Origin of the sequence: Vibrio nereis NBRC 15637, from assembly GCF_001591105.1 — a bacterium.
Lineage (GTDB): Bacteria > Pseudomonadota > Gammaproteobacteria > Enterobacterales > Vibrionaceae > Vibrio > Vibrio nereis.
In genome coordinates this window covers 1-56,564 of sequence record NZ_BCUD01000021.1, presented here as the reverse complement: position 1 = coordinate 56,564, position 56,564 = coordinate 1, and the positions used below count along the sequence as shown (strand labels likewise).

59 protein-coding genes and 1 riboswitch (1 of these 60 running past the window's edge) are annotated in these 56,564 nt (G+C 47.2%); of the genes, 21 read left to right on the top strand and 38 right to left on the bottom strand.

Annotation, left to right across the window (positions count from 1 at the left end):
- On the bottom strand, nt 1-507 hold the start of the coding sequence (gene btuB / locus VNE01S_RS16680; protein ID WP_053396818.1) for a TonB-dependent vitamin B12 receptor. 1,326 nt of this gene lie to the left of the window's left edge; the window shows 507 of its 1,833 coding nt (coding positions 1-507); its start codon is at nt 505-507; its stop codon lies beyond the left edge, outside the window.
- Between the two features lie 55 nt (nt 508-562).
- Nucleotides 563-758: riboswitch (cobalamin riboswitch) on the bottom strand.
- A gap of 167 nt (nt 759-925) precedes the next feature.
- On the opposite strand from btuB, the gene trmA reads away from it, so the two are divergent.
- Nucleotides 926-2,035: a tRNA (uridine(54)-C5)-methyltransferase TrmA gene (gene trmA / locus VNE01S_RS16675; protein ID WP_053396819.1), complete on the top strand. Its 1,110-nt coding sequence runs from the start codon at nt 926-928 to the stop codon at nt 2,033-2,035.
- 67 nt (nt 2,036-2,102) lie between these two features.
- Here trmA and VNE01S_RS16670 read toward each other — a convergent pair whose 3' ends face one another.
- Nucleotides 2,103-2,504 carry a VOC family protein gene (locus VNE01S_RS16670; protein WP_053396820.1) on the bottom strand — a complete coding sequence of 134 codons (402 nt, stop codon included), beginning with the start codon at nt 2,502-2,504 and terminating at the stop codon, nt 2,103-2,105.
- Nucleotides 2,505-2,735: 231 nt separating this feature from the next.
- Between VNE01S_RS16670 and VNE01S_RS16665 the strand changes: the two genes are divergently transcribed.
- The 5 genes from VNE01S_RS16665 to VNE01S_RS16645 all read left to right on the top strand — a co-directional run bounded on the left by VNE01S_RS16665 (nt 2,736) and on the right by VNE01S_RS16645 (nt 6,842).
- Nucleotides 2,736-3,737, top strand: coding sequence for a LacI family DNA-binding transcriptional regulator (locus VNE01S_RS16665; RefSeq protein ID WP_053396821.1), 1,002 nt, complete (start codon nt 2,736-2,738; stop codon nt 3,735-3,737).
- 215 nt (nt 3,738-3,952) lie between these two features.
- Nucleotides 3,953-4,276, top strand: coding sequence for a PTS sugar transporter subunit IIB (locus VNE01S_RS16660; RefSeq protein WP_053396822.1), 324 nt, complete (start codon nt 3,953-3,955; stop codon nt 4,274-4,276).
- 4 nt (nt 4,277-4,280) lie between these two features.
- Nucleotides 4,281-5,618, top strand: coding sequence for a PTS sugar transporter subunit IIC (locus tag VNE01S_RS16655; RefSeq protein ID WP_053396823.1), 1,338 nt, complete (start codon nt 4,281-4,283; stop codon nt 5,616-5,618).
- Nucleotides 5,618-5,980: a PTS lactose/cellobiose transporter subunit IIA gene (locus tag VNE01S_RS16650; protein ID WP_053396824.1), complete on the top strand. Its 363-nt coding sequence runs from the start codon at nt 5,618-5,620 to the stop codon at nt 5,978-5,980. The genes VNE01S_RS16655 and VNE01S_RS16650 overlap by 1 nt, the downstream gene beginning before the upstream one ends.
- Nucleotides 5,961-6,842, top strand: coding sequence for a DUF7916 family protein (locus VNE01S_RS16645; RefSeq protein WP_053396825.1), 882 nt, complete (start codon nt 5,961-5,963; stop codon nt 6,840-6,842). The genes VNE01S_RS16650 and VNE01S_RS16645 overlap by 20 nt, the downstream gene beginning before the upstream one ends.
- 143 nt (nt 6,843-6,985) lie before the next feature.
- Here VNE01S_RS16645 and VNE01S_RS16640 read toward each other — a convergent pair whose 3' ends face one another.
- Together VNE01S_RS16640 and fabR are read right to left on the bottom strand one after the other, a co-directional pair.
- Nucleotides 6,986-7,366, bottom strand: coding sequence for a YijD family membrane protein (locus VNE01S_RS16640; RefSeq protein WP_053396826.1), 381 nt, complete (start codon nt 7,364-7,366; stop codon nt 6,986-6,988).
- Nucleotides 7,366-8,007 (bottom strand): HTH-type transcriptional repressor FabR, encoded by a 642-nt coding sequence (gene fabR / locus VNE01S_RS16635; protein ID WP_053396827.1) that lies wholly within the window; start codon nt 8,005-8,007, stop codon nt 7,366-7,368. The genes VNE01S_RS16640 and fabR overlap by 1 nt, the downstream gene beginning before the upstream one ends.
- Before the next feature lie 257 nt (nt 8,008-8,264).
- Here fabR and sthA point away from each other — a divergent pair, with 257 nt between their 5' ends.
- The gene (gene sthA / locus VNE01S_RS16630; protein WP_082331719.1) at nt 8,265-9,695 is read left to right on the top strand and encodes a Si-specific NAD(P)(+) transhydrogenase; all 1,431 of its coding nucleotides are present in this window, start codon (nt 8,265-8,267) and stop codon (nt 9,693-9,695) included.
- Between the two features lie 60 nt (nt 9,696-9,755).
- Here the strand turns inward: sthA and fghA are convergent, their stop codons facing one another.
- From fghA to VNE01S_RS16600, 6 genes are all read right to left on the bottom strand, one after another.
- Nucleotides 9,756-10,595 (bottom strand): S-formylglutathione hydrolase, encoded by an 840-nt coding sequence (gene fghA / locus VNE01S_RS16625; RefSeq protein ID WP_053396829.1) that lies wholly within the window; start codon nt 10,593-10,595, stop codon nt 9,756-9,758.
- A 64-nt stretch (nt 10,596-10,659) separates the two neighbouring features.
- Nucleotides 10,660-11,808 (bottom strand): S-(hydroxymethyl)glutathione dehydrogenase/class III alcohol dehydrogenase, encoded by a 1,149-nt coding sequence (locus VNE01S_RS16620; protein ID WP_053396830.1) that lies wholly within the window; start codon nt 11,806-11,808, stop codon nt 10,660-10,662.
- Between the two features lie 231 nt (nt 11,809-12,039).
- On the bottom strand, nt 12,040-13,377 hold the full coding sequence (gene dinF, locus VNE01S_RS16615) for an MATE family efflux transporter DinF (RefSeq protein WP_053396831.1): 1,338 nt from the start codon (nt 13,375-13,377) through the stop codon (nt 12,040-12,042).
- 42 nt (nt 13,378-13,419) lie between these two features.
- Complete coding sequence (locus VNE01S_RS16610; protein ID WP_156309904.1) at nt 13,420-14,232, bottom strand: class I SAM-dependent methyltransferase; 813 nt, start codon at nt 14,230-14,232, stop codon at nt 13,420-13,422.
- A gap of 104 nt (nt 14,233-14,336) precedes the next feature.
- Entirely contained in the window at nt 14,337-14,960 is a 624-nt protein-coding gene (lexA, locus tag VNE01S_RS16605) for a transcriptional repressor LexA (protein WP_053396833.1), read from the bottom strand.
- Nucleotides 14,961-15,058: 98 nt separating this feature from the next.
- Nucleotides 15,059-15,421, bottom strand: a complete 363-nt coding sequence (locus VNE01S_RS16600; protein WP_053396834.1) for a diacylglycerol kinase — start codon at nt 15,419-15,421, stop codon at nt 15,059-15,061.
- Nucleotides 15,422-15,616: 195 nt separating this feature from the next.
- Here VNE01S_RS16600 and plsB point away from each other — a divergent pair, with 195 nt between their 5' ends.
- Nucleotides 15,617-18,061, top strand: a complete 2,445-nt coding sequence (gene plsB / locus VNE01S_RS16595) for a glycerol-3-phosphate 1-O-acyltransferase PlsB (protein WP_053396835.1) — start codon at nt 15,617-15,619, stop codon at nt 18,059-18,061.
- Nucleotides 18,062-18,108: 47 nt separating this feature from the next.
- On the opposite strand, the gene ubiA is transcribed toward plsB, so the two are convergent.
- Nucleotides 18,109-18,963, bottom strand: a complete 855-nt coding sequence (gene ubiA, locus VNE01S_RS16590) for a 4-hydroxybenzoate octaprenyltransferase (RefSeq protein WP_053396836.1) — start codon at nt 18,961-18,963, stop codon at nt 18,109-18,111.
- A complete protein-coding gene (locus VNE01S_RS16585; RefSeq protein ID WP_053396837.1) occupies nt 18,960-19,502 on the bottom strand; it encodes a chorismate lyase in 543 nt (180 codons plus the stop codon). The genes ubiA and VNE01S_RS16585 overlap by 4 nt, the downstream gene beginning before the upstream one ends.
- Nucleotides 19,503-19,667: 165 nt before the next feature.
- On the opposite strand from VNE01S_RS16585, the gene VNE01S_RS16580 reads away from it, so the two are divergent.
- Nucleotides 19,668-20,081 (top strand): flagellar basal body-associated protein FliL, encoded by a 414-nt coding sequence (locus tag VNE01S_RS16580; protein ID WP_053396838.1) that lies wholly within the window; start codon nt 19,668-19,670, stop codon nt 20,079-20,081.
- Between the two features lie 36 nt (nt 20,082-20,117).
- Here the strand turns inward: VNE01S_RS16580 and glpG are convergent, their stop codons facing one another.
- From glpG to ftsY, 6 genes are all read right to left on the bottom strand, one after another.
- Nucleotides 20,118-20,951 (bottom strand): rhomboid family intramembrane serine protease GlpG, encoded by an 834-nt coding sequence (gene glpG, locus VNE01S_RS16575; RefSeq protein WP_053396839.1) that lies wholly within the window; start codon nt 20,949-20,951, stop codon nt 20,118-20,120.
- A 9-nt stretch (nt 20,952-20,960) separates the two neighbouring features.
- Nucleotides 20,961-21,287: a thiosulfate sulfurtransferase GlpE gene (glpE, locus tag VNE01S_RS16570; RefSeq protein WP_053396840.1), complete on the bottom strand. Its 327-nt coding sequence runs from the start codon at nt 21,285-21,287 to the stop codon at nt 20,961-20,963.
- A gap of 415 nt (nt 21,288-21,702) precedes the next feature.
- The gene (rpoH, locus tag VNE01S_RS16565) at nt 21,703-22,560 is read right to left on the bottom strand and encodes an RNA polymerase sigma factor RpoH (protein WP_053396841.1); all 858 of its coding nucleotides are present in this window, start codon (nt 22,558-22,560) and stop codon (nt 21,703-21,705) included.
- A gap of 166 nt (nt 22,561-22,726) precedes the next feature.
- Nucleotides 22,727-23,695, bottom strand: a complete 969-nt coding sequence (gene ftsX, locus VNE01S_RS16560; RefSeq protein WP_053396842.1) for a permease-like cell division protein FtsX — start codon at nt 23,693-23,695, stop codon at nt 22,727-22,729.
- Nucleotides 23,685-24,359, bottom strand: coding sequence for a cell division ATP-binding protein FtsE (gene ftsE, locus VNE01S_RS16555; RefSeq protein WP_053396843.1), 675 nt, complete (start codon nt 24,357-24,359; stop codon nt 23,685-23,687). The genes ftsX and ftsE overlap by 11 nt, the downstream gene beginning before the upstream one ends.
- A 26-nt stretch (nt 24,360-24,385) precedes the next feature.
- Complete coding sequence (gene ftsY / locus VNE01S_RS16550) at nt 24,386-25,579, bottom strand: signal recognition particle-docking protein FtsY (RefSeq protein WP_053396844.1); 1,194 nt, start codon at nt 25,577-25,579, stop codon at nt 24,386-24,388.
- A 210-nt stretch (nt 25,580-25,789) separates the two neighbouring features.
- Between ftsY and rsmD the strand changes: the two genes are divergently transcribed.
- Nucleotides 25,790-26,389 carry a 16S rRNA (guanine(966)-N(2))-methyltransferase RsmD gene (gene rsmD / locus VNE01S_RS16545; RefSeq protein ID WP_053396845.1) on the top strand — a complete coding sequence of 200 codons (600 nt, stop codon included), beginning with the start codon at nt 25,790-25,792 and terminating at the stop codon, nt 26,387-26,389.
- Nucleotides 26,390-26,402: 13 nt separating this feature from the next.
- Complete coding sequence (locus VNE01S_RS16540; RefSeq protein WP_053396846.1) at nt 26,403-26,669, top strand: DUF1145 domain-containing protein; 267 nt, start codon at nt 26,403-26,405, stop codon at nt 26,667-26,669.
- Nucleotides 26,670-26,743: 74 nt separating this feature from the next.
- On the opposite strand, the gene VNE01S_RS16535 is transcribed toward VNE01S_RS16540, so the two are convergent.
- The 4 genes from VNE01S_RS16535 to VNE01S_RS16520 form a co-directional block, all read right to left on the bottom strand.
- Nucleotides 26,744-27,328 (bottom strand): YhgN family NAAT transporter, encoded by a 585-nt coding sequence (locus tag VNE01S_RS16535; protein ID WP_053396847.1) that lies wholly within the window; start codon nt 27,326-27,328, stop codon nt 26,744-26,746.
- A gap of 94 nt (nt 27,329-27,422) precedes the next feature.
- A complete protein-coding gene (locus VNE01S_RS16530) occupies nt 27,423-27,659 on the bottom strand; it encodes a YecH family metal-binding protein (RefSeq protein ID WP_053396848.1) in 237 nt (78 codons plus the stop codon).
- A 64-nt stretch (nt 27,660-27,723) separates the two neighbouring features.
- Entirely contained in the window at nt 27,724-28,347 is a 624-nt protein-coding gene (locus VNE01S_RS16525) for a lysoplasmalogenase (protein WP_053396849.1), read from the bottom strand.
- Nucleotides 28,348-29,284: 937 nt separating this feature from the next.
- A complete protein-coding gene (locus VNE01S_RS16520) occupies nt 29,285-29,650 on the bottom strand; it encodes a hypothetical protein (protein WP_053396850.1) in 366 nt (121 codons plus the stop codon).
- A 340-nt stretch (nt 29,651-29,990) separates the two neighbouring features.
- On the opposite strand from VNE01S_RS16520, the gene VNE01S_RS16515 reads away from it, so the two are divergent.
- Entirely contained in the window at nt 29,991-30,320 is a 330-nt protein-coding gene (locus VNE01S_RS16515; protein ID WP_053396851.1) for a DUF2500 domain-containing protein, read from the top strand.
- Here the strand turns inward: VNE01S_RS16515 and VNE01S_RS16510 are convergent.
- From VNE01S_RS16510 to rhtB, 7 genes are all read right to left on the bottom strand, one after another.
- Nucleotides 30,317-31,330, bottom strand: a complete 1,014-nt coding sequence (locus tag VNE01S_RS16510; protein WP_053396852.1) for an acyltransferase — start codon at nt 31,328-31,330, stop codon at nt 30,317-30,319. The genes VNE01S_RS16515 and VNE01S_RS16510 overlap by 4 nt on opposite strands.
- A 100-nt stretch (nt 31,331-31,430) precedes the next feature.
- Nucleotides 31,431-32,651, bottom strand: a complete 1,221-nt coding sequence (gene arsJ, locus VNE01S_RS16505; RefSeq protein ID WP_053396853.1) for an organoarsenical effux MFS transporter ArsJ — start codon at nt 32,649-32,651, stop codon at nt 31,431-31,433.
- Between the two features lie 78 nt (nt 32,652-32,729).
- A complete protein-coding gene (locus VNE01S_RS16500) occupies nt 32,730-33,221 on the bottom strand; it encodes a cyclin-dependent kinase inhibitor 3 family protein (RefSeq protein ID WP_053396854.1) in 492 nt (163 codons plus the stop codon).
- An 11-nt stretch (nt 33,222-33,232) separates the two neighbouring features.
- Nucleotides 33,233-34,234 carry an ArsJ-associated glyceraldehyde-3-phosphate dehydrogenase gene (locus VNE01S_RS16495; protein ID WP_053396855.1) on the bottom strand — a complete coding sequence of 334 codons (1,002 nt, stop codon included), beginning with the start codon at nt 34,232-34,234 and terminating at the stop codon, nt 33,233-33,235.
- A gap of 51 nt (nt 34,235-34,285) precedes the next feature.
- A complete protein-coding gene (locus tag VNE01S_RS16490) occupies nt 34,286-34,627 on the bottom strand; it encodes a metalloregulator ArsR/SmtB family transcription factor (RefSeq protein WP_053396856.1) in 342 nt (113 codons plus the stop codon).
- Nucleotides 34,628-34,742: 115 nt separating this feature from the next.
- Nucleotides 34,743-35,969 (bottom strand): EAL and HDOD domain-containing protein, encoded by a 1,227-nt coding sequence (locus VNE01S_RS16485; protein ID WP_053396875.1) that lies wholly within the window; start codon nt 35,967-35,969, stop codon nt 34,743-34,745.
- 30 nt (nt 35,970-35,999) lie between these two features.
- Nucleotides 36,000-36,617, bottom strand: coding sequence for a homoserine/homoserine lactone efflux protein (gene rhtB, locus VNE01S_RS16480; protein ID WP_053396857.1), 618 nt, complete (start codon nt 36,615-36,617; stop codon nt 36,000-36,002).
- Between the two features lie 84 nt (nt 36,618-36,701).
- Here rhtB and VNE01S_RS16475 point away from each other — a divergent pair, with 84 nt between their 5' ends.
- Nucleotides 36,702-37,697 (top strand): alpha/beta fold hydrolase, encoded by a 996-nt coding sequence (locus tag VNE01S_RS16475; protein ID WP_053396858.1) that lies wholly within the window; start codon nt 36,702-36,704, stop codon nt 37,695-37,697.
- Between the two features lie 108 nt (nt 37,698-37,805).
- Nucleotides 37,806-38,633 (top strand): Cof-type HAD-IIB family hydrolase, encoded by an 828-nt coding sequence (locus VNE01S_RS16470; RefSeq protein WP_053396859.1) that lies wholly within the window; start codon nt 37,806-37,808, stop codon nt 38,631-38,633.
- Nucleotides 38,634-38,674: 41 nt separating this feature from the next.
- Here VNE01S_RS16470 and VNE01S_RS16465 read toward each other — a convergent pair whose 3' ends face one another.
- Nucleotides 38,675-39,145 carry an EVE domain-containing protein gene (locus tag VNE01S_RS16465; RefSeq protein ID WP_053396860.1) on the bottom strand — a complete coding sequence of 157 codons (471 nt, stop codon included), beginning with the start codon at nt 39,143-39,145 and terminating at the stop codon, nt 38,675-38,677.
- Between the two features lie 38 nt (nt 39,146-39,183).
- Here VNE01S_RS16465 and VNE01S_RS16460 point away from each other — a divergent pair, with 38 nt between their 5' ends.
- Together VNE01S_RS16460 and VNE01S_RS16455 are read left to right on the top strand one after the other, a co-directional pair.
- Complete coding sequence (locus VNE01S_RS16460) at nt 39,184-40,722, top strand: COG3650 family protein (protein ID WP_053396861.1); 1,539 nt, start codon at nt 39,184-39,186, stop codon at nt 40,720-40,722.
- Nucleotides 40,723-41,328 carry a tRNA-uridine aminocarboxypropyltransferase gene (locus VNE01S_RS16455; RefSeq protein WP_053396862.1) on the top strand — a complete coding sequence of 202 codons (606 nt, stop codon included), beginning with the start codon at nt 40,723-40,725 and terminating at the stop codon, nt 41,326-41,328.
- Here VNE01S_RS16455 and VNE01S_RS16450 read toward each other — a convergent pair.
- The 7 genes from VNE01S_RS16450 to lptM all read right to left on the bottom strand — a co-directional run bounded on the left by VNE01S_RS16450 (nt 41,325) and on the right by lptM (nt 48,500).
- Nucleotides 41,325-43,799: a bifunctional diguanylate cyclase/phosphodiesterase gene (locus VNE01S_RS16450; RefSeq protein ID WP_053396863.1), complete on the bottom strand. Its 2,475-nt coding sequence runs from the start codon at nt 43,797-43,799 to the stop codon at nt 41,325-41,327. The genes VNE01S_RS16455 and VNE01S_RS16450 overlap by 4 nt on opposite strands.
- Nucleotides 43,800-43,898: 99 nt before the next feature.
- The gene (gene yigB / locus VNE01S_RS16445; RefSeq protein WP_053396864.1) at nt 43,899-44,621 is read right to left on the bottom strand and encodes a 5-amino-6-(5-phospho-D-ribitylamino)uracil phosphatase YigB; all 723 of its coding nucleotides are present in this window, start codon (nt 44,619-44,621) and stop codon (nt 43,899-43,901) included.
- Nucleotides 44,621-45,559, bottom strand: coding sequence for a tyrosine recombinase XerC (xerC, locus tag VNE01S_RS16440; RefSeq protein WP_053396865.1), 939 nt, complete (start codon nt 45,557-45,559; stop codon nt 44,621-44,623). Before xerC ends, yigB begins: the two co-directional genes overlap by 1 nt.
- Entirely contained in the window at nt 45,522-46,244 is a 723-nt protein-coding gene (locus tag VNE01S_RS16435; RefSeq protein ID WP_053396866.1) for a DUF484 family protein, read from the bottom strand. The genes xerC and VNE01S_RS16435 overlap by 38 nt, the downstream gene beginning before the upstream one ends.
- Before the next feature lie 6 nt (nt 46,245-46,250).
- Nucleotides 46,251-47,081, bottom strand: coding sequence for a diaminopimelate epimerase (dapF, locus tag VNE01S_RS16430; RefSeq protein WP_053396867.1), 831 nt, complete (start codon nt 47,079-47,081; stop codon nt 46,251-46,253).
- A gap of 10 nt (nt 47,082-47,091) precedes the next feature.
- On the bottom strand, nt 47,092-48,345 hold the full coding sequence (gene lysA, locus VNE01S_RS16425; RefSeq protein WP_053396868.1) for a diaminopimelate decarboxylase: 1,254 nt from the start codon (nt 48,343-48,345) through the stop codon (nt 47,092-47,094).
- A 38-nt stretch (nt 48,346-48,383) separates the two neighbouring features.
- Nucleotides 48,384-48,500, bottom strand: a complete 117-nt coding sequence (gene lptM, locus VNE01S_RS19810) for an LPS translocon maturation chaperone LptM (RefSeq protein ID WP_425597858.1) — start codon at nt 48,498-48,500, stop codon at nt 48,384-48,386.
- 75 nt (nt 48,501-48,575) lie between these two features.
- On the opposite strand from lptM, the gene cyaY reads away from it, so the two are divergent.
- Nucleotides 48,576-48,890 carry an iron donor protein CyaY gene (cyaY, locus tag VNE01S_RS16415; RefSeq protein ID WP_053396870.1) on the top strand — a complete coding sequence of 105 codons (315 nt, stop codon included), beginning with the start codon at nt 48,576-48,578 and terminating at the stop codon, nt 48,888-48,890.
- Nucleotides 48,891-48,967: 77 nt separating this feature from the next.
- Here the strand turns inward: cyaY and VNE01S_RS16410 are convergent, their stop codons facing one another.
- Nucleotides 48,968-51,496, bottom strand: a complete 2,529-nt coding sequence (locus VNE01S_RS16410) for a class I adenylate cyclase (RefSeq protein ID WP_053396876.1) — start codon at nt 51,494-51,496, stop codon at nt 48,968-48,970.
- Between the two features lie 335 nt (nt 51,497-51,831).
- Between VNE01S_RS16410 and hemC the strand changes: the two genes are divergently transcribed.
- From hemC to VNE01S_RS16390, 4 genes are read left to right on the top strand one after another with little or no spacing between them, the layout of a single operon-like run.
- Complete coding sequence (hemC, locus tag VNE01S_RS16405; protein WP_053396871.1) at nt 51,832-52,770, top strand: hydroxymethylbilane synthase; 939 nt, start codon at nt 51,832-51,834, stop codon at nt 52,768-52,770.
- A gap of 5 nt (nt 52,771-52,775) precedes the next feature.
- Nucleotides 52,776-53,519, top strand: a complete 744-nt coding sequence (locus tag VNE01S_RS16400) for a uroporphyrinogen-III synthase (RefSeq protein ID WP_053396872.1) — start codon at nt 52,776-52,778, stop codon at nt 53,517-53,519.
- Nucleotides 53,520-53,522: 3 nt separating this feature from the next.
- Nucleotides 53,523-54,758: a uroporphyrinogen-III C-methyltransferase gene (locus tag VNE01S_RS16395; protein WP_053396873.1), complete on the top strand. Its 1,236-nt coding sequence runs from the start codon at nt 53,523-53,525 to the stop codon at nt 54,756-54,758.
- Complete coding sequence (locus VNE01S_RS16390) at nt 54,758-55,936, top strand: heme biosynthesis protein HemY (protein WP_053396874.1); 1,179 nt, start codon at nt 54,758-54,760, stop codon at nt 55,934-55,936. Before VNE01S_RS16395 ends, VNE01S_RS16390 begins: the two co-directional genes overlap by 1 nt.
- Nucleotides 55,937-56,564: the final 628 nt, after the last annotated feature.

Genomic DNA, 56,564 nt, shown 5'->3' with positions numbered 1-56,564 from the left:
ACTCCCAAGACCGGCGCTAATTTTTGTATCTTCATTGTCTGAGCGTGCAATAGTAATGATATTGATGACGCCACCAATCGCTTCAGAACCATACAGCGAAGCACGAGCGCCACGTACATACTCTATTCGCTCAACGTAGGTCAATGGAATTTGGTTAAAGTCGACAGCCCCTTTCGCCGCTCGAGCAAAACGAACACCATCGACCAGGACGAGAACTTGGTCAGATCCGGTTCCGCGAACAAATAAAGACGCTAATTGACCGCGTCCACCATTTTGTGAAACCTGAATACCAGTTAAACGACGCAGTGCATCAGGTAGTGTTTTGGCTTGAGTTAATTCAATGTCTTGACGTGTGATAACTTCGACATCGGCTAAAGTACTTTGCGCTGATTGCTCAAATCGGTTAGCAGTCACCACCATCGTCTCATCAATAGAAACTTCTTGCGCTAAAGAATAGGTAGAAGGAAGCAGCGACGCCACGGCAATCGCTAAAATAGATCGGTTCATTGTGTTTGTCCTAAATCGCGTAAATCCTACCGAGCTTGAAGCGAAGGCTTCCAGTGATTGAGCTCAGTTGCTGGCAGGTATTCGGACTTAAGAGCTGTTAGCCTACTAACCCGACTTCCCGCACATTTCCATCATGCAGTGTCTTATGGGTGTTTGTTCTCTTTTACCGCTGCGCGTCAGTTCCGGATTCACACCGGATTCCCTTTTAGCCATCTACACTTCTAGATAGCACCAGCTTGTGGCTGATACTATTAAGCTATTGATAGTTTGTCTAGTTTAGATTGCTATAAGCTATCGTTTTTACAGCGAGCAACATAGTGAATACCAAGCAAGACTGGACATCAGGCGGGGATTGAATAAAATCTGCGCTCTTAAATAAAACGCGCTACGCACAGGCAACAACCCAAAGGTAATAATCATGGCGACTCTTGATGTAAATCCGCAACGCTACCAAGAACAACTGGCAGAGAAAGTTGGACGTCTTAACGAGATGTTCACTCAGTACAACGTGCCAGAATTGGAAGTGTTTGAATCTCCAGAGCAACATTACCGCATGCGCGCTGAGTTCCGCGTCTGGCATGAAGGTGAAGACCTGTACTACATCATGTTCAACCAAGAAACGCGTGAAAAATACCGCGTAGACCAGTTTCCTGCAGCAAGCCGTTTGATCAATGATTTAATGCCACTTCTTGTTGATGCGATGAAAGACAATGACTCACTGCGCCGCAAACTGTTCCAAGTGGACTTCTTATCGACGCTCAGCGGTGAGATTCTGGTTTCTCTACTTTACCATCGCCAGCTTGACGATGAGTGGACTAAAAACGCCAAAGCGCTTAAGCAGCGTTTGAATGACGAAGGGTTTAACCTCAACATCATCGGTCGTGCGCGCAAGATGAAGATTGTTCTAGACCGTGACTACGTGATCGAAAAGCTTGATGTTAACGGCCAGTCGTACATCTACCAGCAAGTAGAAAACAGCTTCACTCAACCGAACGGCAAAGTAGCGGAAAAAATGCTGGAATGGGCCATCGACTGCACTCAAGACAGCAAAGGCGACCTGCTGGAGCTTTACTGCGGTAACGGTAACTTCTCTTTGGCGCTGGCGCAGAACTTCGACCGCGTATTAGCGACCGAGCTGGCAAAACCTTCAGTAGAGTCTGCGCAATACAACATCGCTGCGAACAAGATTGATAACGTACAAATCCTGCGTCTGTCAGCAGAAGAGTTTACCCAAGCGATCGAAGGCAAGCGTGAATTCCGCCGTCTAAAAGATGCCGGTGTCGATTTGAAGAGCTATAACTGCAACACCATTTTTGTCGATCCACCACGTGCGGGTATGGATATCGATACCTGTAAAATGGTGCAAGGTTATGAGCGTATTCTGTACATCTCGTGTAACCCAGAGACGCTAAAAGAGAACCTAGACGTCTTGTGCGAAACTCATAACGTGACGCGCTTTGCGCTGTTTGACCAGTTCCCATACACCCACCACATGGAAGCGGGTGTGATGTTAGAACGCAAAGCGTAAACCGCGATTTTAATTTATAAAGCGCTCATGATGAGCGCTTTTTTATTGCAGTTGAACCAAAACGTTTTTAAACCCGTGGTTTTAGCTCCACCACGTTACCTTCTGGATCTTCAATATAGGCAGAGCGACCGAACCCTTGCGCACCGTAACGTTCAGCAAACTCTGTGACTGCAATATCGTGTTGAGTCAAATAATCCACCAGCTCTTGCTCGTCAAACGCCGCAATTTGTAGACAAAAGTGGTCGAGGTTGCGCCCATCCTGCTGTGGAGGTTTGCCGCCAAGTTTGCCTAGCTCACTATCAACCAACACTAAGTCGATGATCGACTCCCCTGCCCTTAATTGGGTTAAACCCAAATCTGGCAACTCCCTTTCAACCGGACAACCAAGCACCTGCTGGTAAAAATAAAGCATCGCCTCACGATTTGATGTTCGCAATACAATGTGATCAATGGCCTTTACTTCTATCATGCAGCTTCTCCTTTTAATGGCTATGCAACCTAGTATAAGCCGCATTACGCACGAAGAATCAAAGCGAATAGATAAAATCATTGAGCTAATTCGTGATATCTGATCCCAAATAAAGCCTTCTCTTTCAATCAAATGGATTTCTGGTATCTTCATTTGGTTTTTCAAAACGGTTAACGGTTATTTTTGATACCGTCCGTGCCACGCTGGGTTATGAGTATTTAAGAGGTACCAATGGCAACTATTTCAGATGTATCACGTATCGCTGGCGTATCGAAAGCGACCGTCTCACGCGTGATCAATGGCACGGGTCCAGTCAAGCAAAGTACCAGAGAGCTGGTCGAAGCCGTCATGAAGGAACTCAAATACAAACCGAGCTCAGTGGCACAAGCCCTAGCGACGAAAAGCGGCAACAGTGTAGGATTAGTACTGTCTGACTTCACCGGAAGTTACTTTGGTATTCTACTTAAGCAAGCCTCCGACAGTTCGGAAAAAATGGGAAAGCAGCTTCTCATTGCCGATGGTCATAACATAGCAGAGCGAGAGCTCGCCGCCGTACATTCGCTGGTCGAAAAACGCTGCGATGTCATCGTGCTCTATAGCCGCATGCTTTCAACCGACCAGATCATCGCCCTCAATCGTTCGATTGACATCCCACTTATCAATTTAGGTCGCCAGCTTCCCGAAGAAGCCGGTTACTCGATCGCCTTTGACCAACAACATGCCATCGCTCTCGCGGTGGAGCATTTGATTGCTCAGGGCCATCAAAAGCTACTCTATCTAGGGCCAGAAGCGACCACTCCGACATCAATCTCCCGTAAAGAGGGCTTTTTCCAAACAACGAGTAAATATCCTCAATTAGACGGCAAAGTACACCATGAACCTTGCGCATTTGGTTTCGTCGAAGGCTATGAATCCACTAAGCGATTAATAGAACGCGGATTCTGCTGTACCGCTATTGTGGCTGGCGCAGATGATATCGCGATTGGGTGTATCAAGGCGATGAATGAGAAAGGTATTGCTGTGCCAGAGACTGTCTCCGTCATTGGTATCGATAACGATCCATGTAGCCCATTTATTACCCCTTCACTCACAACAGTCGATAACCCAATCCAAACGATGATGGCCAGAGCAATGGAAGTCGCACAGAGTTTGGTAGCTGGTCATCCTGCGCCGACAGCAGAAATGATCAAGGGCGAGCTCATCATCCGAGACTCAACCAAAACACTCAGCTAAAACACTGCAAACAGCCTTGCCAACCATTTAGGTTGGCAATACAAAGTCGCACAAAAATTAATCACTTTTGTGCGAAAACTCGACGCATATAACACCAATAAGTAAAAACCTTTCATTTCATGTGATTTTACAAACATAAGTGTAACCGGTTACAGAAACCGGTTACACTTTGCTATATAGTTTTTTCATTGGCTAACAACTGTGAGAAAACGAATATGAAGATTTTTTTATGCTGTGCTGCGGGCATGTCAACAAGCATGCTGGTGAATAAGATGGAACAGGCCGCTCAAGAGAAAGGCATAGAGTGTTCCATTTCCGCCCACTCTGTCGCTGAGTTTGAAGATTGCATTCAGCAAAACGATGTATGCCTCGTTGCCCCTCAAGTGAAGTTTAAATATGAGGAGTTCAAACAACGCGCCAACGAAATAGGGAAAGGGTGCGGACTTATCGACATGATGAACTACGGCATGCTCAAAGGGGATGTTGTATTAGATCAAGCGGTGTCGCTGTACAACACAAACCAAGGCGTGGAGGCTTAGTTCTATGGCTTTTTTCGATAAAGTGTTGGGCTTCGTCGAGAACTACGTCGCCCCTTTTGCTGGAACATTATCAGCCCAGCGTCACGTCAATGCGATCAAAGATGGCTTTGTCTCCACTATGCCGTTTCTGATCGTCGGCTCGCTTCTTTTAGTACTTGCCTTCCCACCTTCCGAGGGCAACGCGTTTTTTGATGGCTGGCATGCGCTAATAGAAATCATTGGCAAAGACAACATCATGGCCCCCTTTCAACTAAGTATGGGGATTTTTGCCCTATACGCCGCATTCGGTATTGGTTTCAGTCTTGCTGAGTCTTACAAGCTAAGAGCGATGAACACCGGCATGCTATCCATGTTCGCCTTCTTATTGTCGGTTGCGCCAATGGCCAACACCGATATAGGCAGCGCTCTGCCAGGCGCATTTTTGGGGGGGACTGGTGCCTTCACAGCAATATTATGTGGTTTGCTCGTCCCTGAAATGCAGCGATTACTCATCAAATATAACATTCGCATCAATATGCCAGACGCGGTGCCACCTAAAATTTCGGCCTCGTTTGATTTGCTGATTCCGATTGTTTTCATCTCGTTCATTGTGATGACAATCAACGTGTTCTTAGCCGGATACGACCTGCAAATACCCACCGCCATCATGCAACTATTCCAACCTTTAGTTGTAGCTTCAGATAGTTTTATTGCCTGTCTTCTTGCGGTTTTGATCGTACAAATACTGTGGTTTAGCGGCATTCACGGCGCATCAGTTGTGGGTGGCATCATTGGTCCTATGTTGCTGATAAACCTAGGCATGAATCAAGATGCTTTAGCCGCAGGTGAACCCTTACCGGCAATATTCATCAACCCTGTGATGGACTTTTTCATCTTTGTCGGTGGTGCAGGGGGAACATGGGGATTGGTAGTCTTAATGATGCGCTCGAAAGCCACTCAGTTAAAGACCATCGGTAAAATGTCGATCATTCCCGGTACATTCAACATCAATGAGCCAGTTATTTTTGGCACCCCGATCGTGATGAACCCGATTTATTTCATTCCTTGGCTACTTGCCCCAACGATTAACACATCCATCGTTTGGTTAGCGTTTAAAGCGGGCTTTGTATCCAAAATCATTGCCATTCCACCATGGACAATGCCGGCCCCGATCGGCGCAATCATCTCCACCAATTCTGGCACCGCAGCACTGGTTGTACTGAGCAGTGTCTGTGTAAGCGCTTTGGTGTTCTATCCCTTCCTGAAAGTGCATGAGAAACAACTACTCGCGGAAGAGAGAGCAAAACAATCAGCAGCCAATGGGACGAAAAAAGAAACCGTATTAGAACAAGGAGTTGCTTAATGACGACTGAAATTAACTCAAGTGATGACATTACAGAAGAGTTCTTGATGACTCTGTTATGTCAGGTTGGCGAAGCCCGCGCGGCATTTATGGATGCCATGCAAGCGGCACGACGTGGCGATTTCAAACAATCGCAATCTTTGATGAAAGCTGGGGATGATGCTCTGGTCGCGGTGCACAAATCCCAAACATCATTGATCGGTTTTGACCAAGGGGAAGGCAAGGTCACCATGACCCTAATACTCACCCACATTCAAGACCACATCATGACCACCATGCTATGCCGTGAAATGGCCGAAGAAATTTCGGTTATCCACCAAAAACTACAAAAGGTATTAGACAGTGAAAAAGCGCATATTTGATTACACTTCTGAAGATGTCCACAAAGCGACACGCGAACAGGTCGTGGAAAGCATTCGTCTTTCGGAAGGCCGCACCTTAATGGTTGAGAACGTGGTCGCCATTGCACCGCCGATTGATGTGGTCTCTGGTGCTGAAATTGCAGCGGCCTTTGGCGCGGATATGATCACACTCAACTGCCTAGATGTAATGGATCCAAAAATCCGCATTCTTTCTGACAATCCGGACGAGTCCATGTCGATTGCAGAAATTAAACGTGTCACCGGGCGCCTAATCGGCTGCAACCTGGAGCCCGTCCCAGCTGGAGCACCACACATCGACATTGGCCGTACTGTCACCCAACAAACCGTCGAAAGAGCCGTCGAGCTCGGCTTAGATTACGTGATGCTGACGGGCAACCCTGGCAACTGCGTGACACAAGAAACAATCTTAGACGCAATTTCTCTGGTACGCAGCGTATCGCAAGAGATCATCATCGTCGCAGGGAAGATGCACGCAGGTGGTGTCGGCAATGACTACAACCTCTCGATTGTGCCTGCCTTTGCCGAAGCTGGGGCAGATATCATGATGTTCCCAGCCCCCTACACCACACCGGGTGTAGACCCGCAACTGGCAAAAGCAATGATGGCGGCGGTACATAACAGCGGCATGCTGGGTATGCTGGCGATTGGCACCTCACAGGAAGGCGCAACCGAGTCCTACATTGAGCAAGTGGCGATTGCGTCAAAAGCGGCAGGTGCTGACATCGTCCACATTGGTGACGGCGGCTACAGTGGCATTGCTCCGCCGGAGAACATTCTGCACTTAGGCATCACACTCAGAGGTCGAAGACACCAATACAAGCGCATGGCAAACAGGCGCTAACACCATAACAACGTTGGCTAGTCAAAAGCGCACGGTTTATTCTGTGCGCTTTTTTTCGTTTCACCAACCATCTGCAGACAAACAAAAAGGCCTGGCGATAAAGCCAGGCCCTTTCCTAATGATTTACCAGCAATGTGCTGAATTTATTCAGCCTGAGTTTGACGGTTCGTAAAACCCAGTTTTTTCGCAATCCACGCCAATAGACCAAGCGTAATAAAGATCGCTAACATGTTTGAGCCCGCTTCTGGGTACTGCGCTTTGATAAACGCAGAGTGGCCAAACGCGCCAACAAAGAAGCAAGCTAGACCAACCAGAGGGATATCCTCAGAGACTGGCTTACTTAGGTATTCTTGGTAAAGTGCTTGTACAGCAAGGACTAAAGCAATTAGTGGAAAAATTGAGAAAGAAACTTCGCTCATGGTCAGCCATGACAACATAGCGTCACCACAGATACCAGCAACAACAGCCAGTACTAGCGTTTTCTTCTCAGAACCACGATTAACTTGGTTTGTTTCGTTCGACATTAATCTATCCCACCTTTTAATCGGTTACGTTCACGTTCTTTGCGATACCAATAGGCCCCTTTGGCTATCATTCGCAATTGCATAATTAGACGTTCCGCGAGTTCATCGCGTGCTCGTCTTTCTAAATCTAAGGCTTCCGCACCAGAGCTGAAAACCAGAGTGACGGATGCTTCTGCTTGTGTAAACGCTTCTTCACGTGTCATCCCTGTCCCGATCAGATATTCGGTTAATTCCGCTGCAAAGTGTTGAATCTCTCTCGCTACTGCCGCACGAAACTCAGCCGATGTGCCTGAGCGCTCGCGCAGTAATAATCGAAATACATTAGGACTACTTTCGATGAATTCCATAAAAGTTTCAACCGAAGTCCGAATCACACTGCCCTCTTTGACAATGCGTTGACGAGCCTGACGCATTAACTGACGAAGGAGCAAGCCACCCTCATCAACCATGGTTAGACCCAGTTCGTCCATATCTTTAAAATGCCGATAAAATGAAGTTGGCGCAATCCCCGCTTCGCGTGCGACTTCTCGCAAACTCAGATTTGAGAAACTTCTATCAGCGCTTAACTGACTGAATGCAGCGTCAATCAATGTACGACGCGTTTTCTCTTTCTGCTGTGCACGGATTCCCATGGATTTCATATCAACTTTTCTACTGCTTATATCGGTAGCCCTAAATATACAACGATTAGCTTAGGTAGATAACCTAAAAATGCCCAGCTGTGACTACCGATGGGCAATTAAACCGAGTTAGCGTCAATTTTCAATCTTTTCGATTCTAATTAGAGACACACAGCATACCCTTTATTGTAATTAGATGATTCTGCGTGATCCGTTCGACTCTCTAGTGTGGTTTCCATTTACCGCCTTGACAAATCAGTTAAAATCTCGCTAAAGCAATGTTAAGACTATATAACAAGGATAGAACTATGGCGGAGAGTAACCACTTTGATGTAATCGTTATTGGTAGTGGCCCCGGAGGTGAAGGGGCGGCAATGGGATTAACCAAAGCCGGTCTCAACGTCGCGATTGTAGAAAAGGAGAGCAGCGTTGGTGGCGGTTGTACCCACTGGGGCACCATCCCATCAAAAGCGCTACGCCATGCCGTTAGCCGCATCATCGAATTCAACAGTAACCCGCTTTTCTGCAATAACAACACCAGCATTCATTCGACCTTCTCCAATATTTTGGGCCATGCAAAATCGGTGATTGATAAGCAAACGCGTCTGCGTCAAGGATTTTACGATCGTAACCACTGCAGCATGATTTCTGGTATCGCGCGTTTCACCGATAAATACACCATCGCAGTGACCCAAAGTGACGGCACCGAAGAATTGTACAGTGCAGACCGTTTTGTCATCGCGACTGGTTCACGACCTTACCAACCGAGTGATGTTGATTTTCTTCACGAACGCATTTATGACAGTGATTCCATCCTGAGCTTAAAGCATGACCCTCGCCACATCATCATTTACGGTGCGGGCGTGATCGGCTGTGAATACGCGTCGATTTTCCGCGGATTGGGCGTTAAAACGGACTTAATCAACACCCGCGATCGCCTACTGTCTTTCCTTGATAACGAAGTGTCAGATGCCCTGTCCTACCACTTTTGGAACAGCGGCGTGGTGATTCGCAACGATGAAACGTACGAGAAAATCGAAGGGACCGAAGACGGCGTGGTTGTCCACCTGCAATCAGGCAAAAAAATGAAAGCAGACTGTTTGCTGTATGCCAACGGCCGTACAGGTAACACAGATAGGCTCAACCTTGCTGCAGTTGGCTTAGAGGCAGATTCTCGCGGCCAACTCAAAGTCGACACAAATTACCAAACCGAAGTCGACCACATTTACGCAGTGGGTGACGTGATTGGCTACCCTAGCCTAGCGAGTGCTGCCTATGACCAAGGCCGTTTTGTGGCTCAGGCCATTAACAAAGGACAGGCCGATGGTCGTTTAATTGAAGACATTCCAACGGGTATCTACACCATTCCGGAAATCAGCTCCGTAGGTAAAACCGAGCAAGAGCTCACCGCAGCCAAAGTGCCTTATGAAGTCGGTCGATCGTCGTTCAAACACCTAGCGCGCGCTCAGATTGCAGGTAAAGACATCGGCAGCTTGAAGATTTTGTTCCACCGTGAGACTAAAGAGATCCTCGGTATTCACTGCTTTGGGGAACGAGCGGCGGAAATCATCCACATCGGTCAGGCGATCATGGAGCAGAAAGGCGAAGCGAACACCATCGAGTACTTCGTCAATACCACCTTCAACTACCCAACCATGGCCGAGGCGTATCGTGTAGCGGCGTTGAATGGTTTAAACCGTTTGTTCTGATAAACAACCAATAAAAAAACCGCAGCCAACGTGCTGCGGTTTTTTGTTTCTTGCCAGAGTCTACTTAGTGAGATGTTTAGCGTGAAACGCTAGGTGCTCATCGATAAAACTCGAAATAAAGAAGTAGCTGTGGTCGTAACCCGGCTGCATTCTCAGTTCTAGATCCGAACCATGCACTTGCGCTGCAGCAAGGAGCTCTTCCGGTTTCAACTGTTCGACTAAGAAACCATCTGCGTCACCTTGGTCAACCAAGATAGGCAGCTCCGCTTTGGCTTGCTTGAGCAACTCACTTGCGTCGTACTGCTGCCAAGTGGCAAAGTCGCTGCCCAAATACGCATTAAAGGCCTTTTGTCCCCAAGGACACTGCATCGGGTTACAAATCGGGCTGAAGGCCGAAATCGAGCGATACGCCGAGGCATTTTTCAGACCAATGGTCAGCGCCCCATGTCCGCCCATGCTGTGGCCAGAAATTGACTTCAGCTCAGATACCGGGAAGTTGGCTTCAATCAGGGCAGGCAGCTCTTGTGTCACGTAATCGTACATATGGTAATGACTAGCCCAAGGCTGCTGAGTGGCATTGAGGTAAAAACCCGCCCCCTTACCTAAGTCATAGCCTTCATCGTCCGCGACATCATCTCCGCGCGGGCTGGTGTCGGGTGCAACAATCGCAATGCCAAGCTCTGCCGCTTTGCGGAACGCACTGGCTTTCTGCATGAAATTTTCATCGGTACACGTTAAACCCGATAGCCAATACACTACCGGTACTGGAGTCGACTTCGTCGCGTTTGGCGGTAAAAAAATCGCAAATCGCATATTGCAGTTCAGCGTGGCTGAGTCGTGCGTATATTGTTTATGCCAGCCACCAAAGACTTTAGCCTGGCTAACGTTTTCAATCGTCATAAGTTGTCCTTTGAAGGTCAATAATCAAATACAGATTTGGCTCCCATCAGGGAGCCAAAGCGAATTATTTATCCATATGAACAACCGTGCGGATGCTCTTACCTTCGTGCATTAGGTCAAACGCTTTATTCACGTCTTCTAAGCCCATGGTATGAGTAATGAACTCTTGCAGGCCAAACTCACCGGCCATGTAACGGTTCACAATTTCTGGCAATTCAGAACGACCTTTTACGCCGCCGAACGCGCTACCACGCCATACACGACCAGTAACCAGTTGGAATGGACGGGTTGAGATCTCTTGACCCGCACCCGCAACACCAATGATCACGGATTCGCCCCAGCCTTTATGACAGCACTCTAGAGCTTGACGCATCACGTTGACGTTACCAATACACTCGAATGAGTAATCCACACCGCCATCGGTCATCTCAACGATCACTTCTTGGATTGGCTTATCAAATTGCTGTGGGTTGATTACGTCTGTCGCGCCTAGCTGTTTCGCCAGGTCAAACTTGCTCTCATTGATATCAATACCAATGATGCGGCTCGCGCCAGCCATGCGTGCACCGATGATCGCAGACAGACCAATACCACCCAGACCGAAGATAGCAACCGTGTCGCCTTTTTCTACTTTCGCTGTATTCAGTACTGCGCCCATACCAGTTGTGACACCACAGCCCAACAGACACACTTCTTCAAGTGGCGCTTCTTTGTTGACTTTCGCTAGAGAGATTTCTGGCAGCACCGTGTACTCAGAGAAAGTCGAGCAACCCATGTAGTGGAAGATGGTTTCGCCATTAATGGAGAAACGGCTAGTGCCATCTGGCATCAGCCCTTTGCCTTGTGTTTCACGCACGGCCTGACAAAGGTTCGTTTTGCCTGATTTACAGAACTTACACTCACCACACTCCGCGGTGTAAAGGGGAATAACGTGGTCGCCGACTTCAACGCTGGTCACGCCTTCGCCGACCATTTCAACGATACCACCACCTTCGTGGCCAAGAATCGCAGGGAAGATACCTTCTGGATCATCACCAGATAGGGTGAAGGCATCTGTGTGACAAACGCCCGTCGCAACGATGCGCACTAACACTTCGCCTTTCTTCGGCAGTTCGACATCCACTTCTTCCATTTTTAGTGGTTCGCCAGCTGCCCATGCAACCGCTGCTTTAGACTTAATCGACTTTTGACCCGGTTTAATATCAAGTGCCATTGGATTTTCCTTTCAACGTAGGGAGAGAATAAGAGGCAGCTATTAGCTCAACGCCTTATCTAAGTTGGTATAAGCGTAGATGACGATTTCATTCGTCGCTGCGTCGTTTTGTTGGTACCCATTCTAGACACTTTCAAATAGATGATAATCCCACCAAATTGAAAATGATTTTTACATATACGTAATAATAAAGCCCGAGCGGTCAATGGGCTCGGGCTTTTTCTGTCACGGTTACGCTAAAAACTCATCTCGCCGCCATTGACAGTAAAACATAACGGCTAAGGTGGCCCCACGCATTGCCATAAAACTCAACATCGCCATCCACAACGCATGATTTCCCCACCCTGAGGCGGCATAAAACACGGCAAAGAAACTGCAAGTAGAAATAAACATGCCGTTGCGCATTTCTGTCCCTTTGGTCGCACCGATAAATATGCCATCAAACAAAAAGCACCACATGGACACCAAGGGCATCACCACTAACCAGGGTAAGTACACCAGTGCTATCTCATGTACCGTCGGGATATCAGTGATCAAACCGATCAAAGACGATCCAAATAAACCAAACAGTACCGTCAGTACAGCGCAGATCACCAGACTCCAAAAGAATGTCCCTAGTAAGGATTGGCTCAATTGTTCTCTATCTTTGGCACCGATCGCTTTACCTACCATGGCTTCCATGGCGTACGCAAATCCATCCATACCGTAGGAAATCATCATCAAAAAACTCATAAGTACCGCATTGGCTGCCACAATGTCATCACCAAAACTCGCGCCCTGAAAGGTCATAAAGGTAAATGCGGCTTGTAAGCAAAGTGAACGCAGGAAGATGTCTCGATTCAGTTTTACAAAGCGACTCAAACCATGAGTGGTGTCTTTGAGCAATACCAGAGGTGAAGGTAATTGACGCTGAATCCACGTACGCCATACACACCATAGCCCAAAGCTCATGCCTGTGTAGTCGGCAATCACTGAAGCCAGTGCCGCCCCTTCCACTTTCCAACCCAAGCCAATCACAAACAAGATATCGAGCGCAATATTGGTCGAGTTTGAGATGATCACCATCCACATCGGCGCTTTGGCATTTTGTGTGCCGAGCAACCAACCCAGCAAAACAAAGTTGATTAGCGCTGCAGGAGCACTCCAGACTCGAACAAAAAAGTACTGCTCACCAAAATGCTTCACCTGCTCACTGGCATCGCTGAAACTAAAAACCCAATTCGCCACAAACGGATGGAGCAAAAGAAATAACGCGGCAAAGCCAAGCGCCATAGTGATGCCCTGGGTCAGCACCAGACCAAGTTGACGGTTATTGTCGGAACCATAAGACTGCGCTGTTAATCCCGTGGTCGACATGCGTAAAAAGCCAAGCAGCCAAAAGGAAACGCTGATCATTGTACTGCCCAGCGCAACACCACCCAGATACCAAGCATGTTCAAGGTGACCGATCACCGCGGCGTCAACTAACCCAAGTAGAGGGACGGTAATATTAGATAGCACCATAGGTATCGCGAGCATGAGTACTCGCTTGTGCAGTGCTTTATCGGAAAGAGTTTGAATTATGTGCACGTAACCACTCACTTTTTAGACTGAGCGGCAAGTGTAACGGGATCACCAACGAAGCTGAACAACCACTGGCGTTAATCTGTTTTTAACAAGGTGAATCTTGGTTAACCAGCGTTGCCAGAACTTCCAGCGACCGCACTGTTGAGCTAACGGGGAATAGGCTTTTACCCATCTTGCCCAAGGCAGGTATCCTAATACAGCGTCGCCTGGCGCTTGATAACCGTGAGCATACTGACCTGATCCCATTTTCTGACCAAGCTTAGAGTAGGTTAAGTCCCCCGCGAGCACCAAACACGCACGTGCACTTTCAAAATGACAACCCAATGCCTGGACAAACTTCGCGACTTGTCGCTCATCGCAGTCCAACAGTGCGAGCTCACAAACAATCATCACTGGCGCTTTATCCGGTATTGGTAAGGCATTGAGCCAATCCAACTCATTCACGCTGCCACACATATGGTGATACCGCTCACTTCGGTGGAACAGCTTCTGTCGCCAAAGTAAGTTTTCGGTCACGTCCAACTCAAGCCAATTACAGCGGCCGTTATCCACACGATAGAAACGCGTATCGAGCCCCGCCCCTACGTTGATGATCCAACCATCGGGATTACGTTTGATAAATTGAGAAATTTGCTGATCACAAAGTTGGGTAAGCGTGACATGCAGCAGCTGCTTTTGGTCAATATCACCAGACAAGCATTCCGGTGCTAGATGGCAGCGCTGACAGGCATTGGCGGCAATTGGGTCGTAAACTAAGCCGTTGTCGACTAAGCTTTCTCGACTACGAAGCCACAATGGCTGCAATAGGTTCGCAGGGATCTGATAGCGATGTAGAGGAGTTTTAGGAGCAGCGACCATTATCATCTTCCTTCCGTAGCGATGGAGAAAGATGATAATGAATATCAATTACAACATCAAGATAAATGAGAACTTATCTCATGTACTGCTGCATCGCATGTGGGTTACATCCAGTCGGTATTACGGATAATACCGACAGCGAGCCCTTCGATAGTGAGGTGTTGGCAGGTCAAATCGACTTTAATCGGTTCAAACTCTTCATTCTCTGCATGAAGAAGTACCGTTGAGCCTTTGCGCTCTAAACGTTTTACCGTGACGTCATCTTCTACACGCGCCACCACCACTTGGCCATCACGAACGTCTTGTGTCTTATGTACTGCCAGTAAGTCACCATCCATGATGCCGATATCTTTCATACTTTCGCCATTAACACGCAGCAGAAAATCAGCCTGAGGTTTGAACATCGCGGGATCCACTTGATAGTGAGTTTCGACATGTTCTTGAGCCAAGATCGGCTCACCCGCTGCCACCTGACCAATAAGCGGCAGGCCTTGTTCATCATTGGCGGCGGTGTCTTCGAGTAAAATACGAATACCGCGTGAAGCACCTGGGATAATTTCAATCGCTTGCTTACGCGCAAGCGCTTTTAGGTGCTCTTCCGCTGCGTTGGCAGAACGGAAGCCTAATTCACGAGCAATCTCAGCGCGTGTCGGTGGCATACCTGTGTCATCAATTTTACTTTTGATCAGATCGAATACTTGTTGCTGGCGTGGCGTTAACGGCTTCATAAGTCACCTGTCTTTTTATACAGTTAACTGTGAGTATATCCAGTAATCAATAAAATGAAAAGACAATTGCTGCTTTTTTGAATAGCAGCCTGTTTATGCTAAAGAATTAAGATTTCTAGCCATACATAACCCGCCAGTAACATCGTGACCATCACAGCGGCTGAGCCTATGTCTTTGGCTCGGCCAGACAGCTCATGTTGCTCAGCTCCGATACGGTCAACAACCGCTTCTACGGCACTATTCACTAACTCGGCAAAAAGCACTAACACTACCACCGCGATCAACAAGATTCGCTCGATCTGAGTGACATCCATCAGCAGCGCCGCAGGGATCATGATAAACGCAAGTAACACCTCTTCTCTAAATGCAGGTTCATTTTGAAAAGTCGCCTTTAGCCCTTGGCAAGAGTAGCGCGTCGCATTGAGTACGCGTTTAAAACCATGGAGTGATTTTTTGGCCACAAAAATTCTCTTCTAAGTGTAAGGGGTGAGTAAAATCAGACTATATTGATGCATTCATAGTCAATTATAAGTAAAAGGTTCGACCAGTTTCTGATATCCTTGCAAACTAAAAATACCTGCTTGAGTTCCATCCTGTTTCCACTTTGAACGGGTGGGGCTTTCTGCTGTTTATCTATTTTGAGGCTCAGAAGCTTTATGTCTTCCGGACAATCATTTTCTAGTTCACTACTAAAACTGCCGTTATCAATGCTGGTGAAAGGGACCGCCATACCAGCCAACCCAATTGACGACCTTAGTATTGATATCAATAAGCCTATTATTTACGCGCTTCCATACCGTTCTAATGTTGATTTAGTGACGCTACAAAAACAGGTGGTCGAGTTGGGTTTACCAGACCCTTTTGAGCCTGTTGAAATCAATGGTAAATCTTTTAAACGCTTTGTCTTTACGACTTCTCGCGAAACTGTGATGCGTAACGACCAAGACGTACCAAGCGAGTCGATTTCGCTGTTCTCTGATCTACTAGAGTTACATAAATTCGATTCAGAGCTTGATGTGCAAGTGATTCCGACCACTGTACTTTGGGGCCGTAAACCCGGCAAAGAGAGTCAGAATAAGCCATACCTGCAATCACTTAATGGCCCACAGAAAGCCAAAGCGGTGATCCTTTCTGGCCGCGACTGCCTAGTACGCATTAGCCCTGTGGTATCACTGCGCTACATGGCCGATTCGCACGGCACCGATGCATCCATTGCCCACAAGTTAGCTCGTGTGGCACGTATTCACTTCTCGCGTCAAAAACTGGCCGCGTCTGGCCCTAACCTGCCAAGCCGTCAGGCATTGTTCAAGCGCTTAATGAAGTCCAAAGCGATTGAGAAAGTCATCGAGGATGAAGCGAAAGCTAAAAACATCTCTATCGATAAAGCGCGCAAAGAAGCGCACGACATCATGGATGAGATTGCCGCAGACTTCTCTTACTCGTTGGTCAAAAATGGCGATCGCCTGCTTGGTTGGCTTTGGAACCGTATCTATCAAGGCCTGAATATCAACAACGCGTCTACCGTGCGTAAATTGGCGCAAGACGGCCACGAGATTGTTTATGTACCGTGTCACCGCAGTCACATGGATTACTTACTGCTGTCGTACGTGCTGTACCATGAGGGGATGGTGCCACCGCACATCGCAGCGGGTATCAACCTGAATTTCTTCCCGGCAGGCCCAATTTTCCGTCGCGGCGGTGCGTTCTTTATTCGTCGTAGCTTTAAAGGCAATAAACTCTACTCAACCATTTTCCGCGAGTACCTGGCCGAGCTGTTCGCCAAAGGCTATTCGGTGGAATACTTCAGTGAAGGCGGTCGTTCGCGTACTGGTCGTTTGCTGCAAGCCAAAACCGGTATGCTGGCAATGACCATTCAAGCCATGCTGCGTGGCCTAAACCGCCCGGTCACGTTAGTACCTGTTTACATCGGTTACGAACACGTGATGGAAGTGAGCACTTACGCCAAAGAGCTACGCGGCAAACGTAAAGAGAAAGAGAACGCAGGCTTGGTTTTACGTACCATTCGTAAACTGCGTAACTTTGGCCAAGGCTACGTGAACTTTGGTGAACCGATTCCGCTTAACCAATACCTTAACGAACATGCGCCAGAGTGGACAAAAGACATCGACCCAATGGGCAGCAGCAAGCCACAATGGTTAAACCCAGTAGTCAACGGCTTAGCAACCAAGATGATGACGCACATCAACGATGCGGCGGCGACCAACGCATTGACGCTCTGCGCCACCGCTCTATTGGCTTCTCGTCAACGCGCGTTATCTCGTGACAGCTTAATCCACCAAATCGACTGCTACCTGTCACTGCTGAAAAACGTTCCGTACTCTTCGACCTACACGGTGCCAGAAGAAGATGCGGAGTCACTGGTAAAACACGCGGAATCGCTTGATAAGTTTGTGATTGAGTCAGACAGCATGGGTGAAATTGTGTCTCTTGATCGCAACCAGTCGATCTTGATGACTTACTACCGCAACAACATCATCCATTTATTGGCTCTGCCATCGCTGATCGCACAAATGTTAGTTCGCCACCAGCAGCTATCACTGGAGCAAATCAAAGCGAACGTGGCACTGGTCTATCCGTTCCTCAAACAAGAGTTATTCCTAAGTATTGAAGAAAGCCAATTAGGTGAACTGACGGAAGCCTACATCGAAGAGCTGGCTCATCAAGGCGCGGTGACAATTGATGACCAAGAAAACGTGGCAATCAATCAAGCCAATACTCAAGTACTGGTGTTACTAGGTCGCACCATTACAGAGACGTTGCAGCGTTATTCAATAGCACTGAATCTACTGGTGAGCAATCCAGAGCTGGGTAAATCGGACCTTGAGAAAAAGAGCCAAGATATTGCTCAACGCCTGGGTCGTTTACACGGTATCAACGCGCCGGAGTTTTTCGATAAAGGGGTATTCTCAGCCATGTTTACCACTTTGAAGCAACAAGCCTACCTGGATGTAGACGGCAATTGCGACACAGAGAAAAGCGCTAAACTCGCGAATCTGCTTTACTCAATGCTCTACCCAGAAGTGCGCTTGACCATTAAAGAAAGTATTTGTCAGGCAACCGAGCCAGAAGCTAAAAGCTAGATAGTAAAAAGGGCATCCACTGGATGCCCTTTTCATTGTTCGCTCAATCACATAAAAGCGATTAACAACCCGACCGAAATCACCATACCCACATAGTTGTTATTCAGGAAGGCTCTGAAACACAGCTCTCGCTCTCGATGTCGAATCAAGTGCTGCTGAAACACAAACAACGCCCCAGCAACCAACAAGCTCCAATAGTAACTTGCGCCCAACTCATACCACATACCCAAGTAAATCAGCATGGCTAATGTGACCAACTGCAGTGCACCGACAATCATTTTATCGAAGCGACCAAATAGGATGGCTGTCGATTTAATGCCGATTTTTAGGTCGTCATCGCGATCCACCATGGCGTACAGAGTATCGTAGGCAATCGTCCACAAGGCGTTCACCACAAACACAAACCACACCATCATCGGCAATTCATTCGATTGTGCCGCCCAAGCCATTGGGATGGCCCAGCTAAATGCGAGGCCGAGAAACAGCTGCGGCAGATGGGTAAAACGCTTCATAAACGGATAAATAAACGCTAACACCATACCGGCAAATGAAAGCTGGATGGTCAGGGTATTCATCGTGAGCACTAATAGAAACGAGGAAATACCCAGTACCAAAAATAGTGCCACAGCTTCTTTAGACGTCACTCTGCCCGATGGCAGCGGTCTTTGAGCGGTACGTTTTACATGTCCATCGACTTTTCGGTCAGCAAAATCGTTAATCACGCACCCAGCCGCGCGCATAAAGATAACCCCAAGAATGAACACCACCAACACTTTGAGATCTGGCATGCCTTCCGCTGCCAGAATCAACGCCCAAAACGTTGGCCATAACAAAAGCAAAGTACCAATTGGCTTATCCATTCTCATTAATTGCCAATAAGCGCGTGCTTTGTCAGCGTTCATTCATGTTCTCCTTTTGTATACATAGGCGCAGTCGGCAAAAACAGCTCTGCCACCAGCATGGGTTTGTGGTTCATCCATAGTCGCGAACGACGCGCCAGCATCTTACCGTCTGGGGTTTCAGCCCACCCCACCTGCAGCGCATCGCGTTTAACGTTATCAGTACTGAACACCGTCAGGCCCAGCGGAATGTCCCCTTGTTGAGACAAATCGTGCTGCTGATCTTGCATGGAAGATTGAGGGATCAAAGTTCGTCCGAGCACCCACGCTTCGCCATCACCTTTCAGGACGACTTTGCGCAACAGGCAAGATTCATACGCGAGCAGATCAATTTCTTGTGGATTCAACTTCTCCGCTTTAACGGTTTTGTTGTGCACCAGATCCACCGTCAGATCTTGGCAGTAAGATTTTAGTAATCGCGACAACGACCCTTGCTCTTTCGCCCATTGCTCTGCAATAAGGCTTGGAAAGATAAAGTCAGCGGGATCTTGCCAACGTACTTGGCGTAGCGCCGATAAATAAAGCGCAATCAATTGGTTCATATTAATATTCAATAAGTCGCTCTATCGTCGTACAATAAAGCTTCGATCTGAAGTGTTAACCACCCCATCGAGTACTTAACGCATTTTGATTACAAATAGATGCTCTATTGTAACAAGACTATGGCGATTCGAGTATCGTGATTGGAAGAAAGAAAAGTTATAAATATGATTAAACGTTACCTAGCCCAAATATTTGTCGTTTGGGCAATGTTGATTAGCCTTCCATCCGTCGCGTTAGCAGAGGAAGAGCAAGCCCCAAAACTGGCCTATTTCACTCTTGAACCGGATCTGACGACCAACTTTTACACCAAGGGCAAACAACTCCGCTATATCCAAGTGCGTATTGATGTCATGGTTGCCAATGAAACTGACCTCTCCATCATTGAATTGCATCAGCCTTTGATTCGAGATGCCGTGATTGAGCTGTTGGGACAGCAATCTGAAGATACCATCACCTCTCTTGCCGGCCGTGAAGACCTACGAAAAACACTGGTTGAAACACTTAACGCCGCGCTGCTACCCGAGACAGGCAAAACCGTAATAGCAGACTTGCTGTTTACTAAGTATCTCTATCAATAAATGATGAAATAAAAACAGCGGCCTTAGCCGCTGTTTTTATTTGTATTTTGCTTTACTGGCGTCCATCAGTCCAAGCAGCACACCTGAGAGTAACCCAACCAAATGCGCAGTGTTAGCGATCGCCATAAATGGTTGGATAAACCCAAGAACAAGCCACACCAGCATAAAACCGATAATCGGTTTGGGTAGGCTTAATCCCAATTGAGGCGCTTTGTACCCAAGCATCCACAAGTAGCCAACAAGAGCATAAACCACGCCAGATAAACCGCCGAAGTTAGCCCCTTCGACCCAAAATTGCCCCGCTCCCGAAAAGGCGGCTGACACAACAAACAGCTGCAGCAATTTTTTTGAACCCAAGCCTTGCTCGATGTCCCCACCGAGTTGCCACCACCAAAGTAGGTTGAACGCAATGTGCATCACAGAGAAGTGAAGCACAGCGTGGCTTAGCCAACGCCATAGCTGCCATTGTTGTTCCGCTACGGCAGGAAAATGCAAAGCAGAAAATACCGCCTCCCCAGCCCCGATTTGTAGCAAAGTGAAAATCACCACACAAACCGTCATCACCGCGAGAGTAAAGGGTCCAGCTTTGGCCTTAACCATCGACATCATACTTGGGGAGTGATAACTAAAATTGCTAGTACGGCTGTCTGCCATATCCCAAGAGGCGGCTTGGTACTTGGTTGCCATCGGATCGGCTAAAAAATGTTTTAGCTCGGCTTCCACCTCAACCTTGTGCTGCTCATCACTGAGCCAAAGGACAAACTGACCACCGCCCTCGGGCATCATTTGGATATCAATATGACGAGAGGCCATATAGTCAATAAACGCTTGCGCCATACGAGGATTCGATAACGTGATCAGTCTTACCATACATACATCCTAAGGGGTGTTAGATTCAATCGGCAACTCGGCTCTCTGCCAAGCTTCAAAACCACCATCTACACTATACACCTGCTCAAAGCCCTGGTTAACCAAATATTGAGCTGCCCCTTGGCTGCTAATGCCGTGGTAACACATCACCAAAACTGGCTGCTCAAACTCGACCTCATTCATAAAGCCCACAATCGAATCATTGGTTAAATGAAATGCGGATACCGGATGCGCCACGGCAAAAGATTGTGGGTCACGAATATCCACTAGGCGCGCTTCACCTTGCTCAAGTAGTGCCTGTGCGGCAGTAACATCGATGTGTTGAAACTGGTCCATTTACTGTCTCTCTAGTACTTCATTATTTGTCGGCATTGTAACCTATCCAGTGCTCACAAAGTACACGGGGTTAATAAGGTTATCCACGAGAGTTTACTTTTTCACCATCTGTGGATAATTTTGTGGATAGCGTTGATAAAGTGTTTTTAGAATAATGGATCCACTATATGTAGTGATGATCCTTATTTTTTTGTGTGTAAGAAAGAAAATATCCCCACGGGTCAATCCGCTTCAACGCCTTTATTTGCCCTGCTTTCTGACAGATAGCAAAGAAATTTGTCACAGACTTACCCACAGGCTATCGAACAAAATACGATCCAAGAACGCGTCCATAAATAACGAATATCTGATCACAAATAAAAAAGCCGAGATCTAATGATCTCGGCTTTTTTAAAATTCACACTGTTGTAGGTGTTTAGAAATCGCCTACCGCAGTTTTCAATTTCTTCATCGCGTTCTTTTCAAGCTGGCGAATACGCTCTGCAGACACACCGTACATTTCTGCTAACTCTTGAAGTGTGGCTTTGGTATCGTCCAACCAACGTGAGCGTACAATGTGCTGGCTGCGCTCATCCAAACTAGCAAGCGCCAAGCTTAAACGATTATTGGTGTGCGCTTCCCAGTTTGCTGCTTCAACGCTCTCTGCTAGGTCTGAAGATTTATCTTCTAAATAGAGCATCGGCGCAGTATAAGATGACGCAGAGTCATCATCATCACTAGGCATCTCAAACGTGGCATCTTGAGCCGCTAAGCGCGATTCCATTTCTCGCACTTCCGAAGGTTCAACACCCAACTCTTTCGCTACGGTTTCAACTTCACCATTGTTGAACCAGCCTAGACGCTTCTTAGACTTACGAAGATTAAAGAACAGTTTGCGCTGAGCTTTGGTGGTGGCAATTTTAACAATACGCCAGTTACGGAGTACGTACTCATGGATCTCCGCTTTGATCCAGTGAACTGCGAACGAGACAAGACGTACACCCACTTCTGGGTTAAAGCGTTTTACCGCCTTCATCAGGCCTATGTTGCCTTCTTGAACTAAATCGGCCATTGGTAGGCCGTAACCAGAATAACCACGAGCAACATGCACAACAAAACGTAAGTGCGACAGGATTAAACCTTTAGCAGCTTCAATTTCACCGTCGTAATGTAGTCTTTCGGCAAGTCCACGTTCCTCATCAGCGGTCAGCATCGGATAGCTGTTCACTGTGCGGATATAGCTGTCTAAGCTATCTTGTGTCACTACTGCCATTGGATACGCTTGGTTAGCCATTCAATTCCTCATCAATCTCTGATCTGGAGTATTTTTAACCCATCAATCTTGAACCTAAAATGAACAAGATTCAAGCTGGGGAAACAATTATGCATAAACACTTGGTTTAAACAATACGAAAGTAGACTCTAACGTCTACTTTTTACACTGATAAGACAAACGCCATTTAAACTGGTTCAATTTCTTTTAAATGACGCTGCGCCGATACTTTGGCTGCCAAGCAACCAAGGAACGTACCTAGCATCAGCAGCAGTAAGCTTTCATCCCAGTTAAGGCCTATTAACCTGAAGCGGCTATCATAAAGTAATGCCAGCTGCTCAACACTGTTATTAAGCAGAACTGTGATTACCGCTGTAACAACCCACGCAAACAGCGCACCTAATAACCCAAACCACATACCTGAATACAGGTAAGGTCGTAGAATAAAGCTATTGGTCGCGCCAATCAGCTTCATGGTTTGTATTTCATCTTTGTTTGCCAACACGTTAAAACGCAGCGTATTACCCACGATCAAAAATACCGAGCCGAGCATCAATACCGACAACGCAATCACAATGCCACCGACCAGATTTTTGATCGCGTCTAAGCGCGTAAGCCAATCTTCGTCCAAACGTACATCGGTAATGTCATCTTCTGCTCGGATTTTGGTGGCCAACTGTTTGATCGCTAACTTGTCTTCAGAGCTAGGCGTAATCACCAACACGCCTGGCAGCGCATAATCATCAAGCAGGGAAATCGCCTGCTCAAAACCCGAGTATTGGCTTAAATCATCCAGACCTTGTTGGGGAGAGATGTACTCAACCTTTGCAACTTCCGGCATGGTTTCAAGGTTATCTTTGATCACCATGATTCTGGCTTCGGGCGTTTGCTCCGCAATATAGCCACTAATTTGAGAGGGGCTGGTCACATGAGATGAAGCGACGGATATATTTTTGCCCAACAAATACAGCACCGACGGCATAGCCAATGCCATAGAAATCACTGCGAGCGTAAGAAGGTTACCGACAGGTCTTTGCATTAAAGCAACGAGTGACTCTTTAGCCTGTTTAAAATGAACTTTCAAAAAGCTATCTCGTTTAACGCGGTTTGAAGTGCGTGCCTGCGCCGCTTTTCGGTTGCGTGCCTTATTGGCCATAGTCTTGCACCTCACTCAAAAAGCCTTGGTTCAGCTCTAGATGACGATACTGTGGGCGAGTGTTTACTAACCCAATATCGTGCGTGGCTAAAAGGATAGTGACCCCTGCTCGATTAAATTCTTCAAACAAATTGAGGACTCGAGTCGACAGCTCAGGATCTAAGTTACCCGTTGGTTCGTCCGCCAATAATAACGTTGGGCGGTTCACCACCGCACGGGCTATCCCCACCCGTTGCTGCTCACCGCCAGACAGCTGGCTCGGCAAGCACTTCGCTTTATCCAGCAAACCGGTTTTATCCAGCGCAGCAGATACACGGCGTTTGATTTCGTTCTCAGAGATCGACTCAATACGCATGGGTAACGCCACATTGTCGAAAACTGAGCGATCCATCAGTAAACGATGGTCTTGAAACACGATCCCAATGTTGCGGCGCAAGAATGGAATATCTTTGCTTGGAATACGGGTAATATCGTGATCGTTAAAGCTAATTTTACCGTCGGTTGGACGTTCAATCGCGCAAATTAGCTTAAGTAGAGTACTTTTACCTGCACCCGAGTGGCCCCCTAGAAAGGCCATTTCACCGCGCCTGAGATGAAAATCCACTTTTTGCAGAGCCTGGCGACCGCCTCGGTACGCTTTACTTACTTGCTGAAACTTTATCACCCGTGATTCCTCTTACTGAGCCGCAATTAGTCTTCGCGGCTAAACAGTGCGTCAATAAACTCTTTCGTTTCAAATGGGCGTAGGTCATCGATACCTTCACCGACACCGATGTAACGAATCGGGATCTGGAATTGATCAGCAAGCGCAAAAATAACACCACCTTTTGCAGTACCATCCAGCTTCGTCAGCGTGATACCCGTCAGCGGAGCCACATCACTAAACAGTTTCGCCTGGCTGATGGCGTTCTGACCCGTACCGGCATCAAGCGTTAGCATAATTTCATGCGGGGCTGAATCATCGACCTTCTGCATAACACGTACGATCTTACGCAGCTCTTCCATCAGGTTCGATTTATTCTGCAAACGGCCTGCTGTATCAGCAATCACCACATCCACGCCTTTGGCTTTCGCCGATTCAATTGCATCGTAAATAACGGATGCGCTGTCTGCGCCAGTGTGCTGCGCAACCACAGGAACATTGTTGCGGTCACCCCACACTTGCAGCTGCTCTACTGCGGCCGCACGGAATGTATCGCCCGCTGCCAGCATCACAGACTTACCTTCCGCTTGGAACTGCTTGGCTAACTTACCAATAGTGGTGGTTTTACCCACACCGTTCACACCCACCATTAAAATTACGTATGGCGTTTTTGTTGTATCCACGACAAGCGGCTGCTCCACTTGAGATAAAATGTCCGCCATTTCATCTTTCAGCAGTGCATACAGTGCTTCGCCATCTTTGAGCTGCTGGCGAGAGGCTTTTTCGGTTAAGTTTTCGATGATTTTCAGCGTGGTATCCATGCCTACATCGGCAATCAGCAGCTGTTCTTCTAGCTCTTCAAATAAGTCATCGTCAATCTGCTTGCCTTTAAACAGGCCGAAGAAGCCTGCACCGATGTTGGCTTTAGTACGCGCAAGGCTGCGCTTTAAGCGGGCAAAAAAGCTTTCGGTTGGCTTTTCTTGCTCAACCACACGTGGTTCTGGGGTTGGCTCGGGTTGCGGCTCTTCCTCAACAACTTCTGCTTCTGCTTCTGCTTCTGCTTCTGCTTCTGCTTCTGCTAATTGAGTGTCTTGTTCTTGCTCAGTGTCTTCAACTGATTGCGCCTCTTCAGCGACCTCTTCTACCTGATTTTTATCTTTTTCTTCAACCGGTTGCTTGGCTTGGTCTTCATCACCAAAACCAAGCCAAGAAAGTAATCCGCGCTTCTTTTTTTCCGTCATCTGGGGCTATCCTAGATTTTCTTATATTGACTCTGACCCTTTTCTAATAGAAGTGTCCATGTTTAGAAAAGAGAAATGACAACAGAGTGAAAAGTTTCCTGCGTAATAACGATGGTATACACTCTGTCATCAACGAAATTTGGGCTGTACTCAGGGCTTAATTGCTGAGCGACTGGGTATAGTATCACTTTATTAGCGGTCAAAAAATCTATGGTAAGACGTCGCCAGCAAAACACATCACAAAAAAAGCCATCCACCGGCTTTGTACGAATTATTAGCGGCTTATGGAGAGGTAGAAAACTTCCTGTTCATGATGCGGAAGGCCTACGCCCAACCACTGACCGAGTCAAAGAAACTTTGTTTAACTGGTTAGCTCAGGATGTGCCCAGAGCAAAGTGCTTGGATTTATTTGCCGGCTCTGGGGGTCTTGCCTTTGAAGCGGCCTCCCGCCAGGCAGAAATGGTGACCATGGTCGAACTCAATACGCAGGCTTTTAAACAAATCCAACAAAACATCACCGCGCTAAAGGCAACCAACCTCAAAGCACACAACACGGACGCGCTTACCTTCCTTAAACAGCAGGGAGAGCCGCAAAACGTTGTGTTTATTGACCCACCATTTCGTAAAGGACTGCTAGCTGAGACAGTCAACCTACTGGAAGAAAATGGCTGGCTAGCCGATGACGCATTGATTTATATTGAAACCGAAAAAGAGCTGGCTCTGGAAGGTATCCCGGCTCATTGGCATCTCCACCGAGAAAAAACGGCTGGACAGGTCTGCTACCGCCTATTTGAACGTCAAGACAACTGAGCAGGAAGTCGCAATGAAAGCACTACTCTTATTAGCAAAAGCCGCGATTGGCTTTGTATGGTTTATTCTTATTCTTAACATTTTCATGCCGTTCCCTGGTAAAGCAGCCATCGCGCTCTACATCATGGCGGCCTTCCTGTTTATCATGCACGGTTTACAGATGCTGATTTTTGTTGGCGCGTTTGGTGACAAAGTCAAAATGAGCAGCTGGGAGAAATGGTCTATTTTGATCTTTGGTATCTTCGCTTTATTGGATATCCGCCGTAAACACATGGTGTGACGACCAGTAAAGAACCATAAAAAACGCCGCTTCCATCAGCGGCGTTTTTGTTTTTCCGAGGTCGGATGGCTCTGTTAGCCAATGTAACTCTTCACCCCATCTAGGAACATTTGGGTCGAAATCATAATCAGTAACAATCCCATTAAACGCTCAACCGCTTTTAAGCCTCGCTCACCCAAAATGCGGTGGAAGAAACCGTAGAACATCAAAATCACAAACGTCGCTCCCCAAGCCAACAGCACGGCGGCAGACAACTCCATCAACTTATCTTGATGCTGAGTCGATAGTAGCAATAACGCCGCTAGGACCGAAGGACCGGCAATCATCGGAATCGCCATGGGTACGATAAATGGTTCTTCACCTGCGGCTAAGCCCGTAATGCTGCCCGCACTAGGGAAGATCATCTTAATCGCGATAATAAACAGAATGATACCACCCGAAATACTCAACGTTTCCGGCTGAACGTGCAGGAAGTTGAGGATACTTTTACCTGCAAACAGGAATAACATCAGGATCCCAAGAGCAAAAAATAGCTCACGGATCAAAACCATACGTCGGCGCTTTGGATCTAAGTGCTTTAAGATAGAAAGGACGATAGGAAGGTTGCCAAGCGGGTCCATGATAAGAAATAGCATGGTTGCGGCAGAAAGGATGTCCATGAATTAGCCTCCACAGCAGATAAACCAGACAAGTTGGATAGAAAACCGACGAAGTATAGCAATGCTACTGAGCAATTTGGAGGCAAATCAATAGCTAGTGATTACAAATTCTCGCCGCGTTAACGTGCCATTTCCCTTCTGCTTGAACAATCTTGTCGCGTTTAATAAAAAACGCCAGCAAAGCATCCAAGTCAAAGCCTGATAGTTTGCAAGTTCGAAAACGTACATCCTGCCCAAATTCATTGGTCACCGCGTGACGCAGCTCTGCCTCGCTCATTGGACACTCTTTCAGTAAATTCAGCACGGCATGGGCATGGATTTCAGATGACATAGCTATCTCCACTCATAGAATAATGTGTGGAGAATATAAATAACGCTAGGGTTTCGCCTTGATTTCAGATAATCAAAGTGGCGGTAATCAGAGAGTGCGCCAGTAGATAACTACCGCTAATGATATATCGACCATAAGCGATCGGATGGCGGTAGTCATGCACTGCCAGTAACCCGGCAGACAGCGTCAGTGTGAGAGTGCCGATAAAGCCGACTAAACTCGCCAACGTGTCAGAGAACAACCAGACTTCACCCGCAGCCCAGTTTAGTTGCAGCAACATCATACCCATGATCACGACAGGAAAGAGCAACTTATCGATTTTGGGCAACATCAAGAAAAACACCACAATGCCGATCGCTAACAGCATAGCGGGTAGCCACCACACAATTTCCCCTGACAATTGAGTCCAAAACGACGTGCTATAGCAAAGTTGACCGGCAATGTAAGACGCAAAACAGAGCTTTTTTTGCTTTTTGAATATGTAGAGATTATCCGCCAGCAAAGAGATCAAAAGACCAAGCGTGATCCACCAGGCAGAGAGTCCTAAAGCCACACCCTGACTCCATAACATCACTACCAGCATCAACATAGATAATGTTTTAAACGCGGCTGCTTGTTTCTTTTGATTGCTTTCACTAGCAGAAATACTAATAAAACCTGATAACGCGACTGAAAGCCAGCTCCACATGAGATCACCTCTTTTAAACTGAGCCGCCAGTGTAGGGAGGGCTTACAAGATGTCCAGAACCGGAAAGCAAAACTTGGATCTTGATTATGCTTCTGGCGAACGAACAAATGCTCCCTAATGCCTCACACTACTCTAACCTAAGCAAAGTCCTTTTTTCAGTAAAGTTAATACGTTTATAAGAATAAACAAGGTTATAAGCCACTGATATCTTCACAACAAAAAATCGCACAAAAACACAAACAACACCAAGAACCAGTAAAAATATTAACTTAAAAACAGTAGCTTACAATCACAAATAGAATTAACCACAAACATACCAGGTAAATGCAAAACGCTAAAAACCCAGCATCAACCACCATTTGTAAGAATCATTCTCAACTAATGAGAAATATAGAAATAAAAAGCCTAATGAATAAAAAAACAAACCAATAAACCACGCTAACCCTCAAAAATACAACAAACATAATCGCAACATTAACCAACTACAATTAATTTAAATCAAAAACAACAACTTATGTAAAAACAAAAAACAGATAGAGCATTATTCAATCAGAAAAAAGGCCAGCCAAAACAAGAAAACAAAGGCATTAAATGTCAAAACCACGTAATTAAAATGACATTTTCAAGCGTTATTCAAAGAAAAACTTGATCAAAGCACAAAAAGACTGCTATCCTAATTTACATAGAATCAAACATCACTTAAGAGGAGCAGAGTTATGATTACTTCTTCACAAAAACAAGGACTTGTAATGATCGCGGTTGTAGTTGGTCTAATGACTCTGCCGATGATGTACTAAGCAAATTCAAGAAAACAAAAAGGGACGCAAACGCGTCCCTTTTTGTTTTTTCGTATTTTTTTCGCACAGAACCTGTCTAAACCACCGACATAGCTCTAATTTTTACACAATGGAAGAAAGGCCGACTTTCTCTGCATTGATTAAAGGTGACTGGATAACACGTCCCAATGCGCATAATAAAAGAATAATGCCGCCATCGTGCTCAATAACATCAGTGCAATAGCAACGCGCCAAATAAAACGACTACTGCGTGGTGTCAGTTCTTTTTCACAATCGTCACACACAGCAAAGAAATCTCGCTTGCTGTCGAGTTTGTAGTCATCTTCATGGACTACCTTGTTTCGGATGGTCGCGATGAAACGGAGTTTACTGATAACATCATGCGGCAGGCGCTCCTCACAGCTAGTGATCAGCTGGTGTAATCCTCTACCTTCTGCGTGATACTGAGTTCGGAGTAATTTTTCGAGCTTACGTGTCCGAACAACCACTTTTTCGATATCAGACATGACTTACCTCCATCGCTAATAAGTTTAGGGGTAGGAGAAGCCTACTTCCAGCTTCCGTCACCAATCTCATTGCGTTTCGCATCCCTTTTACTTAATTGTCTGTTTTGTAATACCAAGTCTGCGTTGATGTCAGCTCGTTGGCAATGGCACCTTAAAGGTATTTAATCTATATGAATCAATAACTAGCTATATCAGCATACTGACAATTTTCCAAAACCCATGTGATTTGCCTCTAATAAACTCAATCAGGCTCATATTGAGTTGTCACACAGTCGCTCTGAGCGACATATCAAATAGAAATAAGCGCTAGAATCATTTTTACTCACAAGGAGGATCCACTATGCCAATTTCAATGGTTATTGCTATTTTGCTGTTTATTCTTGCTAGCGCTTGGGCATTCAGCCACTTTTTTCGCAAACACATTCAAGGACAAGGCGCGCCTGAACAAACCGTTGAAGTAGTGATATTAGATAAACAAGCTATCGATATTCCCGATGCGTCACCAGGACAGGATGAGCAAGAATTTTGGATCTATGTACAAAAAGGGCGAATTGGGCCCAAACGCGAATTTCAGGTTGGCGTTCATTACTTCCATGCGCTTAACCCAGGCGACAAAGGCAAACTCACTTACCAAGGCGATAAGTTTCTACACTTTGCCATGAACCGCTAAGGCAGTACCCAGCGCGTTTTTTCAGAACGGGAAAGCAACCAACTTGTTGCCAACGCACCAGCACCACTCAATACCACCCAAACAGGGATCACCCACGCTGGGTGGCCCTCATACCAGCCGTAGGCTTTCATCGGCCAGAGGAAAATCGGATGGAGCAAATAAATCCCAAGACTGTGCTGGCTAATGAAACTCACGATGCGGCTGGCGGATGGATTAAGCCTCTCTCCAACATGACGACAGACAATAAAAATCATACTGGCAGCCAATACCACATTGAGCGTTTTATACGATAGCCAACGCCCGACCGTGTACCTTTCTGCCGCCATACTATTACTGATCACCATCTCCGCCGTTAAGCCCAACGCCATCACGCCCAAAACGATAAAAACGACCAACGTCCACGCTGTTGGTGGCACCTTCTTCCACAGCAAATAGCCAAGCGGTAAATAGCCACTGTACAGCCACAATTCGACACTCCATGGCCCATCAAAACCAAACAAATAAAACGTTGTCGTGATAAGCCAACCAATCACGAAAATCACCAATGTCGTCTCATCACCGCTTTTGACCAACCATTGGAACATCGGAATCACAAAATAGAGAGGGATGAAATAATAGAAAAAGCCCAAGTGATAATACGTTTCGTGGGCAAATGCGTTCACCAGCGTTTCTCGCGCAATCTCACCATCAAAGCCAGTCGCACTCCAGCCCGACAAATACGCATAAAACAAAGACCAAAGCACAAAGGGAATCACAACCTTACCTAAGCGCCTTTTGACGTAATATTCCATATTAAACGGCCGGCGGTCATTCAGCATCAACGCGCCGGTAATCAGGATAAACACCGGAACCGCCCAACGAGTCACGCTGTTGGTGACCACTGCCGTCGCCCACTCACCAAAGGGAATATTACCGAGTTCATGTCGATAAGGTGCCAAGACATGAATCGCGATCACCGCCACGGCCGCAACACAGCGCAGCAGGTCAAAAAATAGGACTCGTTCTCTCATGTAGACACCTTTTTCTCTTTATCAAAAAGACTATAGCAATAAAAAAGCTGACTCAGGACGTCCCTAAGTCAGCTTTAAGTTATCAATATGTCTGTGAATATTAAGCAGTTGCGGGTTGGCTCACCTTAGGTAACTTGATTGAGATAAGCGTCGTCAGTGCTAAAAATGCAAACGAAACCCACAAACACGCAGCTAAGCCAGCGATTTGGAAAACCCAACCAGAGAGAATGGTGCCGATGAGTCGTCCCATTGCATTCGCCATGTAGTAGAAACCGACATCCAAAGAGACACCGTCGCCCTTGGCGTAGCTCACTATCAGATATGAGTGCAACGAAGAGTTCACCGCAAACACCGCACCAAAGATCATTAGCCCTACCACAATCACTAACTGTGGTTGCCAACCAATTTGCACCGCATAGGCAATACCTGCGGTAATGATCGCTAGTAACCCAGCCCACCACAACGCGGCACTGCCATCCGGTACTTTACCTTGCGCTTTGCCCGTGATTTTAGGTGCGATGCCCTGCACAAAACCGTAGGCCACGACCCAGCTAGCGAGAAAGCCACCGACCCAGAGGTGATCCCAGCCAAACACACTGCCGAGATAAACGGGCAACGCAACCACAAACCACACATCGCGAGCACCAAATAAGAACATGCGCGCTGCGGATAAGATATTAATCGAACTCGACTTGGAGAAGATCTGATGAAACTTAGGCTTGTTCTTGGCTTTACCCATATTGCTTTCAAGGCCCAGCACGCTGCCGATGAAGACTAAGGAGAGCACACCCGCCATCAGTAACACCGCATACTTAAAGCCCACCAGCGACAACAGCAAACCACCGATAAAGAAGCCCGCCCCTTTCAGTGCGTTTTTCGAGCCGGTTAAAATTGCCACCCATTTATAGAGTGCGCCTTGTTGTTCATCAGGCACTAGGGTCTTAATCGAGCTCTTGGCGCTCATCTTATTGAGATCTTTCGCAATCCCCGACAGAGCCTGCGCCGCCATCACCCAAGGAATGGTCAGCCAGACATTCGGTACCGCCAGCATCACCAGTGCGATAATTTGCATCGCCAGACCTAAGTTCATGGTCTTGTTCAACCCAAGACGCGCCCCCAGCCAGCCGCCAATCAGGTTGGTTACCACACCAAAAAATTCATAGAAAAGGAACAGTGAGGCGATTTCTAACGTGCTATAACCAAGGTCGTGGAAATACAGCACCACCAACATTCGCAGAGCCCCATCCGTGATGGTGAAGTTCCAATAATTAAACGTCACCAGCATGTATTGGCGAACACTTTTACTTAGATTTGAGAACATGATGTTCCTACCTGTTCAATATGCTTGTGCAGCTCTAAGAGCTTTTGGACACCCATGATCCAAAAGCTCTGGGTACTGCTACTTTTCCGCGACCTGTTGGATGTAATCCACCTGAACAGGCTTGGTAAACGCCCCCGGACGCAGTGCTTGCACTTCACGTACGATGTCGTCTAACTGCCATTCTTTTTCGAGTAGCAAATGCGCCGCCAGTAAGCCTGTTCGGCCAGAGCCACCCATACAATGCATCGCGACTTTGCCACCATTATCAATCACCTGATGCAGAGCCGGGCTTGCTTGTTGCCACTTAGCCATGAATTCGGCGCCAGGTGCACAGTCATCTTCGATCTCGATCTGAAACCACTGCATACCCAATTGCTGAGCTTTCTCACCCAGCTCAGAAACGCCTTTGCTCGCCAGCTCCTGCGTATCCAGTGCCGTCACGATCGCTTCGACCCCTTGCTGCTTAAGCTGAGTGAGCGCGGTCTCTAGGTCTACCTCTTTCGTGCCCGGGCACGGCGTCAGTACTAATGCGCCAGAATCAACGTTTAATTGCCATGTTGGATGTGTCATTGCGATGCTCCTTATGCCAAACCCACGTTACGAACCAGCTCAGCGGTGCGCGTTGCGTAGCCCATTTCGTTGTCGTACCAAGCGTAGATCTTCACCATACGGCTGCCTACGACCATGGTGGATTGTGCATCAACAATCGTTGAGCGCTGGTCGCCTTTGTAATCGATAGAGACCAGTGGACGCTCTTCAAAGCCCAGGATGCCTTTTAGCTCCCCTTCCGAGGCTTCTTTTAGTAACGCATTCACTTCTTCTGCTGTGGTATCACGCTTCACGTCGAAGATGATGTCCGTTAGAGACGCATTCGCCAGCGGTACGCGCACCGCGTGGCCGTTAATTCTATCTTTCAACTCAGGGAAAATTTCGACGATGGCTTTCGCGGAGCCTGTCGTGGTCGGAATCAGGCTCATGCCACACGCGCGAGCACGACGTAGGTCTTTATGCGGCGCATCCAGAATCATTTGGGTATTCGTTAGGTCATGAATGGTGGTAAATGACGATTGCTCAATACCCAGTTTTTCATGGATCACTTTCACGACTGGCGCGATACAGTTGGTGGTACAAGACGCGGCAGTGACAATTTTGTGGATAGCAGGGTCAAAGATATCGTCATTCACACCCACCACGATGTTTGCCACACCCTCTTCTTTCACCGGTGCCGACACCACCACACGCTTCACGCCTTGCTCTAAGTACTGGTTCAGGAGCGATGTTTTGCGGTGCACGCCGGTTGCTTCAATCACCACATCACAGCCCGACCAATCAATCGCACCAATCTCTTTCTCTTGCGTGGTTTTAATCACTTGACCGTTAATCACGATCTCGCTGCCTTCCGCTTTGACTTCGTGGTGCCAACGGCCTTGTACTGAATCGAACTCAAGCAGATGCGCAAGGGTCGCGGCATCCCCTGCCACGTCATTAATTTGCACAAACTCAAGCTCTTCCCAATCGAAAGCGGCGCGGAGTGCTAAACGGCCAATACGGCCAAAGCCATTAATACCTACTTTAATCGTCATAATTCTATCTCTTCCATTTCAAACTATTTGTTTCAATTAATTCATATCGAATTACTGACAGCACACAGGACGGGCCTGCATGGTATGAAGTCTTTCTATATCGAGCTGGTACTCGGTTTTCAGGCAGTTTGACGCCACCAAATCATCAATCAGTTTTCTCATCCAGCCGGGTAATCCACACGACAAACGATAAAACACCCACTGCCCCTGACGTACATCGGTCAAAATGCCGTTTGAGCGTAACTGAGCCAGATGACGGGAAATCTTTGGCTGACTTTCCTGCAGGGCTTCGGTGAGCTCTCCTACAGACAAACACTCTTCACGCACAATCAGCATCAAGCAGCGCACGCGCGTTTCGTCAGACAACAACTTAAAAAACTGGTGAGGCAACATAAAACATACTCATATATGGATATGCGTATATCTTTAAATAAGAGAGAGACGAAATCAATCCAAGCAGACTGATTGTCACAAAAGATTCATGAATTGCGAGGGAAAAGAAGTGAGCCTAAACGATGCTGTTGACGTCCTGACTCCAGCGCTGAGCTTGAGAGATTTTCAGCATCACTTCGTTGACACACAGGTCGAGTTGGTTACACGCCATTTGCATTCCTTGCCAGTCCGCGCGTTCATAGCACTCTTCAATGCAAAGCAGCACACCATAAGGCCCTTGACGTTCTAGCAGCGCCTGTTTAATGGCAGAGTTTAAAGGCAACTGAGCCACAACGTCGTTAATTGAAGTATCTAAAAGCGCATCCAGCATCGAGAAGAGACCGATCAAAAAGGCTTGATCACGGTACTGGCTAAAAGGGTTGTTTGCCGCCATCAGCTGACAAAACTGAGCACGTTGCAACGACAGGGTATAAAGCTCTTTCGGCTTTCGGCTTGAAATGAACGACGCAACCGCGAGAGAGACAAAAACCTTCAGCCTATCTTGGCCGAGATAAATCAACGCCTGGCGGAATGAGGAGATCGTCACTTCCAGCCGATCGGACATGGTATTCACAAAGCGCAGCAGCTTGTATGAGAGCGACACATCTTTCGCCACAATCGCTTCGACTTTTTCAAAATCGACGTCCGGCTTACACACCTCGCGGAACAGTTCCATCGCAATGACGTGCTCGGGGCTGAGGTAACTTTGTCGGCTGATTTCTGGCTTACTGAAAAAGTAGCCTTGGAAAAAGCTAAAGCCGGCTGAACGCGTCGCCAAGAATTCCTCTTCGGTTTCAACCCTTTCGGCCAAAAATTTGCGCTTAACTCCGCTAGAGAGACGCGCTTTGACTAAATCACACGCCGCCTCTAACCCCATCGCCATGATGTCGAGTTTCACTATTTGTACAAAAGGCAGGAATCGTTCCCAATCCGGACTATAAATAAAATCGTCCAGAGCGATCAGGTAGCCCGCTCGACTGATTTCTTTTACCGCTTCAAACAACTCATCGTTGGGCGTACAGGTCTCGAGTATTTCAATCACGACCTTATTCTTAGGCAGGATCATCGGCAGCCGACGGATAAGGCTTTCGTGCGGAAAGTTAATAAAGCAACGTGAGTTGTAGAGCGACGGGTTGGTACCAATCGACAAGAAATTTTCAACGATCAGGCGGTACGTCGCTCGATTGGACTCGATATGTGCAGGATAGGCGTTATTTTCGCCGTCACGAAACAGCAACTCATACCCTAAGGTTTGTCGCTTTGCGTTAAGAATAGGCTGCCTCGCGACATATGTTTCACGCATAAATTGCTGCATTATCGACCTTTTTACGAATTATGCTTTTGCTGACGCTAACAAAGCGCCGCAGCCAACAAACATGGAACCAAAGAGTTTGTTAATTTTGCTCATTACCTTTTCAGAGCGAATAAAACGGCCCATTTGTGACGCCAGCGAGGTGTAACCTAGCATCACCATCGCATCAATCAACACCGTTGTTATCCCCAATACCGCAAGCTGCGTCAGCTGATCTTTCGCTGGGTCGATGAACTGAGGAAACAGAGCCACCAAAAAGACAATAGATTTCGGGTTGGTCAGGTTAATCAATACGGCATTCTTCATCAAGGACAAACTCGATAAAGCTTGATCCGTCTCTGATGTCGATAGGCTTTCTTTATCACGCCACTTTTGTACACCTAGCCAAACCAAATAGGCCGCCCCGACCCACTTAATCACACTAAATGCCAATGCCGATTGGGCAACCAGTGCACCAATTCCCGCTCCCACCAACATGATATGAATGGCTAAGCCAATCTGCAGCCCTGCAATCGCCGCTAAAGACCGACGTGTACCATAACTCAGGCCGTTACTGATCGAGTTGACCGTACCCGATCCAGGGGCCAGGCTAAAAACAACGGCGGTGACCACATAAGCCAACCAAACATGTATATCCATAGTGTTTTCCTCTCGACTAACGCGTGTTGGGCACACATAATCTAGCTTAGTTAAAGAATAGAACTCTCTAGGCTATCCCTAATCATGAATACTCCGAGTTCCGTCAATACAGCTCCTTATACTCAAGAGTCAGATTTTGAGCAAGCGATCAATGGTCGAATAAGCGCACTCTGGCACTCACGAGAAGACGGTTATTTTAAAACTTTCGATAACACCAAGCTTTTCTGGATAAAACTCACCAACCCTGAACACCGCAAAGCCATAGTGATAGTGAATGGTCGTATTGAGTGTACCTGGAAATATCAGGAGTTGTTTTGCGATCTCTTTCAGCAGGGGTACGACATTTATTCTTACGATCACCGTGGCCAAGGGCTGTCGGATCGCCTTATCGAAGACAAAGAGATGGGCTACGTCGAAGAATTCGAAGACTATGTGAAGGATTTGAATTTACTGGTGAGGCATTTCGATGTAAGCCAATACGACAACTGTTATCTGCTTGGCCATTCCATGGGGGGAAATATTGCCACGCGCTATGTGCAAACCTACCCAGAGCACCCATTCAGTGCCATCGCCTTAAGCGCACCGATGTTTGGCGTGAACCTGCCTTGGCATCTAAAGCCTATTGCAACCTTTTTGGGCCAGCTGCTCACGGCTTACTACCCGAAACCGACTTTTGCACCAGGGCAAGAATCCTACTTCCCCAAACCTTTTGACGGCAATTTTTTAAGTCAAAGCTCTGTGCGCTATCACTGGTTCCGTGACTTATACGAACAAAGGCCAGAGCTCAAAATTGGCGGAGCCAGCACACGTTGGGTCTGGCAAGGGCTGATGTCTTCCAAGCAGTGCATTCTGATGACCAGACAACTCAAAATCCCGCTCCTGCTGCTGCAAGCGGGTGATGATCAGATTGTATCTAACGCCCATCAACTGCGTTTTATTAAGAAACTCGCCAAGACCAACCCCAAGTGTGCGATGCAAATTGTGTATGGTGCACGCCACGAGCTGCTATTTGAAACCGACGAGCATCGTAACCAAGCGCTGGATGCCATTATCCACTTCTTCGCGCAACGCCACGGTTAAAATAGGAAAAGAGAGAGGGTGATCTTTACCCTCTTTTTCCTCTTTATGTTCCAGTACACTACCCTTCAACCCTATTTGGGTCGAACTACGCATGATTACGAGGGTAATATGACCGAAACACGCAAAGAAACGCCATTCCGCATTGTTGCTTCTGACCTTGATGGCACGTTACTGGCCCCAAACCACCAGCTGAGTGACTTTTCCAAACAGACTCTCAAAGAGCTATACAATAAAGGGTATACCTTCATCTTTGCGACTGGACGTCATCATGTGGATGTGGCTGGGATCAGAGAAATTTCTGGTATTCCGGCGTATATGATCACCTCGAACGGCGCTCGCGTGCACGACCAAAATGATCAACTGATGTACAGCCGCAATGTCCCACAAGAGCTGGTTCAACCCGTGATCGATGTGATCAAAAACGATCCGAACATCTTTATCCACATGTATAAAGATGAGGAGTGGTTACTGGACCGTGAAGACGAAACACTGGCGAAACTCCACAGCGAATCGGGGTTTAGCTACACGCGTTTTAACGCTGATAACGCACCGGTAGAAGGTGTAGCCAAGGTGTTCTTTACTCACCCAGAGCAAGACCATGAACACTTGGTGACGTTTGAAAACAAGCTGCGTGAAGCCTTCGGTGACAAACTGAACATCGCGTTCTCTACACCATGGTGTTTAGAAGTGATGGCCGCCGAAGTCTCTAAAGGGGACGCGCTGAACGCAGTCGCGCAATCACTCAATCTTTCTCTCGAAAACTGCATTGCGTTTGGTGATGGCATGAACGATGTGGAAATGCTGTCGATGGCAGGTAAAGGGTTAGTGATGGGGACATCACACCATAAGGTGATGAACGCGCTACCAGACAACGAAGTGATCGGCAGTAACGAAGATGACGCCGTAGCTCATTACCTACACACACACTTATTTTAAGTACGACACATCATTGGGCAGCAAAGTGCTGCCCTTTTTGGTTATCGCTGGCTGGGGAGCTTTTCTTTCGTCAGGATCGTCTGCCACTCTTCTTCACTCACCGGCATGATCGAAAGTCGGTTACCACGTTTCACCAACGACATATTTTCCAGTTCCGGCATCGACTTTAATAGCGTAAGCGGGATCAGTCGCTCCGTTTTACGCACAAACTCGATGTCCACCATCACCCAGCGAGGGTTGTCCGGCGTCGATTTTGGGTCGTAATACTCACTGTCTGGATCAAACGCAAAGTGGTCGGGATACGCTTCTTTGATCACTCGAGCAATGCCCGCGACACCAATCTTCTTGCACGATGAATGATAAATGAGTACCAAGTCACCCTCTTTAACCTCATCACGCATCATGTTTCTTGCTTGATAGTTGCGCACTCCTTCCCAACAAGAGGTCGATTGTGTGCGAAGAGTGTCAATTGAGAAGGTGTCTGGTTCTGTTTTAAATAACCAATATGCCATAATGACTTCCGAGTGATTTTGAATGAGGAAGATATAACATGAAGGCGTTGCAAAACCCAGTCGCGCTGGCTACTTTGCTGGCTCTCCAGGCATGCTCCAATACCCCCGTGGTTGAAGAAACGCCGCCTGCGCAACCCCAAGCCACATTGGACAAACCCGCCTCGGTAAAACCGCAAACATTTGTGATGCGAGGTCAAATCGTGCTTGGTCACGAGGTTCGCACAATCACGCCATGTGGCAGCCAAAATCAATACTGGCTTGACCTTTCTCATGACCGTTTTCAGCAAGGTTTAGCGTTAGTTCATGCCCCTTATTCCCCCCTGTATGGTGAAGTGATTGGCCATTTAAAATCGGCAGAAAAAGATGGGTTCGCTTCTGACTACCGTGCTCAATTCGTTGTTGACCAAATCAATCTCCTCACCGCTGAAAACCCAGCCCGCTGCGACTTAGCAGCCAAACCAACCCGAGCGTTTGGTAACGAACCTTTCTGGTCGGTCAGTTTTGACCACGACCAATTGATGTTTAACCAGCCCGGCGAAAAACAGCGAGCCTTAACCCTAACATCCAGCCGCATTGAGCGAGACAAACGCCGTTATCAATTTGATGGTGGTCAGCTTGAACTCAAACAGCATAGCTGCGTAGACGGAATGAGCGACAGCCTCTATGGGTGGAAAGCCACTTTCACACTCAACGATAAGACGTACCAAGGCTGTGCCACTTTATCGAACCAGGATGCCACGCAAGATTGGGCAGCAAGTTATCAGGCCCAAGCCACAAAAGGCACACCTTTTAACGTGACTATGCAGTTAAAACCTGACCATACAGCCCAAACCACATACAGCTACCTGAGTGGCGAGGCCGATACGGTGGAAAAAGGTTTCTGGCAACAACTCAATCCAGACCAAGTTCAGGTGGTGGGTACACAGCTTCAAAGCCAACCGCTGAATTCAGAACGTATCTACACGCGTGATGGCTACCAACTGACAACAAAAAAAGAGAAAGTCGGTGACGTTGTGTATGACATCGCCGATGGCGGCATGACACTCTTTCAGTCTAAGCAGGCGCTTAGTTATGGTGATCAACCCATGCCAAATCGAGAGCTAACCGCGGCAAAGATCCCATCCAGTGCGGACTTTAATCCCAAGGTAGACCGCGCGATACGCGAATACTTTAGAATGCACAAGACCGATCCAACTGGCACACGCTACCGCTGGCTCACGTATGACCTCAATGGCGATGGCAACAAAGAACTGCTGGCACAACTGGATTGGTGTGGCTCCGGCGGTTGCACCCTGCTGATTTTCGAAAACCACGAGCAGAAGTGGCGCTTTAACAGCCGCATTACTTTAGTTCGTACCCCGATCAACTTAGGTAAGAATGCCAGTGAATCATGGCAAGACTTAGTGATGTTTGTCAGCGGTGGCGGCGCGACCCCAAACCAGCATATTTTGCAGCACAACGAAGTCAGTTACCCGCTGAACCCAAGTGTCGCACCTGTCGCGAACTACGATGAAATCAGCGAAGTTCAGCTGTTTTCTGACGGTTTAACACCGCATCAGGGTGGAGTTGCGCTATAAATGGGTAGTCAGACCCCATGCCCTACGTGTGGCCTGTCGTTTAACTGTGTGTGTCAGTGCGTGCCTAAACTCAGCATTGACGCACATGTCGCGCTACTGATGCACGAAAACGAACTCAACCGCGACACGAATACTGGCCGATGGCTACTCGCCGCCATGCCTTCATCTAGCCGACACATTTGGCAGCGCAAGGCACCTTGTACAGAGTTACTCAAATTACTCGACAACCCAAACTTGGTGCCCTACCTGCTTTTTCCTGGGGAAGAGAGCGTCTCGGTCAGCCGCGTCCATAGCGATACCGTCAAGATAAAGCAGAAAAAACCGCTCTTTATCGTCTTAGATGGGACATGGCAAGAAGCGAAAAAAATGCTACGAAAAAGTGCCTGGCTTCAGGCCTTGCCACTGGTACACATCACCCCGACCACCAGCTCGGTCTACCAGTTGCGTCGTAATCAAAATGAAGGCCATCTGTGCACATTGGAAGTCGGTGCTGAGGTGATCAGAGCATTAGGAGAGGAAGAGCAAGCCGATCGTTTAATGCAATTTTTTACCCATTACATGCAAGTGTTTCAGGCCGACAAAAGCGGCCATCCATACAAAAGTTAAAACAGGCGTGTCGGCTCCGCTAGGTAGAAGCCTTGCAGGTAGTCGACCCCTAATTCTTCCGCGACGCGACAGACTTCTTGGTTGTGCACAAACTCAGCCACCGTTTTGGCGTTCATCACCTTGCACAACTGCACCAATTGCCCAGTAATTTGGCGCTGCTTCTGGTCTTTGTCGATGGTCTTAATCAAGCTGCCATCAAGCTTAATCACATCGGGCTCCAGTCGCAAAATCTCATCAATGTTTGAGTACCCCGAACCAAAGTCATCCACCACAATCCGTACGCCCATTTTACTAAAGTGCCCACAGACTTCTTTCATGCGGGCAAAGTCTTTAATTTGTTCGGATTCCAGAACTTCAATGCCTAATCGGCGAGGATCATTCATTTTAAGCACCGCTTGCTCAAGCAGATACAAGGTTCTGTCACTCAGCATATCTTGAGGAGACAAATTGATTGAAAACGACTCTTGCCGATTGGCCATATAACCCAAAGTGGACTCCATCATATAGCGGCTTAAACGCGTGTACAGGTGAGTCCCTTCAATGATGGGCAGGAAACGGCCGGGAGAGATAATTTCTCCTTCGTCCTCAATCCGTACCAGACATTCTTGCGAAACCTGTTCTCGGCTATGGGCGGCAAAAATTGGCTGACTGAAGGTGATGATTCGCTGATTTAAAATCGCGCGGCTCACGATGCCCATCAGCTCCAACCGATCCTGGTATTCGTCTTTGGTCACCGCACAGTCTTTCGCGTTGGTAAAATGAGTATTGCGCACCTTTCCTTGTCGCCTTGCATCGATGGCCTTAAGTAGCAACTCATCACCGGAAATATCAGGAAAATCCGCGACGCTGGCGATACCACCAATAATAGAGACAGAAAGGTGATCAACTTCCGGTAACCCGTAGGGCTCAAAATTGATGTGTTCAATTTGGTCGACAAAGCGCGAGAACTCTCGCTTGATCAACTCGCTGCGCATATTGGAACGAAAAACGATGGCCCATTCGGCCGTGCCTATGTAGTAAAAGTTGTCTACGAATTCATTACCGCGCTTACGCTTCAGTCGTTCAACAAAATACTCACTCAAGTCATGGATGAGTTCATCCGCCACTTGATAACCGTACTTTTCGTTCACTTGATGGAAACTGGTCAGCTTCAAGGTAATGATGTGTTCCGATTTATCGACGGACTTGAGTCGCTCTTGCAAAGCAACGCGGTTTTTTAACCCGGTATGCTTGTCAATGCGATAGCTGTTAATCAGCTTTTCTGTCTGCTTGGCGAGCTTATTTTCCACGTCAATACGTTGGTCATTCAACTCGTCAATGGAGTGGCGAATTAGGTGAAACAGGGGCGAAATCGGGACATCTTTGTCAATATCAACGTCCAGTGCGGGCCTTGAGCTGTCTTCACTGAGTGCCACGTAAGTCATGCTGTGACTCAAAATACTTTGTTGCTGGTGGCGGTAGAGCTCCCCCTGACAAAAAGAGCCACAACACGAGTCAAACTTATCAAACAGCTTAATTTCCGTCGCACCTTCGATGAAGTTCAGGCGGGACTCACAGTTGTAGATAAAAATAGACTCAGGGTTGTGCTCTGCCAGCGTTTGCATATCATGGCGAACTTGCTCCAACGTCAGAGAGGGGTGGTTGTAGCACAGGCGCATTTCCTCACCCAGAGCGACCGGTTGATCGAACTCAATGCTGCCATCGGTACACAGGTTGGTCGGCAAACAAATTTGTTGGTTATCGCGCTGCAACGGAAAACTTTGGATTTGCTCTAGCGTCAGTGCGCGATTATCGGATAGACGAGCTTGGTATACAGACAAGGTCGGCTCATAGTTGATAGAGCGGATGAGATTGCCATGTGCCTCCGTAATACGCAGTGGCGTACCAATGGCATTCCATTCTGAAAAGGCATTACGCCACACTTGCAGAACGTCGCTATGTAAGGCAATAGCAACCGTGGCATTGTGATACAGCGTATCACCTTTTAGTAACCACGGTTTTCTGTCATCCACGCTGATCGCGAGCCCACCACACACGGGAATATCGTATTTTTCACCAAAGAGATTGTAGATATGGGATTCCCAGCTTGGGTTTAACTGAGAAAAACTGATCACCAGCTTAGTTGAGGGCTGAAGGTTAAGCTGCTCGGCGAGCGCCTGTACATCTTGTGAGGGAGAGTGATTTAACGCCACCACGGCAGAAGAAAGTTGCGTATGTTGGAATTGAGAAATCGCAATCAAACTGCTGTTGTCATGAATTTGTCCTTCAAAGATGACATGCCGAGTGCTGTGACCAATAATTTCGCTCTCTGGAAAATGCGCACTTAAAAGGGAAGCGTAGCCAGCCGCAACTTTTTCGGTCTGTGATGACAAGACCTGTATTAAGTATGAGCCGCCACTGTGCTTAGAGAATTGCTTTAAAAAGGTTATTAACTGTTGGTCATCCGATACCAACGTTGAGTAAGTGTGCATCCTGTTATCCTAAGGCATTGAAATGCCTAAAGAGTGATTTCGCTTATATCCCAATCTACATGCGAAAAGAGAGTGAGCATATAATCTAGCAGAATTGACTTATCTCTCAATGAAAAGTAACAAATCCTTCAAACATTTTACTTCTACATCTGGTAGAACCTTTGCTTTCGTTAGGTTGAAGATGTCTTCCTCGCCCTCATTAAACCAACAGGCGGAAAAACCACTGTTCTTAGCACCAAGCACATCCGTGACTAAGTGATCCCCGACATGAAGGATCGATTCATTGGGTAAGTTCAGGTGTTGAGCCGCTTTTTGAAACAAGTCAGGGTGCGGCTTTGCGTATCCATCGGGACCGGCTTTTAAGGTTAATGAGAAGTAAGGGTCGAGTCCGATTCTTTTCACATCCACATTGCCGTTGGTAATCGCCACTAAGGGGATTCGCTCGGCCAATTGTCCGAGAATGGAGTGCGCTTTTTGCGGTACGGTGAAATCACTGCGTAAACGCAAAACTTCCTCAATCGCGTCATTGGCGGCCTGTGTCGCTTGCTCGGGCTCATACCCCAACAGCGTTAAGCCATGTTCAATCTGCTTGAAGCGCCACAAGGTGACATCGTTAGGTAGCCAATCGTCTTCCTGAGCCACTTGGCGCTTGATGTGGTTCCACCAGCTGAGCGGCTTTATCGCAGAGATAGGATGATACTTATGCAGCCACGCCGCCATTTGTGCTTCTACCTGACGAATAACCGGACGGTTGTCATAGAGAGTGTCATCTAAGTCAAACGTCATGGCTTGAATAGGACCTAAGTGGCGATAAAACTGCATCAGTCTTTTCCTTTCTTTTTCGCTCTTGGGTGCGCTTGGTCGTACACCTCGGCTAAATGTTGGAAATCCAAGTGAGTATAGATCTGCGTGGTCGAAATATTCTCATGCCCTAGCAGCTCTTGCACAGCACGAAGGTTATTACTCGACTCTAGCACGTGTGTGGCAAATGAGTGACGCAGTTTGTGGGGGCTAATATGGCTGGCCACCGACTGCTTTTGTCCCCACTCGGCCATACGCTTCTGAACATTGCGATGCGAAATCCGCACACCAAGTTTAGAGACAAACAACGCGGGCTCACCCGGTTCGGCCAGCGCACCGCGGACTTTTAACCACTTGCCGACCCACTCTGCTGCCATGCCAGAAAACGGGACTTTGCGCTCTTTATCCCCTTTACCCACCACTCTCAGCTCACCAGACGACAACCGCACGTCTTTAACGTTAACGCTGACCATTTCGGCCAGTCGTAGTCCTGCGCCGTACATCAGCTCCATCATCGCCCGATCACGCACCGATAATGGGTCCGACTCATCGACTTCAAGCAGCTGACCAACTTCATCCACATCCAAGTTTTTTGGCAACGGCCGTTTTTTACGTGGTGCAGAGACCCCTTTCGCCGGGTTGGCACTGATCTCACCGCGCAAGATGAGGAAATCGAAAAAGCTACGCAGGGAAGACAATCGCGTCGCTAAGCTACTGGCTTTCATGCCATCGCGCATGCCTTTGCTGGCGAGTTGACGGACCCAACCGGCATCAACCTGAGACCACTCTTTGAGCCCTAGATGTACCAGATGCTGAGCCATGGTTTCTAACTGCTGCTTGTAGTTTCGTTGGGTATGTAAGCTCAACCCCTTTTCGCTTCTTAGGTATTCATAGAAACGTTCAAGGGGCTTTTGAAGGCTGTTAGGCAGAGGTACTGCTGATTCGTTTGTCTTCTTCATTCTGCCAAGGTAGGTATTGAATTAAGTGTGAAAGAACAAGTGCAAGGTGACGCAAAAATAAGGTATCCATATGTGGCTGGAAATGCCCACCATCGGTGCTTGAAAACGCTAAAATCCCTTGCGGAGATTTTCCGTATAGAGGTAGCACGACATAGGAGCCCATTTCGGGTGCATGGCTGTTGTCACCAAACAAGAGTTCACGGTCGACTTTACGCATACGGCCTAAGTAGGCATCTTTCCCATTGAGGTGATTGGTCGAAAAGCGTTGGAAAGAGTCTTTATTCAGCTGGTAGTAGCTCAATTCACTATCAAATAAACGCACATATGCCACTAAACCAAGCGACTTCGCCATTTCTTCAATCGCTTTCACCACCTCTAACAAAGCATCACATTTCAAGATCTGCTCTTGCAGCCCCATGAACTCATGAAACGTTCTGTCGTTGTTTTTGGCCAGAGACATAAGGACGGTAATCTCTTCCTCCAGCTCTTCGATGCGTTGACGCTGGCGATTCATTTGCACATGAACAAGCGAAACCGCGCCCTGCTCCTGAAGCGGTAACGCGAGGCGATCCACGAGTTCAGGTCGAGTTTTAAAAAAGTCAGGTCTATCACGCAAATACGCGGCGACCACCTCAGCGGTCAACGCGTCTTCTTCCACTTGGGATACTTCAATTTCTTTAGTCATTCTTGTTTAGCAACTTAACTGGCCATCAAATACATGCGTGGCTGGCCCCGTCATATACAGCGGCTTACCTGGTCCTTGCCAGCGGATATGCAATGAACCGCCAGGTAAATTAACCGTGACAGCCTCATCCAATAATCCTTGCAGGATCCCCACAGCCACAGCCCCACAGGCGCCACTCCCACAAGCTTGCGTTTCACCCGCACCACGTTCGTAAACCCGTAAGTTGACTTCATCGCGGCTAAGTACTTGCATAAAGCCAGCATTCACTCTTTCCGGGAAACGTTCGTGCGACTCAAGCAAAGGACCTAGAGTATCCACATCCGTTGTTGCCACATCATCGACCACGGTCACAACGTGGGGATTGCCCATGCTGACGGCACCACAGAAGAGGGTTTTATCTTCGGTACGGAGAATATACGTTTTCTCCATTTGCTTGGCTTTGAAAGGGATCTTACTTGGCTCAAATTCAGGCACACCCATATTAACGGTGATCTGATCATCATCTTCGATGCTGAGGACCATTTTCCCTTTCTTGGTACTAACGCTAACGCTGTACTTGTTGGTCAGCCCTTTCATTCGCACAAAACGGGCAAAACAACGCGCGCCGTTACCGCACTGTTCGACTTCACTGCCGTCTGCGTTGAAGATTCGATAGTGGAAATCGGTTTCAGGATCATAAGGAGCCTCAACCACCAACAGCTGGTCAAAACCCACCCCTTTATTGCGATCCGCCAAGCGGCGGATCAAATCAGGGGAAAAGAAGATGTTTTGGGTAATACAATCCACGACCATAAAGTCGTTACCCAAACCATGCATTTTTGAAAAGTGGAAATGCATAAAGCTCCCATTACTCCGGAAGGATGTTCTCTAACGCCCACAAGCTGGACAATTCTTCACGCTGACGTACTAAGTGGACTTTGTCGCCATCCACCATCACTTCCGCAACGCGGGTGCGCGTGTTGTAGTTTGACGACATCACAAAGCCGTATGCCCCAGCAGAGCGTACCGCTAACACATCATTTTGCTCCAGAACTAACGTACGGTCTTTACCTAGGAAGTCACCCGTTTCACAGATTGGGCCGACTAGGTCGTAAGTCACCGCCTCACCTTCACGCGGTTTAACTGGCACAATATCTTGCCATGCTTGATAAAGCGCCGGACGCATCAAGTCGTTCATCGCGGCATCGATAATCGCAAAATTTTTGTGCTCGGTATGCTTTAGGAACTCAACCTTGGTCAGCAGAACGCCCGCATTGGCAGCAATCGCTCGGCCAGGTTCGAAGATAAGTTCTAGATTTTGATGATTTTCCAAACGACCCAGTAGCGCTTTGGCGTACTCTGACGGTTCTGGTGGCAGTTCATCGCGGTAAACCACACCTAGGCCACCACCAACGTCCAAATGCTCGATGCTGATGCCTTGTGCTTGCAAGTCATCGATCAGCGCCAATAAACGGTCTGTCGCATCGATAAAGGGTTCAATGTCTGTTAGCTGAGAACCAATATGGCAATCAATACCTTTTACATTCAAGTTCTCTAGGCTGGAGGCAAATTTGTATACGGCAGGGGCTCGGTCAAATGCGATCCCAAACTTGTTGTCACGCAGACCAGTGGAAATATAAGGGTGAGTATTGGCGTCCACATCTGGGTTAATACGCAGTGAAATCGGTGCTTTAACACCCAGCTCTCCTGCGACCTTATTCAAGCGCTCTAACTCTGGCTCTGACTCGACATTAAAGCACTTAATGCCCATTTCCAGTGCACGCTTCATCTCTTCTTCGGTTTTACCCACACCAGAAAAGACCACTTTACTCGGATCACCACCAGCGGCCAGTACTCGTTCTAGCTCACCGCCAGAAACAATATCGAAACCAGATCCCAGGCGCGCCAGCGCATTTAATACACCCAGGTTTGAGTTCGCCTTCACGGCATAACAAACTAAGTGCGGATGCGCGCCAACAGACTTGTCAAACGCGTGCCAATGGCGCTCTAACGTGGCTCTTGAATAAACGTAAAGTGGCGTACCATATTGCTGCGCCAAATCAGATAATGCGACATTCTCGGCCCAGAGCTGGCCATCATCCTGATAGTTGAAGTAATCCAAAGTGCTTTCCCTTATATTCTGATATCACTGAATAGTTGTTATGACGGCTGCTCGTTCTGCGGTGTCTCTTCAGGCATGTACAATGGCCCTGTTTGGCCACAGCCAGCCAAGCCAAGTACCGAGACAATAAACAGAGCTAAGATTGATTTTTTCATCGGTTCTATCGTGATTATTTGTTCAATGCCCCCTATAATCGCACCACACTCAGGAAAAGCAATAGGATAGACAAGATGAACGATACTGAATTTCATCAGTTGGTTGATGTTCAAATGCAAATCATCGAAGAAATGATTGATGATTCAGGTGCGGACATCGATTACGAGGTAACTGGCAACGTTATGACGCTGGATTTTGAAGACCGCAGCCAGGTTATCATCAACCGCCAAGAACCAATGAAAGAGATTTGGCTTGCCTCAAAATCAGGCGGTTTCCATTTTGCTTTTGTCGATGAAAAGTGGATTTGTTCTAAAACGGGCGTTGAACTGATTGCGATGGTGAAGCAAGAATGTGAAAAGCACGCGGATGAAGAGATCGAGTGGCCGTAAGTCGGCGCTAAGACTCTCACTATCAAAAACAAAGAGGCCATCGTTTGATGGCCTCTTTGTTTATATGATGATAACGACTACGCGTTTACGATTTTATTGTGCTTGGAATACCCAGAGCTATCGCTGCGATAAGGCACAATGTACGCATCCCCTTCTTCTGGGTGGACAATTTGGTAGTACTGGGGCAGATTGAAGTTAATAAATTTAGACGACAGTTTGTTGTCATCTTGCACCGAGGTATAGAAGCTATTCACGCTGGCGATCATCTCGTCTTTCTCACCACTAAACTGGTGATACACTTCGACGCGGTTGGCTTCATCCAACACATAGATGTTAAAGCCCTGCTCACTGTCTTCAAAAAAGAACTGGATTAAGCCTTCACTGGCAAAACCATCCACCGCATCCGGCAGCTGATAGTCTTGCTCTTTATCCAACATAAGCAGCGGAGAGCCTTTCAGCTTGTTGGTTGAAATACTGCGGTAGAAGTCGACGGAGTTTTCGAGCATCTGCACCGAGACGCCACGCCGTTCGAAGAACAAGCCATACGTCTGCTGGCCAATGCGCATTGCTTTAAAACGGCGACGCTTTTCTTGCTCAATCGGCTTCAAACGCAAGTCGATACATTCCGCCAATAACTGGTAAACCATATTACGCATCACACCGCGTAAATTCTTGCAGTAGCAGAAAACGTCCACCGACTCCGGTGGCAACGCGTCTTGGTGCATTTTGCCTAAGATGGTTTTTAGCGCATCCAACATGGACGTTTCGCCTTTGAAGTGCAAAGTACGTACTTCTTGCCATGAGTTACGATAGACCAGATCCACGCTTCCCACTAGGCACTTTTGCTCTTGACCAAAGCTAAGAATGTCGGTGTTTTTCGGGTCCAATTTGAGCGTCTTCCCACTCAATTCAGCGGTAGGGTCATTCTCAAAGTTGATGAACATCGCCAACTGGCTAATTTCACACGGGCTCGCCAGCGCTTGCATCGTCGGACGACGTTTACGCAAAGAGAAGGTGTTACGCAAATCACTCACCATCTGATAGAACTTATCGATATCAAGGTGAGCATCACGCACAACGGAATGCAGTCGAGTCGATTCGGTGATCAAACCATTAAAGAATGACCATGCCACTAATTTACTCAGGTACTCGTTATGCTCTAACGGAGCACAACCGATAATTCGATGGGGTGTCAGCGGCTGCTTATAAAGATACCAACCCTGCTTGTTGGTTCTGCCTGGACGCACTTCAATAAAGGTTAAATCCGGCTCATGCAAATCGGGAGAGATTTGCGGGTTTAGCAAGGTAACTTTACCCGGCAAGATTTCAAACGCTGCGTAGAGCTTTCGAGCCAACACGCTAATATCTTGTGGGCTGATCGCCGAGGTAATATCGTTGCGACGAGCGAACTGAATAAGGTTACGGTAGCTTTGCATCAATGCATCTAACAACGCATGGTGCACCACCTTTACTTGCTCAACCTTCCAATTGCGACGGTCATCAAGCTCACGAATCACAGTGTCATCCCAATGCCACTGCTGAACAAGCTCACCCAGTGCTTCACGACGCCAGGCCACAGAACCAACGCTTGGTTCACGTGATAACTTCTCGTGGGTTTTTAAATAGAAGCAACGACGAACGAGATCCAGACGGGTGTCATCCCCAATACGTTCTAAATAGCGCGTGACTTTCTCTAACATCAAATAGTATGCATCCATACTATAAAGGTCAGGATCGTGAGCGAAGAAACGTCGTTTGGTATCGAGACTGAGTAATTGAGTGTTTGGGTACTCCCAAGAATAGGCTTCAAGTAAGATCGCTTTCAGTACCGATTTATACGGTGAATCGATACTTTTATACAGTTGCCAAAGGTTCGAACCAAAGTACTCTTCTGCCGGTATACGATTCAACTTTCCGAAATCAATCCACTGCGAACAATCGATATAACCATCATTACACAGATTCTGAACGTATTCGTCGTAACACTCTTCCATTTCTGGTGGCACAATTTGCCAAAGCAGGCGCTTACCCGCTAAACGGACAGCGGAGCGATAAAACTCATCCAGCAGTAACAAATGCTGTGACGAACCACAGTTGTCGCCCGTCATCTCTTCCGAATGGTTGGAACGAAAACGTTCTTCATCCATCAAGAAAAAGTTCGCTTCTACACCCTGCGTCTGTGCCCAATCGGTGATCAGCAAGCACTTATTGGTAAGCGATTCACGCTCACTTTGCGACATCATGGATGAAACACACACCCAAATATCTAAGTCACTGGAAGTACTCTGACCAATCGATGAGGTACTGCCCATAGTAAAAAGACCATGTATAGCAGGCGCTGGCGATGTATCTAATGGCTGCCCAATCGTCAGCTCGGTGTCTTCGACAAACTGACTTTGCACATCATTGAATTCGAACTCACAAATACCGTAAGGCACTTGCGAAGCATAATATCCAGGAATGGAGGGATGGTTGAAATGAAGAAGAGTAGGAATTAAGTGGAATACACGCTGACTTTGCAAATCCATAAGTGCCAGCGCACGATCTGTGCGTTGTTGATTCAGATTATCAAGTCTTTGAATTAAAGTCTTAGTGTAAGCCTGCAAGGTATAGTCCTTGTTAATTACCTGTTGCGCTCTGACGAAAAAGCAATCTAAAGCACCCATCAAACGTGATCAATCTAACACTTTTATTTTAATTGGTAAAGAATTGTACGATCGAATCCACATTATAGCCCGCCATACGAGAGGGTGCAGATAGTGTGATATGGAACCCATATTAATTATAATAGTCGATGATACAAACGAGAGCTTAATCACACTCTTTTGATGTACTCCGGTAACCTCAAGAAGAAGTATTCATCCTGAAGATATTGCAGTAATACTTTTTGATTCAGAATGGTACGATTGGGCCATTACGTTGAATCAACCAGTAGAACATCATGACTCAAACTTCCCCAATCCGTATCGCAACGCGTAAAAGTCCGCTTGCCCTATGGCAGGCCTATTTCGTTAAAGACGCCCTACAAGCTGCTCACCCTGGTCTAGAAGTCGAACTGGTGACAATGGTAACGAAAGGCGATGTTATTTTGGACACACCACTGGCGAAAGTGGGTGGTAAAGGCCTATTCGTTAAAGAATTAGAAGTCGCCATGCTTGAAGGACGTGCCGACCTCGCCGTTCACTCAATGAAAGATGTCCCGGTCGATTTCCCTGAAGGTCTGGGCTTGGTCACAATCTGTGAACGTGAAGACCCTCGTGATGCCTTTGTATCGAACACGTACAATAACATTGATGAACTACCCCAGGGCGCAGTGGTAGGGACATGCAGCTTACGCCGTCAATGTCAGCTAAAAGAATACCGTCCAGATATCATCATCAAAGAGCTACGTGGCAACGTCGGCACTCGCTTAGGCAAACTTGATGCCGGTGAATACGACGCGATCATCCTTGCAGCCGCAGGACTAAAACGCCTCAAGCTTGAAGAGCGTATTCGCAGCTTTATCGAACCAGAACAATCACTACCAGCGGTTGGACAAGGTGCCGTGGGTATTGAATGCCGACTGGATGATGAGCGTTTACTCAAGCTACTTGAACCATTAAACCACCAAGATACGGCCGATCGCGTTAAATGTGAACGAGCAATGAACTTAACGTTAGAAGGTGGGTGCCAGGTTCCTATTGGCAGTTACGCCTTACTTGACGGCGATGATATTTGGTTGCGCGCGCTGGTTGGTGAACCTGATGGCTCTAAAGTCGTTCGAGGTGAAATCAAAGGATCACGCGATCAAGCAGAATCGATGGGCGTTACACTAGCAAATCAGTTACTTGAAGATGGTGCCCGAGAGATTTTGACTAAGCTGTACGCTGATCACGAGTAATCCACATGGCAGTGTTGGTTACTAGACCTGATGAGCAAGGAAGCGCATTATGCCAACTGCTAATCGATGCCGGAATTGATGCCCTGCATCAACCTCTTATCTCTATCAAACCAGGGAGCTCTCTCTCTGGTATTGATAAAGAACTAGAACAATTCGACATCATCATTGCTGTCAGTCAGCACGCGGTGACTTTTACCCATCAAATGATGCTGGCGTCTTCCTCTCATTGGCCTAAAGCGGCGACTTACCTTGCCGTTGGTCAAAAATCTGCACATGTTTTAAGCAAAAACGCACAACAAAAAGTACACTACCCCGAAATTAGTGACAGTGAGCATCTACTTCGTTTGGATGTTTTGCAGCACGTGGCCAATAAACGCATTGTAATTTTACGCGGTAATGGCGGTAGAGACCTCATTTTTGACACTCTAATAAAACGTGGTGCCAAAGTTGAATATAGAGAAGTTTACAAACGAGAAAATATAGCTTTCCGCTCAGATTTACTCGTACCGTTATGGCAGGATAGAAAGGTTAACCAATTGGTCATCACCAGTTCGGGGCAATTGAACCACTTTGTTTCTCAGCTCTCTGAACTAGAGTTAGATTGGTTGTTTAAGCTAACGCTTTATGTGCCAAGTGAACGTATTGAGCAAGAAGCACTGCAGTTAGGTTTCAAAAAGGTAGTAAACACCTATAGCGCTTCAAATAAGGACTTGTTGACTGCTCTCCGGTCAACTGAAACAGGACAATAAATAATGACAAGTAAGAACAAAAACGGACAAATTGAACCTGAGAAAGAAAACAACTCCACAGTGGAAGAGACGGCTCAAGCCTCAACCGCTGACACTGCGGCAACCGACACTGAAAGCCCAAGCGCTGAAAATAAAGCGGCAGAAAGCAAAGTCGAAGACACACAAAAAAGTGATGTAAAGAAAGATCAGCAACCTGCTTTTGAAGAAAAACAAGGCAAACGCGGTGTCAAACTGGGTACGATCGCGATCATAATCTCTCTGCTATTTGGTGGTGGCCTCACTTTCCAAATGCAACAAAAAAACGCGGAATATCAGGCAAAAATAGAAGCACTACAGTCTCAGCTATCACAGACTGAAAGCTCACTTAAACAAGATCTAGAGGCGACTCAGCAAGCAACTGTGGCAAAGGCAACTGAAATTGCACACCGCGCGGATACCGTACTAGAGCAGCAACAAAAGAGCATCGAAAGCCTGCAAGTTGCTTTGGCTGACGTCAAAGGTCGTCGACCTAACGATTGGCTCTTAGCTGAAGCTGACTATCTGGTCAAACTGGCAGGACGTAAGCTGTTTTTAGAGCATGACGCTGTAAGCGCAACTGAACTCATGGAGAGTGCAGACCAACGTATCGCAGCACTTAACGATCCAAGTCTGGTTCCACTGCGCAAAGCGATGGCAAAAGACATCACGCAGCTGAAGACAATTCCGTTAGTTGATAGAGAAGGTTTGGTCCTTCGAATCACCGCTCTTCAGCAGCAAGTCGATTCATTACCTCTTGCCAACGCACTGCTGCCTGAAGCGGAGCAAGTCGAAGAGAAAGCCGTCTCTGAAGACCTGAATGACTGGCAAGACAACCTAATGACGTCTCTCAAAGACTTCTCTGAGAACTTCATTACCTTCCGTACACGAGATGGCAACGTAATCCCTCTCCTTTCGCCTCAGCAGCACTTTTATCTCAAAGAGAATATTAAAGCAAAATTAGAAACAGCAATTAAAGCCGTTTACGTAGAGCAACAAGATATCTATACCACAGCACTATCTACCGCAGATAAATGGTCCGGCTCTTTCTTTAATCAAGAATCGAACAGCGTAAAAGAGTTCAACAGCGCCCTTGCACTGCTAAGCAAGCAGAAGATCCAAGTTGAATATCCAGTAAAACTGGAAACTCAACAAGTCTTGTCAGACGTAATCCGAGATCGCCTACGCCGTGAAGTCACTACACTCATCACGGAGGAAAAATAATGTTTCGTATCATTTTTCTGTTCGTTGTATTAGGGGCAGGCTTGTTCGCGGGTACTCAGTATTCGGGTCAGCAAGGCTATGTTCTTATCTCCATCGCGGAGAAAACCATCGAAATGAGTGTAACAACGCTAGTGATCTTTATCATAGCCGCACTCGCTGCATTGTTTTTTCTAGAGTTTTTGGTCAAGAAAGCACTCTACGCAAGTAACTCCACCTGGAATTACTTCAGCGCACGTAAGAGCCGCCTCTCTCGTCGTTACACCGATGAAGGTATCGTCAAACTACTGGAAGGTGATTTCAAACAAGCAGAGAAGAAAGCCACTAAATGGGCGAAATACCACGATATGCCTCTTCTATGTTACTTAGTTGCTTCTGAAGCCGCGCAAGGCTTGGGTGATGCAACCAAGCGAGACCAATACCTAGAACTTGCCAGCAAAGAAACCAATGCACAGTTAGCGGTTGAATTAACCCGTGCTAAGCAGCAAGTCCGCCAAGCAGACTATGCTGCGGCCTTTGATACCCTTTCCAACCTCAAAGCGGCACACCCTCAAAACAGCATTGTGCTTAACTTACTGAAAACGGTCTACATTGAGCTTAAGTTATGGCAACCATTACTGGACCTGCTGCCAAACCTAAGCAAAGTGAGCAATCTGACGGAAGAAGAACAACTGCAACTAACGGAAAGAGCTCAGTGCGGCCTTTTGATTGAAATCGCAGAGCAAAAAGGCAGTGAAGGGTTAATTTCCCACTGGAATAGCTTACCAAGAAAGCTAAAAACAGATAGTAAACTTGTAGAGTGTTTCGCCAAACAGCTTATTGCCAGAAAAGCGGATAACGAAGCCTTCACGCTAGTAAAAGAAAACCTGAAGAAGCATCCAAATTCATCTCTGTATGCCCTATTGCCAGAAATGAACCTTGCTGATACTCACCCTGCAGTGGTATTCCTAGAGGACGCTCTGCGCAAAGATGGTAATAATGCTGAAGCACACAGTGCTATTGCTCAGTTCCACCTTCGCAATGAAAAATGGACAGAAGCGCAAGAGCATTTCGAGAAAGCACTCTCTGTGCGCTCGAACGTTTCTGACTATGCGTACCTAGCCGATGCCCTTGAGAAACAGAACTTAACCAAAGCAGCACATGAAGTGTCTCGTAAAGCGCTTACAATGATTCAAGAGTAACACGCTCTCACTCCCAAAGCCGGCTTTGCAAAGCCGGCTTTTTTACGTCTGTAAACTACCCTCGAATCCTATCTATTAGACTTACTACCAGTCCACAGTTTCATCTTCACTCTCAGTATGATCATGCCTAGAACCACTGACAAGACTATCGGTATAGCCTTTTCCCTATCAATAGACAATGAAACGATAAGCTAGAAGATGAGCTTCTGGTTTTCACCAAAAAGCATAGAAAACAATGCTGTTCATCGGCCCTTGGTAACAACGCTGTGACGAACATAGCTTTGAGTCATTACCTTTACCTACAAATACATAGATTAGAGGTATCGTTGGTAACAGCTGTTAATACTGAACCCCCTAAGCGTCATGGTTAGGAATGCACTCTCTTACGTCTCACAGCAAAAGAGAAGTGGTATTCTATTTACGGACAACGAAACGATATGAGAAAGCGCCGAGAAAATGAAGAAGATGATGATCGTTCAGTACTATGCATCATTTATAAGCAATAAATGGCAAATACGACAAAGCCCTAGCATTTATGCCGGGACGCGTAGTTTAGGGCTTTGTCTGAATAAATGGCGGACGGCGGGGACGCCTAGTTCGGGGGTGTGGTCAACGGGCAAATCTTTTG

Excerpts from the sequence above, each read along its gene's own strand:
- sthA (WP_082331719.1), top strand. The coding sequence starts at position 8,265 with ATGTTAAGACTATATAACAAGGATAGAACTATGGCGGAGAGTAACCAC.
- glpG (WP_053396839.1), bottom strand. The coding sequence starts at position 20,951 with ATGGTAAGACTGATCACGTTATCGAATCCTCGTATGGCGCAAGCGTTT.
- VNE01S_RS16535 (WP_053396847.1), bottom strand. The coding sequence starts at position 27,328 with ATGGACATCCTTTCTGCCGCAACCATGCTATTTCTTATCATGGACCCG.
- VNE01S_RS16660 (WP_053396822.1), top strand. The coding sequence starts at position 3,953 with ATGAAGATTTTTTTATGCTGTGCTGCGGGCATGTCAACAAGCATGCTG.
- VNE01S_RS16670 (WP_053396820.1), bottom strand. The coding sequence starts at position 2,504 with ATGATAGAAGTAAAGGCCATTGATCACATTGTATTGCGAACATCAAAT.
- rhtB (WP_053396857.1), bottom strand. The coding sequence starts at position 36,617 with ATGGATATACATGTTTGGTTGGCTTATGTGGTCACCGCCGTTGTTTTT.
- VNE01S_RS16400 (WP_053396872.1), top strand. The coding sequence starts at position 52,776 with ATGGCAGTGTTGGTTACTAGACCTGATGAGCAAGGAAGCGCATTATGC.
- VNE01S_RS16620 (WP_053396830.1), bottom strand. The coding sequence starts at position 11,808 with ATGGCACTTGATATTAAACCGGGTCAAAAGTCGATTAAGTCTAAAGCA.
- ftsX (WP_053396842.1), bottom strand. The coding sequence starts at position 23,695 with ATGGCCAATAAGGCACGCAACCGAAAAGCGGCGCAGGCACGCACTTCA.
- plsB (WP_053396835.1), top strand. The coding sequence starts at position 15,617 with ATGTCTTCCGGACAATCATTTTCTAGTTCACTACTAAAACTGCCGTTA.
- VNE01S_RS16475 (WP_053396858.1), top strand. The coding sequence starts at position 36,702 with ATGAATACTCCGAGTTCCGTCAATACAGCTCCTTATACTCAAGAGTCA.
- ftsY (WP_053396844.1), bottom strand. The coding sequence starts at position 25,579 with ATGACGGAAAAAAAGAAGCGCGGATTACTTTCTTGGCTTGGTTTTGGT.
- ubiA (WP_053396836.1), bottom strand. The coding sequence starts at position 18,963 with ATGAACGCTGACAAAGCACGCGCTTATTGGCAATTAATGAGAATGGAT.
- trmA (WP_053396819.1), top strand. The coding sequence starts at position 926 with ATGGCGACTCTTGATGTAAATCCGCAACGCTACCAAGAACAACTGGCA.
- VNE01S_RS16510 (WP_053396852.1), bottom strand. The coding sequence starts at position 31,330 with ATGAGAGAACGAGTCCTATTTTTTGACCTGCTGCGCTGTGTTGCGGCC.
- xerC (WP_053396865.1), bottom strand. The coding sequence starts at position 45,559 with ATGAAGAAGACAAACGAATCAGCAGTACCTCTGCCTAACAGCCTTCAA.
- dapF (WP_053396867.1), bottom strand. The coding sequence starts at position 47,081 with ATGCATTTCCACTTTTCAAAAATGCATGGTTTGGGTAACGACTTTATG.
- VNE01S_RS16540 (WP_053396846.1), top strand. The coding sequence starts at position 26,403 with ATGAAAGCACTACTCTTATTAGCAAAAGCCGCGATTGGCTTTGTATGG.
- lptM (WP_425597858.1), bottom strand. The coding sequence starts at position 48,500 with ATGAAAAAATCAATCTTAGCTCTGTTTATTGTCTCGGTACTTGGCTTG.
- VNE01S_RS16530 (WP_053396848.1), bottom strand. The coding sequence starts at position 27,659 with ATGTCATCTGAAATCCATGCCCATGCCGTGCTGAATTTACTGAAAGAG.
- VNE01S_RS16650 (WP_053396824.1), top strand. The coding sequence starts at position 5,618 with ATGACGACTGAAATTAACTCAAGTGATGACATTACAGAAGAGTTCTTG.
- yigB (WP_053396864.1), bottom strand. The coding sequence starts at position 44,621 with ATGCAGTTTTATCGCCACTTAGGTCCTATTCAAGCCATGACGTTTGAC.
- VNE01S_RS16585 (WP_053396837.1), bottom strand. The coding sequence starts at position 19,502 with ATGAACCAATTGATTGCGCTTTATTTATCGGCGCTACGCCAAGTACGT.
- VNE01S_RS16500 (WP_053396854.1), bottom strand. The coding sequence starts at position 33,221 with ATGACACATCCAACATGGCAATTAAACGTTGATTCTGGCGCATTAGTA.
- VNE01S_RS16580 (WP_053396838.1), top strand. The coding sequence starts at position 19,668 with ATGATTAAACGTTACCTAGCCCAAATATTTGTCGTTTGGGCAATGTTG.
- VNE01S_RS16460 (WP_053396861.1), top strand. The coding sequence starts at position 39,184 with ATGAAGGCGTTGCAAAACCCAGTCGCGCTGGCTACTTTGCTGGCTCTC.
- VNE01S_RS16640 (WP_053396826.1), bottom strand. The coding sequence starts at position 7,366 with ATGTCGAACGAAACAAACCAAGTTAATCGTGGTTCTGAGAAGAAAACG.
- VNE01S_RS16485 (WP_053396875.1), bottom strand. The coding sequence starts at position 35,969 with ATGCGTGAAACATATGTCGCGAGGCAGCCTATTCTTAACGCAAAGCGA.
- glpE (WP_053396840.1), bottom strand. The coding sequence starts at position 21,287 with ATGGACCAGTTTCAACACATCGATGTTACTGCCGCACAGGCACTACTT.
- fabR (WP_053396827.1), bottom strand. The coding sequence starts at position 8,007 with ATGAAATCCATGGGAATCCGTGCACAGCAGAAAGAGAAAACGCGTCGT.
- VNE01S_RS16520 (WP_053396850.1), bottom strand. The coding sequence starts at position 29,650 with ATGTCTGATATCGAAAAAGTGGTTGTTCGGACACGTAAGCTCGAAAAA.
- VNE01S_RS16395 (WP_053396873.1), top strand. The coding sequence starts at position 53,523 with ATGACAAGTAAGAACAAAAACGGACAAATTGAACCTGAGAAAGAAAAC.
- VNE01S_RS16665 (WP_053396821.1), top strand. The coding sequence starts at position 2,736 with ATGGCAACTATTTCAGATGTATCACGTATCGCTGGCGTATCGAAAGCG.
- lexA (WP_053396833.1), bottom strand. The coding sequence starts at position 14,960 with ATGAAGCCGTTAACGCCACGCCAGCAACAAGTATTCGATCTGATCAAA.
- VNE01S_RS16470 (WP_053396859.1), top strand. The coding sequence starts at position 37,806 with ATGACCGAAACACGCAAAGAAACGCCATTCCGCATTGTTGCTTCTGAC.
- VNE01S_RS16495 (WP_053396855.1), bottom strand. The coding sequence starts at position 34,234 with ATGACGATTAAAGTAGGTATTAATGGCTTTGGCCGTATTGGCCGTTTA.
- rsmD (WP_053396845.1), top strand. The coding sequence starts at position 25,790 with ATGGTAAGACGTCGCCAGCAAAACACATCACAAAAAAAGCCATCCACC.
- VNE01S_RS16610 (WP_156309904.1), bottom strand. The coding sequence starts at position 14,232 with ATGGTCGCTGCTCCTAAAACTCCTCTACATCGCTATCAGATCCCTGCG.
- VNE01S_RS16490 (WP_053396856.1), bottom strand. The coding sequence starts at position 34,627 with ATGTTGCCTCACCAGTTTTTTAAGTTGTTGTCTGACGAAACGCGCGTG.
- rpoH (WP_053396841.1), bottom strand. The coding sequence starts at position 22,560 with ATGGCTAACCAAGCGTATCCAATGGCAGTAGTGACACAAGATAGCTTA.
- VNE01S_RS16515 (WP_053396851.1), top strand. The coding sequence starts at position 29,991 with ATGCCAATTTCAATGGTTATTGCTATTTTGCTGTTTATTCTTGCTAGC.
- fghA (WP_053396829.1), bottom strand. The coding sequence starts at position 10,595 with ATGACGATTGAAAACGTTAGCCAGGCTAAAGTCTTTGGTGGCTGGCAT.
- VNE01S_RS16525 (WP_053396849.1), bottom strand. The coding sequence starts at position 28,347 with ATGTGGAGCTGGCTTTCAGTCGCGTTATCAGGTTTTATTAGTATTTCT.
- VNE01S_RS16465 (WP_053396860.1), bottom strand. The coding sequence starts at position 39,145 with ATGGCATATTGGTTATTTAAAACAGAACCAGACACCTTCTCAATTGAC.
- VNE01S_RS16390 (WP_053396874.1), top strand. The coding sequence starts at position 54,758 with ATGTTTCGTATCATTTTTCTGTTCGTTGTATTAGGGGCAGGCTTGTTC.
- VNE01S_RS16655 (WP_053396823.1), top strand. The coding sequence starts at position 4,281 with ATGGCTTTTTTCGATAAAGTGTTGGGCTTCGTCGAGAACTACGTCGCC.
- arsJ (WP_053396853.1), bottom strand. The coding sequence starts at position 32,651 with ATGTTCTCAAATCTAAGTAAAAGTGTTCGCCAATACATGCTGGTGACG.
- cyaY (WP_053396870.1), top strand. The coding sequence starts at position 48,576 with ATGAACGATACTGAATTTCATCAGTTGGTTGATGTTCAAATGCAAATC.
- hemC (WP_053396871.1), top strand. The coding sequence starts at position 51,832 with ATGACTCAAACTTCCCCAATCCGTATCGCAACGCGTAAAAGTCCGCTT.
- VNE01S_RS16450 (WP_053396863.1), bottom strand. The coding sequence starts at position 43,799 with ATGCACACTTACTCAACGTTGGTATCGGATGACCAACAGTTAATAACC.
- VNE01S_RS16435 (WP_053396866.1), bottom strand. The coding sequence starts at position 46,244 with ATGACTAAAGAAATTGAAGTATCCCAAGTGGAAGAAGACGCGTTGACC.
- VNE01S_RS16455 (WP_053396862.1), top strand. The coding sequence starts at position 40,723 with ATGGGTAGTCAGACCCCATGCCCTACGTGTGGCCTGTCGTTTAACTGT.